50 protein-coding genes and 1 pseudogene are annotated in these 48,624 nt (G+C 64.7%); 14 read left to right on the forward strand and 37 right to left on the reverse strand.

Annotation, left to right across the window (positions count from 1 at the left end; genetic code table 11):
• On the reverse strand, window positions 1-222 hold a 222-nt coding region (locus ACTJJX_RS31740; protein WP_440782048.1), incomplete at its 3' end, for a hypothetical protein.
• On the opposite strand from ACTJJX_RS31740, the gene ACTJJX_RS31745 reads away from it, so the two are divergent.
• The 3 genes from ACTJJX_RS31745 to ACTJJX_RS31755 all read left to right on the forward strand — a co-directional run bounded on the left by ACTJJX_RS31745 (window position 211) and on the right by ACTJJX_RS31755 (window position 4,413).
• Window positions 211-771 (forward strand): recombinase family protein, encoded by a 561-nt coding sequence (locus tag ACTJJX_RS31745; RefSeq protein WP_023082279.1) that lies wholly within the window; start codon window positions 211-213, stop codon window positions 769-771. The two genes, ACTJJX_RS31740 and ACTJJX_RS31745, sit on opposite strands and share 12 nt — an antisense overlap.
• 3 nt (window positions 772-774) lie before the next feature.
• Window positions 775-3,741 (forward strand): Tn3-like element TnAs1 family transposase, encoded by a 2,967-nt coding sequence (locus ACTJJX_RS31750; protein WP_023082280.1) that lies wholly within the window; start codon window positions 775-777, stop codon window positions 3,739-3,741.
• A 414-nt stretch (window positions 3,742-4,155) separates the two neighbouring features.
• Window positions 4,156-4,413, forward strand: a complete 258-nt coding sequence (locus ACTJJX_RS31755; protein ID WP_023082281.1) for a heavy-metal-associated domain-containing protein — start codon at window positions 4,156-4,158, stop codon at window positions 4,411-4,413.
• Between the two features lie 96 nt (window positions 4,414-4,509).
• Here the strand turns inward: ACTJJX_RS31755 and mobH are convergent, their stop codons facing one another.
• Both mobH and ACTJJX_RS31765 read right to left on the reverse strand, forming a co-directional pair.
• Window positions 4,510-6,345, reverse strand: coding sequence for a MobH family relaxase (gene mobH / locus ACTJJX_RS31760; RefSeq protein ID WP_023082282.1), 1,836 nt, complete (start codon window positions 6,343-6,345; stop codon window positions 4,510-4,512).
• Between the two features lie 507 nt (window positions 6,346-6,852).
• Window positions 6,853-7,812: a hydrogen peroxide-inducible genes activator gene (locus ACTJJX_RS31765; RefSeq protein ID WP_206778127.1), complete on the reverse strand. Its 960-nt coding sequence runs from the start codon at window positions 7,810-7,812 to the stop codon at window positions 6,853-6,855.
• Between the two features lie 143 nt (window positions 7,813-7,955).
• Here ACTJJX_RS31765 and ACTJJX_RS31770 point away from each other — a divergent pair, with 143 nt between their 5' ends.
• The 8 genes from ACTJJX_RS31770 to ACTJJX_RS31805 all read left to right on the forward strand — a co-directional run bounded on the left by ACTJJX_RS31770 (window position 7,956) and on the right by ACTJJX_RS31805 (window position 13,603).
• Window positions 7,956-8,852, forward strand: coding sequence for an MBL fold metallo-hydrolase (locus ACTJJX_RS31770; protein ID WP_228381275.1), 897 nt, complete (start codon window positions 7,956-7,958; stop codon window positions 8,850-8,852).
• Window positions 8,853-8,908: 56 nt separating this feature from the next.
• The gene (locus ACTJJX_RS31775) at window positions 8,909-9,610 is read left to right on the forward strand and encodes a peroxiredoxin (protein WP_023082285.1); all 702 of its coding nucleotides are present in this window, start codon (window positions 8,909-8,911) and stop codon (window positions 9,608-9,610) included.
• A 71-nt stretch (window positions 9,611-9,681) separates the two neighbouring features.
• The gene (locus ACTJJX_RS31780; protein WP_031668814.1) at window positions 9,682-10,017 is read left to right on the forward strand and encodes a TIGR01244 family sulfur transferase; all 336 of its coding nucleotides are present in this window, start codon (window positions 9,682-9,684) and stop codon (window positions 10,015-10,017) included.
• A complete protein-coding gene (locus ACTJJX_RS31785) occupies window positions 10,017-10,802 on the forward strand; it encodes a sulfite exporter TauE/SafE family protein (RefSeq protein WP_031668815.1) in 786 nt (261 codons plus the stop codon). Before ACTJJX_RS31780 ends, ACTJJX_RS31785 begins: the two co-directional genes overlap by 1 nt.
• A 99-nt stretch (window positions 10,803-10,901) precedes the next feature.
• The gene (locus tag ACTJJX_RS31790; protein WP_023082287.1) at window positions 10,902-11,492 is read left to right on the forward strand and encodes an SAM-dependent methyltransferase; all 591 of its coding nucleotides are present in this window, start codon (window positions 10,902-10,904) and stop codon (window positions 11,490-11,492) included.
• 395 nt (window positions 11,493-11,887) lie between these two features.
• On the forward strand, window positions 11,888-12,514 hold the full coding sequence (locus ACTJJX_RS31795) for a hypothetical protein (RefSeq protein ID WP_023082288.1): 627 nt from the start codon (window positions 11,888-11,890) through the stop codon (window positions 12,512-12,514).
• Window positions 12,515-12,526: 12 nt separating this feature from the next.
• Complete coding sequence (locus ACTJJX_RS31800) at window positions 12,527-13,156, forward strand: RES family NAD+ phosphorylase (RefSeq protein WP_023082289.1); 630 nt, start codon at window positions 12,527-12,529, stop codon at window positions 13,154-13,156.
• 84 nt (window positions 13,157-13,240) lie between these two features.
• A complete protein-coding gene (locus ACTJJX_RS31805; protein WP_023082290.1) occupies window positions 13,241-13,603 on the forward strand; it encodes a DUF3742 family protein in 363 nt (120 codons plus the stop codon).
• 11 nt (window positions 13,604-13,614) lie between these two features.
• Here the strand turns inward: ACTJJX_RS31805 and ACTJJX_RS31810 are convergent, their stop codons facing one another.
• The 16 genes from ACTJJX_RS31810 to ACTJJX_RS31885 all read right to left on the reverse strand — a co-directional run bounded on the left by ACTJJX_RS31810 (window position 13,615) and on the right by ACTJJX_RS31885 (window position 27,687).
• The gene (locus ACTJJX_RS31810; RefSeq protein WP_023082291.1) at window positions 13,615-15,135 is read right to left on the reverse strand and encodes a conjugal transfer protein TraG N-terminal domain-containing protein; all 1,521 of its coding nucleotides are present in this window, start codon (window positions 15,133-15,135) and stop codon (window positions 13,615-13,617) included.
• 15 nt (window positions 15,136-15,150) lie between these two features.
• On the reverse strand, window positions 15,151-15,510 hold the full coding sequence (locus tag ACTJJX_RS31815; protein WP_023082292.1) for a hypothetical protein: 360 nt from the start codon (window positions 15,508-15,510) through the stop codon (window positions 15,151-15,153).
• Window positions 15,507-16,901, reverse strand: coding sequence for an integrating conjugative element protein (locus ACTJJX_RS31820; protein ID WP_023082293.1), 1,395 nt, complete (start codon window positions 16,899-16,901; stop codon window positions 15,507-15,509). The genes ACTJJX_RS31815 and ACTJJX_RS31820 overlap by 4 nt, the downstream gene beginning before the upstream one ends.
• A gap of 10 nt (window positions 16,902-16,911) precedes the next feature.
• Window positions 16,912-17,841 (reverse strand): TIGR03756 family integrating conjugative element protein, encoded by a 930-nt coding sequence (locus ACTJJX_RS31825; RefSeq protein WP_216664122.1) that lies wholly within the window; start codon window positions 17,839-17,841, stop codon window positions 16,912-16,914.
• A 14-nt stretch (window positions 17,842-17,855) separates the two neighbouring features.
• Entirely contained in the window at window positions 17,856-18,302 is a 447-nt protein-coding gene (locus ACTJJX_RS31830; protein ID WP_023082295.1) for a TIGR03757 family integrating conjugative element protein, read from the reverse strand.
• A 162-nt stretch (window positions 18,303-18,464) separates the two neighbouring features.
• Window positions 18,465-18,959, reverse strand: a complete 495-nt coding sequence (locus tag ACTJJX_RS31835) for a JAB domain-containing protein (protein WP_023082296.1) — start codon at window positions 18,957-18,959, stop codon at window positions 18,465-18,467.
• Window positions 18,960-19,140: 181 nt separating this feature from the next.
• The gene (locus ACTJJX_RS31840) at window positions 19,141-19,926 is read right to left on the reverse strand and encodes a DsbA family protein (protein ID WP_023082297.1); all 786 of its coding nucleotides are present in this window, start codon (window positions 19,924-19,926) and stop codon (window positions 19,141-19,143) included.
• 13 nt (window positions 19,927-19,939) lie between these two features.
• Window positions 19,940-22,843, reverse strand: a complete 2,904-nt coding sequence (locus ACTJJX_RS31845) for a conjugative transfer ATPase (protein ID WP_023082298.1) — start codon at window positions 22,841-22,843, stop codon at window positions 19,940-19,942.
• Window positions 22,843-23,283: a TIGR03751 family conjugal transfer lipoprotein gene (locus ACTJJX_RS31850; protein WP_023082299.1), complete on the reverse strand. Its 441-nt coding sequence runs from the start codon at window positions 23,281-23,283 to the stop codon at window positions 22,843-22,845. Before ACTJJX_RS31850 ends, ACTJJX_RS31845 begins: the two co-directional genes overlap by 1 nt.
• The gene (locus tag ACTJJX_RS31855) at window positions 23,264-24,694 is read right to left on the reverse strand and encodes a TIGR03752 family integrating conjugative element protein (protein WP_023082300.1); all 1,431 of its coding nucleotides are present in this window, start codon (window positions 24,692-24,694) and stop codon (window positions 23,264-23,266) included. Before ACTJJX_RS31855 ends, ACTJJX_RS31850 begins: the two co-directional genes overlap by 20 nt.
• Window positions 24,684-25,601 carry a TIGR03749 family integrating conjugative element protein gene (locus ACTJJX_RS31860; protein ID WP_023082301.1) on the reverse strand — a complete coding sequence of 306 codons (918 nt, stop codon included), beginning with the start codon at window positions 25,599-25,601 and terminating at the stop codon, window positions 24,684-24,686. Before ACTJJX_RS31860 ends, ACTJJX_RS31855 begins: the two co-directional genes overlap by 11 nt.
• Entirely contained in the window at window positions 25,598-26,290 is a 693-nt protein-coding gene (locus ACTJJX_RS31865) for a PFL_4703 family integrating conjugative element protein (RefSeq protein ID WP_023082302.1), read from the reverse strand. Before ACTJJX_RS31865 ends, ACTJJX_RS31860 begins: the two co-directional genes overlap by 4 nt.
• On the reverse strand, window positions 26,287-26,685 hold the full coding sequence (locus ACTJJX_RS31870) for a TIGR03750 family conjugal transfer protein (protein ID WP_023082303.1): 399 nt from the start codon (window positions 26,683-26,685) through the stop codon (window positions 26,287-26,289). Before ACTJJX_RS31870 ends, ACTJJX_RS31865 begins: the two co-directional genes overlap by 4 nt.
• 12 nt (window positions 26,686-26,697) lie before the next feature.
• The gene (locus ACTJJX_RS31875) at window positions 26,698-27,057 is read right to left on the reverse strand and encodes a TIGR03745 family integrating conjugative element membrane protein (RefSeq protein WP_023082304.1); all 360 of its coding nucleotides are present in this window, start codon (window positions 27,055-27,057) and stop codon (window positions 26,698-26,700) included.
• Window positions 27,058-27,073: 16 nt separating this feature from the next.
• Window positions 27,074-27,307: a TIGR03758 family integrating conjugative element protein gene (locus tag ACTJJX_RS31880; protein WP_003050225.1), complete on the reverse strand. Its 234-nt coding sequence runs from the start codon at window positions 27,305-27,307 to the stop codon at window positions 27,074-27,076.
• Window positions 27,304-27,687 (reverse strand): RAQPRD family integrative conjugative element protein, encoded by a 384-nt coding sequence (locus tag ACTJJX_RS31885; protein WP_023082305.1) that lies wholly within the window; start codon window positions 27,685-27,687, stop codon window positions 27,304-27,306. The genes ACTJJX_RS31880 and ACTJJX_RS31885 overlap by 4 nt, the downstream gene beginning before the upstream one ends.
• Before the next feature lie 233 nt (window positions 27,688-27,920).
• Between ACTJJX_RS31885 and ACTJJX_RS31890 the strand changes: the two genes are divergently transcribed.
• Complete coding sequence (locus tag ACTJJX_RS31890; RefSeq protein ID WP_023082306.1) at window positions 27,921-28,274, forward strand: hypothetical protein; 354 nt, start codon at window positions 27,921-27,923, stop codon at window positions 28,272-28,274.
• A gap of 29 nt (window positions 28,275-28,303) precedes the next feature.
• On the opposite strand, the gene ACTJJX_RS31895 is transcribed toward ACTJJX_RS31890, so the two are convergent.
• Genes ACTJJX_RS31895 through ACTJJX_RS31925 form a run of 7 tightly spaced genes read right to left on the reverse strand, consistent with a single transcriptional unit; the run spans window position 28,304 to window position 34,320 of the window.
• Window positions 28,304-29,053, reverse strand: coding sequence for a TIGR03747 family integrating conjugative element membrane protein (locus ACTJJX_RS31895; protein ID WP_023082307.1), 750 nt, complete (start codon window positions 29,051-29,053; stop codon window positions 28,304-28,306).
• Window positions 29,050-31,242, reverse strand: a complete 2,193-nt coding sequence (gene traD / locus ACTJJX_RS31900) for a type IV conjugative transfer system coupling protein TraD (RefSeq protein WP_023082308.1) — start codon at window positions 31,240-31,242, stop codon at window positions 29,050-29,052. Before traD ends, ACTJJX_RS31895 begins: the two co-directional genes overlap by 4 nt.
• 4 nt (window positions 31,243-31,246) lie before the next feature.
• Window positions 31,247-31,786, reverse strand: a complete 540-nt coding sequence (locus ACTJJX_RS31905) for an integrating conjugative element protein (protein ID WP_023082309.1) — start codon at window positions 31,784-31,786, stop codon at window positions 31,247-31,249.
• Complete coding sequence (locus ACTJJX_RS31910; protein ID WP_023082310.1) at window positions 31,783-32,373, reverse strand: transglycosylase SLT domain-containing protein; 591 nt, start codon at window positions 32,371-32,373, stop codon at window positions 31,783-31,785. Before ACTJJX_RS31910 ends, ACTJJX_RS31905 begins: the two co-directional genes overlap by 4 nt.
• Window positions 32,355-33,080: a TIGR03759 family integrating conjugative element protein gene (locus ACTJJX_RS31915; protein ID WP_023082311.1), complete on the reverse strand. Its 726-nt coding sequence runs from the start codon at window positions 33,078-33,080 to the stop codon at window positions 32,355-32,357. Before ACTJJX_RS31915 ends, ACTJJX_RS31910 begins: the two co-directional genes overlap by 19 nt.
• Before the next feature lie 14 nt (window positions 33,081-33,094).
• Window positions 33,095-33,736 (reverse strand): hypothetical protein, encoded by a 642-nt coding sequence (locus tag ACTJJX_RS31920; protein ID WP_023082312.1) that lies wholly within the window; start codon window positions 33,734-33,736, stop codon window positions 33,095-33,097.
• On the reverse strand, window positions 33,733-34,320 hold the full coding sequence (locus ACTJJX_RS31925) for a PilL N-terminal domain-containing protein (RefSeq protein ID WP_023082313.1): 588 nt from the start codon (window positions 34,318-34,320) through the stop codon (window positions 33,733-33,735). Before ACTJJX_RS31925 ends, ACTJJX_RS31920 begins: the two co-directional genes overlap by 4 nt.
• A 160-nt stretch (window positions 34,321-34,480) precedes the next feature.
• On the opposite strand from ACTJJX_RS31925, the gene ACTJJX_RS31930 reads away from it, so the two are divergent.
• Both ACTJJX_RS31930 and ACTJJX_RS31935 read left to right on the forward strand, forming a co-directional pair.
• Window positions 34,481-36,265 carry an ATP-dependent nuclease gene (locus ACTJJX_RS31930; protein ID WP_440782049.1) on the forward strand — a complete coding sequence of 595 codons (1,785 nt, stop codon included), beginning with the start codon at window positions 34,481-34,483 and terminating at the stop codon, window positions 36,263-36,265.
• Window positions 36,252-38,072 carry an ATP-dependent helicase gene (locus ACTJJX_RS31935; protein WP_023082315.1) on the forward strand — a complete coding sequence of 607 codons (1,821 nt, stop codon included), beginning with the start codon at window positions 36,252-36,254 and terminating at the stop codon, window positions 38,070-38,072. Before ACTJJX_RS31930 ends, ACTJJX_RS31935 begins: the two co-directional genes overlap by 14 nt.
• Window positions 38,073-38,158: 86 nt before the next feature.
• Here ACTJJX_RS31935 and ACTJJX_RS31940 read toward each other — a convergent pair whose 3' ends face one another.
• From ACTJJX_RS31940 to ACTJJX_RS31990, 11 genes and pseudogenes are all read right to left on the reverse strand, one after another.
• The gene (locus tag ACTJJX_RS31940; protein ID WP_023082316.1) at window positions 38,159-40,438 is read right to left on the reverse strand and encodes a DEAD/DEAH box helicase family protein; all 2,280 of its coding nucleotides are present in this window, start codon (window positions 40,436-40,438) and stop codon (window positions 38,159-38,161) included.
• Window positions 40,439-40,573: 135 nt separating this feature from the next.
• Window positions 40,574-40,879, reverse strand: coding sequence for a hypothetical protein (locus ACTJJX_RS31945; RefSeq protein WP_023082317.1), 306 nt, complete (start codon window positions 40,877-40,879; stop codon window positions 40,574-40,576).
• An 88-nt stretch (window positions 40,880-40,967) separates the two neighbouring features.
• Window positions 40,968-41,288 (reverse strand): hypothetical protein, encoded by a 321-nt coding sequence (locus tag ACTJJX_RS31950; protein WP_023082318.1) that lies wholly within the window; start codon window positions 41,286-41,288, stop codon window positions 40,968-40,970.
• 50 nt (window positions 41,289-41,338) lie between these two features.
• Window positions 41,339-42,448, reverse strand: a complete 1,110-nt coding sequence (locus ACTJJX_RS31955; RefSeq protein ID WP_023082319.1) for a DUF6094 domain-containing protein — start codon at window positions 42,446-42,448, stop codon at window positions 41,339-41,341.
• Window positions 42,449-42,512: 64 nt separating this feature from the next.
• Complete coding sequence (locus ACTJJX_RS31960) at window positions 42,513-43,163, reverse strand: hypothetical protein (protein ID WP_023082320.1); 651 nt, start codon at window positions 43,161-43,163, stop codon at window positions 42,513-42,515.
• A 76-nt stretch (window positions 43,164-43,239) separates the two neighbouring features.
• Complete coding sequence (locus ACTJJX_RS31965) at window positions 43,240-43,500, reverse strand: hypothetical protein (RefSeq protein ID WP_023082321.1); 261 nt, start codon at window positions 43,498-43,500, stop codon at window positions 43,240-43,242.
• Between the two features lie 16 nt (window positions 43,501-43,516).
• Entirely contained in the window at window positions 43,517-43,924 is a 408-nt protein-coding gene (locus tag ACTJJX_RS31970) for a hypothetical protein (protein ID WP_023082322.1), read from the reverse strand.
• 100 nt (window positions 43,925-44,024) lie between these two features.
• A complete protein-coding gene (locus ACTJJX_RS31975; protein ID WP_023082323.1) occupies window positions 44,025-44,348 on the reverse strand; it encodes a hypothetical protein in 324 nt (107 codons plus the stop codon).
• A 95-nt stretch (window positions 44,349-44,443) separates the two neighbouring features.
• Window positions 44,444-44,935, reverse strand: a pseudogene (locus tag ACTJJX_RS31980) (DUF3275 family protein); the annotation flags it as partial.
• Window positions 44,936-45,018: 83 nt separating this feature from the next.
• On the reverse strand, window positions 45,019-46,737 hold the full coding sequence (gene ltrA, locus ACTJJX_RS31985) for a group II intron reverse transcriptase/maturase (protein WP_023082325.1): 1,719 nt from the start codon (window positions 46,735-46,737) through the stop codon (window positions 45,019-45,021).
• A 492-nt stretch (window positions 46,738-47,229) separates the two neighbouring features.
• Complete coding sequence (locus ACTJJX_RS31990; RefSeq protein ID WP_004423958.1) at window positions 47,230-48,501, reverse strand: IS4-like element ISPa1635 family transposase; 1,272 nt, start codon at window positions 48,499-48,501, stop codon at window positions 47,230-47,232.
• Window positions 48,502-48,624: the final 123 nt, after the last annotated feature.

Genomic DNA, 48,624 nt, shown 5'->3' on the forward strand with positions numbered 1-48,624 from the left:
TCCGCTGCTATAGTGCAGTCGGCTTCTGACGTTCAGTGCAGCCGTCTTCTGAAAACGACAAAGGCCGCGCCGCTTCGTCAGAATAGAGTCATCTTTCGCATTGTTTGACACATGCCCGCGAAGGTTATAGATTTCAGCCTGACAGAAACGGGGTTTGAGGCGCAACGGAACAGAAAGTGCACATAAGCCGCCTTCAACCAAGGAGACATCGTGCAGGGGCACCGCATCGGCTACGTCCGGGTCAGCAGCTTCGACCAGAACCCGGAACGCCAACTGGAACAGACCCAGGTGAGCAAGGTGTTCACCGACAAGGCATCCGGCAAGGACACCCAGCGCCCCCAGCTCGAAGCGCTGCTGAGCTTCGTCCGCGAGGGCGACACGGTGGTGGTGCACAGCATGGATCGCCTGGCCCGCAACCTCGACGACCTGCGCCGCTTGGTGCAGAAGCTGACCCAGCGCGGCGTACGCATCGAGTTCTTGAAGGAGGGGCTGGTATTCACCGGCGAGGACTCGCCGATGGCCAACCTGATGCTGTCGGTAATGGGGGCCTTCGCTGAGTTCGAGCGCGCTCTGATCCGTGAGCGGCAGCGCGAGGGTATCGCCCTGGCCAAGCAGCGCGGCGCGTACCGGGGCCGCAAGAAGGCCCTGTCCGACGAGCAGACTGTTACCCTGCGGCAGCGGGCGGCGGCAGGTGAGTCCAAGGCGCAGCTCGCCCGCGAGTTCAACATCAGCCGCGAAACTCTCTACCAGTACCTCCGCACGGACGACTGACACATGCCGCGTCGCTTGATCCTCTCGGCCACGGAGCGGGACACCCTGCTCGCGCTGCCGGAAAGCCAGGATGACCTGATCCGCTACTACACCTTCAACGATTCCGACCTGTCACTGATCCGCCAGCGGCGCGGCGACGCCAACCGTCTGGGCTTTGCGGTGCAACTCTGCCTGCTGCGCTACCCCGGCTATGCGTTGGGCACTGACAGCGAGCTGCCCGAACCGGTCATCCTGTGGGTGGCCAAGCAAGTCCAGACCGATCCGGCGAGTTGGACGAAGTACGGCGAGCGCGATGTGACCCGTCGCGAGCACGCCCAGGAACTGCGCACCTACCTTCAACTGGCCCCGTTCGGCCTGTCCGACTTCCGCGCCCTGGTGCGCGAGCTGACCGAACTGGCCCAGCAGACCGACAAGGGCTTGCTGCTGGCCGGCCAGGCGCTGGAGAGCCTGCGGCAGAAGCGACGCATCCTGCCGGCGTTGAGCGTGATCGACCGGGCTTGCTCGGAGGCCATTGCACGGGCCAATCGGCGGGTCTACCGCGCCCTGGTCGAACCTCTCACCGACTCGCATCGGGCCAAGCTGGACAAGTTGCTTAAGCTCAAGGCCGGCAGCAGCATCACCTGGTTGACCTGGCTGCGGCAGGCACCGCTGAAACCCAACTCCCGCCACATGCTTGAGCACATCGAACGGCTGAAGACATTTCAGCTGGTGGACTTGCCCGAAGGCCTTGGCCGGCACATCCACCAGAACCGCCTGCTCAAGCTGGCCCGCGAGGGTGGGCAGATGACGCCCAAAGACCTTGGCAAGTTCGAGCCGCAGCGACGTTATGCGACCCTGGCCGCCGTGGTACTGGAGAGCACTGCAACCGTGATTGATGAGCTGGTGGATCTGCACGACCGCATCCTGGTCAAGCTGTTCAGCGGCGCGAAACACAAGCATCAGCAGCAGTTCCAGAAGCAGGGCAAGGCGATCAATGACAAAGTGCGCCTGTACTCCAAGATCGGCCAGGCGCTGCTGGAAGCAAAGGAAAGCGGCAGCGATCCCTACGCCGCCATCGAGGCGGTGATTCCCTGGGACGAGTTCACCGAGAGCGTCAGTGAGGCCGAGCTGCTGGCCCGGCCGGAGGGCTTCGACCACCTGCACCTGGTCGGCGAGAACTTCGCCACCCTGCGCCGCTACACGCCGGCCCTGCTGGAGGTACTGGAGCTGCGCGCCGCCCCGGCCGCGCAAGGCGTGCTGGCAGCCGTGCAGACCCTGCGCGAGATGAACGCCGACAACCTGCGCAAGGTGCCGGCCGATGCCCCCACTGCCTTCATCAAGCCGCGCTGGAAGCCGCTGGTGATCACCCCGGAAGGCCTCGACCGGCGCTTCTACGAAATCTGCGCGCTGTCCGAGCTGAAGAACGCCCTGCGCTCCGGCGACATCTGGGTCAAGGGCTCGCGGCAGTTCCGCGACTTCGACGACTACCTGTTGCCGGCCGAGAAGTTCGCCGCGCTCAAGCGGGAACAGGCCCTGCCGAAGGCGATCAACCCGAACAGCGACCAGTACCTGGAAGAGCGCTTGCAGCTGCTGGACGAGCAGTTGGCCACTGTCGCCCGCCTGGCCAAGGACAACGAGCTGCCCGATGCCATCCTCACCGAGTCCGGCCTGAAAATCACCCCGCTAGATGCGGCGGTGCCGGATCGGGCGCAGGCGCTGATCGACCAGACCAGTCAGTTACTGCCGCGCATCAAGATCACCGAACTGCTGATGGACGTGGACGATTGGACGGGCTTCAGCCGCCACTTCACCCACTTGAAGGACGGGGCCGAGGCCAAAGACCGGACGTTGCTGCTGTCCGCGATCCTCGGTGATGCAATCAACCTCGGACTGACCAAGATGGCCGAGTCGAGCCCCGGCCTGACCTACGCCAAGCTGTCCTGGCTACAAGCCTGGCATATCCGCGATGAAACCTATTCGGCGGCCTTGGCCGAGCTGGTCAATCACCAGTACCGCCATGCCTTCGCTGCCCATTGGGGCGACGGCACCACCTCATCCTCCGATGGCCAGCGCTTCCGCGCTGGCGGCCGGGGTGAGAGCACCGGGCACGTCAACCCGAAGTACGGCAGCGAGCCAGGACGGCTGTTCTACACCCACATCTCCGACCAATACGCGCCGTTCAGCACACGCGTGGTGAATGTCGGCGTCCGAGATTCCACCTATGTGCTCGACGGCCTGCTGTATCACGAGTCCGACCTGCGGATCGAGGAGCACTACACCGACACGGCCGGTTTCACCGATCACGTCTTCGCCCTGATGCACCTGCTGGGCTTCCGCTTCGCGCCACGCATCCGCGACCTCGGCGAAACCAAACTGTACGTGCCGCAGGGCGTGCAGGCCTACCCGACGCTGCGCCCGCTGATCGGTGGCACCCTGAACATCAAGCACGTGCGCGCTCATTGGGACGACATCCTGCGCCTGGCCAGCTCGATCAAGCAGGGCACCGTTACCGCCTCGCTGATGCTGCGCAAGCTCGGCAGCTATCCGCGTCAGAACGGCCTGGCTGTCGCCCTGCGCGAACTGGGCCGGATCGAACGCACGCTGTTCATCCTGGACTGGCTGCAAAGTGTTGAACTGCGCCGCCGCGTGCATGCCGGCCTGAACAAAGGTGAGGCGCGCAACTCGCTGGCCAGGGCGGTGTTCTTCAACCGCCTTGGGGAAATCAGGGATCGGAGCTTCGAGCAGCAGCGCTACCGGGCCAGCGGCCTCAACCTGGTGACGGCGGCTATCGTGCTGTGGAACACGGTGTACCTGGAGCGCGCCATCCAGGGGTTGGTCGAGGCCGGCAAGCCGGTGGACGGCGAGCTGCTGCAATTCCTGTCGCCGCTGGGCTGGGAGCACATCAACCTAACCGGCGATTACGTCTGGCGGCAGAGCCGCAGACTGGAAGACGGGAAGTTTCGGCCCCTACGGATGCCCGGAAAACCTTAGCGTACGATTTTTTCCGAATTCTGCGGGCTCCCCTTACAGCCGTCCCCGAAACAACCGCAAAGCGCGCCTAACCCAAGACTCTAATATCCTGACATGCGCTGAGGTGGGTACCCAGGCGCGCCGGCATTACCGGGTCGACCAACCTCCGGCCAAGACAGCACCTTTGTCTCTCTTCCCGCGGGGGTTGGCAGCGCAGTTCGTTTGATGCGTCAACAGCTTTGCCTGCATTCCGTGACCCAATCATCCATCTCGCAGGTCGCGGAGATGCTGCCGGTCGGCCCACGGCACAGTGTCCGCCGAACTATAGCGAGGGAGCGAATGTGCTCCTGAATTTTTGCATGCACCTATTGACATTCCCACGATGGGAAGCTCGATAGTTTCGACATTCCATCCTCAACCCCAAGGAGAAATCCCATGACCACCTTTGAAGTCAAAGACATGACCTGCGGCCACTGTGTCAGCACCATCACCAAGGCGCTGAAGTCGGTCGACGAACAGGCCCAGTTCACCATCGACCAGGCCAGCCAGCGGGTCACGATCGAGTCGAGTACGGCCGACCCGCAGACGCTTCGCGATGCCATCGCCGAGGCTGGCTACACGCCCGTTTCGGTCGAGGCAGGCGCACCCAAGTCGGACGATCAGGCGAAGACCTGCTGCGGCCGCGGCCAGTGATCCCAGCCGTCGCGCCACGTGGCAAATGCCGCCACGTGGCGAGGCATGACGGCCTTGAGGTATTCACCGCACCGGGTCAGCTTCGCCGGAACCGATTCAATCGGTTTGCCGCGTCCTTGCAGTGCCTTGCGGTTGCAGGCACAGGTAAGGATTATTCGGCGGACTTTCTTCAAACAGGCAGGTAGGGTCTTGCAGTAGGTAACCATGCAGCCGCCGGGACTTGCGTGGCCCCGTCACCTCGCAGGTCCAGATGTTCAGGCCGCTGGGCTGCTTACGGTGCAACTGCAGCTTCTCGAACCGTTTCTGGACCCATTGCCAGTCGGTCACATCGTCCTGCTTAGCGAGCATTGCGACCTGCAGGAACTCCTGGGCGTAGCGCTGGAACAGGCCAGGGCTGACCAAGTAGGCGGTGCCATCGACTGTGTGCACCAACGCCTTGGCATCGTTGATGATGAGCCGGCGGGCGTTGACGCCAGCCCGCAGCCACGCCATGAAGTGCTCCCCAGAAGGCGTGGTCTCGGGCGGCGTGGCCAGCTGCGGTTCGATGGCGGTCTCCGGTGTCGCCGTGGGTTGCAGGACGGGTGCTTCAGAGACCGGTGGCTCGCCGGCGGGCGTTTCGTCGACGCCGAACATCGACAGCACATCAGCAAGCGGGTCGGCCTGCGCCGGGGGCCGTGATGCAGTGGTCGGCGGAGCCGAAGCGATCGCGGGGGCATGAGCGGGCGCAGTCGCAGTCGCGGCCTCGGGTCCAGCGGCAGGAACATCGTCCCCAGACGACACACTCTCCTCTACGACCACGTTGCCGACGAAGGGCTCGGGGCGCTCGGCCGCTTCCCAGATCAGCGCGGGCGACAGGCGCAGGAAGGTAAAGCTGTGGCTCCAACCCGCGCCGCTGGTGACGGTGGCCTTCCAGATAGCCTTGCCGTCCGGGGTCGGCTGCGCGATGCCGTGGTCTTGCAGCACGGTAAAAACCGCGGTGTTGTTCGATGGAATTCCGTCGATGCCCTGCGACAGCAGGTAGGCACGCAGCTTGTCGGAAACCGTCTTGCTGACGAGCCACAAGCTGTCCTGTGTCAGCCATCCATCCGAGGCCTGGGGCTGGTTGAGCTTCAGCTCCTGGCGCAGCAGATGGCGCAGGCCATCGAGCAGCTTGCGCTGCAAGGCATGCCGGGGCGCTGTCATCGCCTTGGCTGGGTCGCCGCCCAGTGCCTGAGCGACCGATGCCTGGTCGGCCTGAACCACCAGTTCTCCCAGGAGGCCGGCATGTTCGTACTGCCCGGCCATCACGTACAGCAGCGCAGACCAGAGATCGGGGTAGTCGCTGAGCCAATCCAGGATGTCACTGTCGAGTATGCGCGTGTAGAGCAGTCCGGTGGCCGCGCCGTGCAGGCGGTATTCGCGGTCCTTGCGGTAGCGGAAGCGATACGGCTTTCGCAGCGGCCCGTGCCAGGGATGCCAGATGTTGCCGTCGGCATACTCGACGTGCAGATCCACCGCGACCTTGCCAATATCGTGGAGCAGCGCGGCGTAGGCAGTGCCGGCGGTCCAAGCCTCGGCCTGCGCAGCCTGAGCTTCGGGCGTGATGCCGACCGGCATCAGGTGCGACTGCCGCAGCTTGAGTGCGAATGCCATGATTTCCAGCCCGTGATCCAGCATGCCGCCAGGCCAGGCATGGTGGTGCGCTTCCGAGGCTGGGAACTGCTGGACCAGTTCGGCATACCGTTCCAGCGGTGCCAGGTAGAGCGCGGAGAACTGCCGACGCGACAGCGATGTGCGCTGCCAGATGTGTTCCAGCAGACGTCGCCGGCGCGGGGTCGCCAACAGCGACGCGGCCGGCTCCGGCCGCGTCAGCCCTTTCGGCAGCTCGGCGAGGGGCGTGGATGGCGAGCCGGTGGTCGGCGACGTCCGTTTACGCTGGAACAGCGAAAGCATGCGAACTCCTGGTGATGCGCTGGCGGGTGTGCCTTTTGGCCTTTTCGGATAGGGCCATTCCCCTTGCTCCCATTCCCTTGTCCCTTCACAGCCCTTTGACCTTTGTGGGAGCCTTTGTGTATAGAACCGAGGCTCCGCGGATGCCACGATGAATGTGACATCGGGCAAACCGTGTTTCCATGCCGCTGCTGCTATTCGGGGGTTACGCCTGCGGGCTGATCAACGAGGTTGGGCCTGGTTCTGACTCAGCTACATCTTCGCGCGCGCACCAGCAATGTCGGCCGCTATGAGCACTACGATGCGCAAGGAGCGGTGGCCCCATCGGCTGCGTCGGATGAAGACGGTGCATGCCGCAGCTACCTGCATGGGGATCAGCTCGCGGTCGGTTGGCTCATGCAGCGTGGAGTGCTTCGACACGTGGTCAAGGTGCTGCCTCGGGTCTTCACGAGCGACAACGCATCGGGAACCCGCGCACCCGGTTTCATGCGCTAGCTACGCCGGCCTGCATCAGGTGATGCGCTTTCGCGGTACGTTGTCGCGTTCCACTGGCACCCACGGGCGGATGTGTTGTACGGCCCATTCGCGCATGAATTGCCCCAGGCTCTGGAACATCTCGGTGCGGGGCGAGCCCTTGCGCCAGCACAGGCCGATGGTGCGCGCATTCGCATCCTGACGCAGGGGGCGCACGAGAACGTCGGCGCTTTGCAGGATGCCGCCGTTGATCGCCAGGTCCGGCAGCAAGGTGGCACCCATGCCCTCGGACACCATCGCCACGAGGGTATGAAGGCTGGTCGAGGCGAAGCAGGCGTGATCGCTTTCCGCCGCGCGTTGCAGGATCGGGAGCGCATGGCGGTGCAGGCAATGGTCGGGTTCCAGCAGCAGCATATCCTGGGACTGGATATCGCGGTCGGGAATCGGTGCGGCACAGATACCCGGCTGCGGTGCAAGGGACGAAGCGCACACGTAGCGATAGGCATCCTCGAACAACGGATAGGTGTCGAGATTGCCGGTCTCGTAGGGGAACGCCATCAGCACCAGATCCAGACGGCCTTCAGTCAGCCGGTCGAGCAAGTCGCGGGTCTTGTCCTCGCGCAGCCGTAGCCGAAGGTGAGGAAATCGCTGGCGGATATCCCGGATCAGGCGTGGCAGCAGGAAGGGCCCGATCGTCGGCAACACGCCGAGTTCGATCGTGCCCGACATCGGTTTGCCTTCCTCCAGCGCCATGGCCATCAGCGACTCGGCGTCCTGCAGCAGCAGGCGTGCGCGTCCCACCAAGCTGCGTCCAGCGGGCGTGATCACCACCGAATGCCGACTGCGTTCGGCCACAGCGATGCCGAGCGCGTTTTCCAGCTCGCGGATACCCGCGCTCAGGGTTGACTGGGTGACGAAACACGCTTCAGCAGCGCGGCTGAAGCTCAGTTGGTCGTGCAGGGCCACCAGGTAGCGCAGGTGACGCAGGTTGGGCAATGGCTTCATGGGATCGAGGAGCGACGATGGATGAATCTAGTATCGCAAAACTCGATCACGGAGTCAGTTTTTATTCGTTTCCATTGATTATGAATCGCGCCTATCGTGTCCCCATGCCAAACGCATCCGAATGGAGAAAAAGCATGGCAAGCATGATTCCACATCCAGTCGACCTGGGCATCAGCCCGGAGGTCACCGCCTTCTTCGACGAGGCGACCAACACCATCAGCTATGTCGTCAAGGACCCGGCCAGTTCGGCTTGCGCGATCGTCGATTCCGTCATGGACATCGACTACGCCGCCGGCAGGATCTCGTTCGAGCACGCGGATCGGATCGCCGAGCATGTGCGCGCCCAGGGCCTCCAGGTCGAATGGCTGATCGAAACCCATGTCCATGCCGACCACCTCTCGGCAGCGCCGTATTTGCAGGAGCAACTGGGCGGGAAAATCGGCATCGGCGAGCGCATCGTTCAGGTGCAGGAGACCTTCGGCAAGGTCTTCAACGAAGGCACCGAGTTCGCACGCGACGGAAGCCAGTTCGACCGCCTGTTCGTCGACGGCGATAGCTACCGGATCGGCTCGATGACGGCTTTCGCCATGCACACGCCGGGCCACACCCCGGCCTGTATGACCCACGTGATTGGTGACTCGGCTTTCGTCGGCGATACCCTGTTCATGCCCGATGGCGGGACGGCGCGCGCCGATTTCCCGGGAGGCGACGCCCGCACGCTGTACCGGTCCACCCGCAGGATTCTGGCGCTGCCGGACGCAACGCGGTTGTTCATGTGCCACGACTACGGCCCCGGCGGGCGTGATATCCGCTGGGAAACCACGGTTGGGGAGCAGCGGGTTCGCAACATCCATGTCCAGGATGGCGTGGACGAAGACGACTTCGTGCGCATGCGCACGGAACGCGATGCCACGCTGGCGATGCCCCGCCTGATCCTGCCGTCGCTGCAGATCAACATGCGTGCCGGCAGGCTGCCGCCCCGGGACCGGGATGGCCGTCTGTTTCTGAAAGTCCCCCTCGACGCCCTCTGATTCCGCCCGCAGGGCGAATCGTCGGCGTGTTTTTTTCCATCAGCAAGGAGCCTTCGATGAGTAGTTGTGCCGATTCCTCCCCCAAACCTGTCGCGCCCGCACCCAGCGCCGGCACCGATAGCGCCGTGACGGCCATGCCGCGCATCAACGAGCCGGCCCCGGACTTCACGGCGCAGACCACGCACGGTTCGCGCTCGCTCGCCGACTACAAGGGGAAGTGGCTGGTGCTGTTCTCGCACCCGGCCGATTTCACCCCGGTCTGCACGACCGAATTCATCGCCTTCGCGCAGGCCGCCGATCAGTTCCGCGCCCTCGACACCGAATTGCTGGGGCTGTCGATCGACTCGATCTACTCGCACCTGGCCTGGGTCCAGAACATCGAGGAAAAGTTCGGCGTCGAGATCAGCTTCCCCATCATCGAGGACCTGGCGATGAATGTGGCCCGCGCCTACGGGATGATCCACCCCGGTGCGTCGGACACGTCCGCCGTGCGCGCCACGTTCGTGATCGACGACCAGGGCCTGCTGCGCGCAATGGTCTACTACCCCATGACCAATGGCCGCTCGGTCGCCGAAATCCTGCGGCTGGTGAAAAGCCTGCGGCACAGCCTCGCCAATGGCGTGGCGACGCCGGAAGGATGGCAGCCCGGTGAGCAGGTTCTGGTCGGTGCGCCGAAGACCGTCGAGGAACTGAAGAAGCGCCTCGGCGAGGGCCTGGAGACCACCGACTGGTATTTCTCGAAGAAGCCGCTGGCCTGATCGCTCCGCCTGTGCCGGCGGCGGTGGGCATGGCCTTCTCCGCCGGCTTCCATCCCTCGTGGAATCCTCCAATGCTTGATATCAACCAGCTGTCCGAGCACTACCATGTCTGCGGGCAGGTTCAGCCGTCCGATGTCGTGGGCATCGCCGGTGCCGGCTACACCACACTGGTTTGCATGCGGCCCGATGACGAGGTGCCGGGGCAACCTCGCTGGGCCGAGATCCAGGCTGAGGCGAAGATGCATGGTCTCGGGTGTCACTTCATTCCTGCCCGCTCTGGTGCCGTGACCCCGGAGCAGGCGATGGAATTGCGGGAGGTTCTCGCGCGATCCGCTGGTCCTGTCCTGGCCTACTGCGCTTCAGGGAATCGTTGCACGCTGGCGTGGCGCATGGCGCCGGCGTCCTGATGGACGCATTGCTTCAGACAATCGCCTCGATCGGGTCCGGTGCGCTGGTGGGCTTCGTCCTCGGGCTGATCGGCGGCGGCGGTTCGATCCTTGCCACGCCCCTGTTGCTGTACGTCGTCGGCGTCGCACAGCCGCACATCGCGATCGGCACCGGAGCCTTGGCGGTTTCGGCCAATGCCTATGCCAACTTCATTGCGCATGCGCGCAAGCGCAACGTGTGCTGGCGCTGTGCGATCGTCTTTGCGCTCGTCGGTACGGTCGGCGCGCTGGCTGGCTCCACCCTGGGCAAGACACTGGATGGGCAGAAGCTGCTGTTCCTCTTCGGTCTGGTGATGATCGCCGTTGGCCTGTCGATGCTGCGGCCGCGGCGCGACCACGATGCGGCGCGGGAAGTCACCACCCTACGGAATTGCCTGCGGACCGCTGCGGCTGCCCTCGTCGCTGGAGCGGCATCAGGCTTCTTCGGCATCGGCGGTGGTTTCCTGATCGTGCCGGCGCTGATGCTCGCCTCCGGCATGTCGATGAGCAATGCCGTCGGTTCCTCGCTGCTGGCGGTGGGGACATTCGGCCTGGCCACGGCCCTGAACTACGCGGCCTCCGGCCTGGTGGACTGGAAGATCGCGGGGCTCTTCATCCTGGGCGGCATTGGTGGCGGCGTGATGGGTACACGCCTGTCTCTGCGATTGGGGGGGCACCGCAATGCGCTTGGCAGGATCTTCGCAGGCATCGTTTTCGCGGTTGCCCTGTACATCCTCTACCGTAGTGCGTCGGCCCTGTTCGGGTGACCGGGGGCAGGACTCGGCACCCGGCTTACACGATCGGCTACGATGAAATCACATGCATCGGCTGTCTTGCCATGCTGGTGATTCAGGAGGATGGAAACGATGTGGGATGAACGGTACTCCGACGAAAATTATGTCTACGGCACCGCGCCGAACACCTTCCTGGCAGAGCATGTGCAGATGTTGCAGGGCCCGGTACTCAGCCTGGCCGAGGGAGAGGGCCGCAATGCCGTCTTCATGGCTTCCCATGGTCTGGACGTGCTTGGTGTCGATGGCTCGGCGGTCGGGCTGGCCAAGGCTCGCCAACTCGCTCAGCGCCACGGCGTGACGATTCGGGTGGAACAGGCGGATCTGGCATCCTACGTGCCACCGGAAGCAACGTTCGGCGCGGTGGTCTCGATCTTCGGACATCTGCCCGGCCAGGCGCGAAAACGGCTGCATGCGCTGGTGGAGCGGTCGCTCAGGCCCGGAGGCATTTTCCTGCTGGAGAGCTACAGCAAGGCGCAGATTGATCGCGATACCGGCGGCCCGAAGAATCTCGACATGCTGGTGCGGCGCGAAGACATCGAACGGGAGTTCCAGGCTTGCGAAATACTCCTGTCGCAAGAGATCGAGCGCGAAGTGATCGAAGGGCAATTCCATACGGGGCTGGCCAGCGTGGTCCAGTTCATCGCCCGCAAGAAAGCGCCGTAAAGGTTGCCGTCGAACCAGGATTCCAGCGCCAATCCCTTGCGCGCCGTAAGCAGACCCGTCGCGGATAGCAAGGCGTCGCCTTCGATCCTCCCATGCAGCAGCATGGATCGGTCGCTGCGACGATGCTGCAGCCGCACGCCGGCGGTGGCTCCCAGGCGGCCATGCACGCCCTCGTCGGCCTGAGCCCCGCACGGTCGCTTGCGGCTCCTGGGTTGCGGCGCCAGCGTCAATGTGGAACCCGCACGAATGGTTTGGACAGGGACCTGGTGCTGACCTCGGCCTATGCTGCGGGGGCGCTACCTCCGCCAGGTAGGCTCCCCCTTGGGCGACTAAGTTGACAAACGCGACAAAGGCGACTAAGGTGAGCTTGTCTCAAACCTACCTGGGAGATGACCATGCCCAACGCCATTGAATTCATTGCCGACCGTCTGCCGCGCGTCACGGTAGAGGACGTGCGCCGCTTCGCGGATACCGTCGAAATCCGGGATGCCCCGGCGTTTGCGGCCGAGTTGCAGGCGTTCATCCACGAGCGCGTGGAGGCGGTGAAACTGCCCGCCAACCTCGAAGGCGAGACAGTGGCGCAGGCCTTGAAGCGCAAGGCGGCCGCGCTGCGCGCCGAGACGCGCTGGGCACCGACTGAAACCGACGTCCAGCGAGGTCGCGCCGTGCTGCTGGAAACCTTCAACCAGCCGCACAATCTGCCGCCCGCGGAGTTCGCCAAGCTGGCGGACAAGTCGCGCCAGCAGATCTACAAGGACATCCTCGCCCGTCGGCTGCTGGCACTGAACGTGGGGCCGCGTGGCCAGAAGCTGCCCGACTGGCAGCTCGACCCGGTGAAGCAGCAGTTGACCCAAACAGTGCTTCAGGAAGTCGAGGGCATCGACCATTGGACAATCTACCGCGCGCTGTCCGAGCCGCTCGAAGGCCTGGGCGGGCGTTCGCCGGTGGATGCGGTGACGCACGGCACGATCGACGACGTGGCCGAGGCCGTGTTCAACGTGCTGGGCGTGCAGGTGCATTGAAGCGAGCCCGCCATGAGCCACGAGCTGCCTTCGTTCCTGATCGATGCCGGTGAACTGCTCCAGCATGTGAGCCGCGTCGTTTATCGGGGTAGCCCGCTGTACTTTGGCCGCAGCAGCAATCGTTACGATGACCCGGCACGGGCCTACGGCGTGCTCTATCTCGGGCGCGACTTGCCGACGGCACTGATGGAGTCGGTGTTTCACAAGCACCAGTGGCTTGCGGACACGAAGCGCTCCATTGCGCTGAACGAGGTCCAAAGCCGGATGGTGCGCGCCGTGGGGGTGATGGCCGACGTGCTCCTGGCCGACCTCACGGCACCGGGCGTCATGGCGGGCTACTTCGGTCTGAATCTGGAGCAGTTGGCCAGCCGCGACTACACGCACACGCAACAGGTGTCCGCCCAGGTGCATGCGATGCTCGGAGACGACGGCCAGGCGCTGTTCGACGGGGTACTCTATCCGTCGCGCAACAACTATCCCGCCAAGAGCATCGCGCTGTTCGAGCGCGCGGAAGCGAAGGTCAGCGTCATCGAGGACATCGACCTGGTTGACCATGTGGACTGGCCGCGTTTCGTTGCCACCTACCGCGTCGGCGTGGAGCCTGACCCTGGCCCGGTTGAGCCGGATAACGAAGCACCCTGAAGCAGCAAGAAAACACGTTGAAGCCCCGAACCGAATGAAGTGGAGCAAACTGGAATAGGCATTCCTCAGCAACAGGAGACGACCATGAACACCACGACCCGCATCAGTACCGCAGAACGCCTCGGCCGCGCCCTTGGCCGTGGATGGCGCTCCTATGCGCGTGGCGAACGGCGGGCGTCGAACTGGCTGGTATCCAAGGGCGTGCCGCGAGCTGGTGCTACTGCATTTGTGTGGGTCTTCAAGCTCGCTGTACTTGGCGTGCTGCTCTACGTTGCATTCTGGTTCGCTCTCGTGCTGCTGGGCGTGGCGGTAGCGGGATGGGCGGCGGCCAGTACCTCGGATGAAGACGACTGGCCTTTCACCGATCTCACCGAACTGCGCAAGACGCCGGGCTACGATCCCAATCTGTACAACGACACGTCGCACGAGTTGTACACCGACGACTGATCGGCCGCGCGCTATTTCAGCTTACCTCCCGTGAGTGCCCCGGCCCCCTTGCCGCCAGCTTGGCCGGCGCTCTTGCTGCCATCGGAAAGCCCCTGGATGGCGTGCCCGGCCCGAATCCCAACCCAGGTTAGGCTCGCCAGCCAGAATCCGGGCAGGACAAGGAACATCGTGCCCGTGACGAACATCAGAAGCATGTCGCCGAAGGCGTTGTTCAGCCCCACCAGCGGGTCGAAGTTGGTATGCGGCCGGTTCCACCCGAAGCCCCACCCATAAAGCGCGTCGAGAATGGTGCTGTCGATCCAGCGTGCGAGCTGGAACCAGAAGTCCGTGAAAAACAGTGCGAACTGCACGACGCTGACGGTGACGACCGTCTTCAGGTCGTAGGTGCCCACGACCAGCACGAGCGGGATGCAGATGACCAGTGCCATCTTGAGCAGCGCGAGTACCATGGGCAGCGCCTGCCGCACTACGTCCATCGCTGGAAACGCGGCAATCGCGCCGACTGCCATTCCGACGTCGCCCGTGGCCCGCGTCACGATGTTCGGCAGGGTCTTGTCGATCTGACCGCCGTAATCCGTATAGACGCTACCCTGGTTCAGCTTCTGCTGCCGCGGGGACGCGATTGCGCGGATCACCGAGTCGTCCACCTCGGCCCGGCTCAGGAAGCCGGCCCAGCCCGCCACGCGATTCAGCAGGCTCGGGTCGACCTGATCCAGTAGGCGTGCCCGCAGGCCATTGCTGCCATCGCTCCACCACTGCCTGCAGGTCGGATAGCCACCGCCGCTGGCCACCTGTGCCAGTCCCGCGTCGCGGGTGCTGTCGTAGGGCCAGTCGTCGCGAGCCGTGCTGGAACGGTACGTGTCGTAGTAGCCGCCCGTGTCCGCAAAAAACCTCGATCCGATCCAGGTCACGTCGTGCATCTGTTCTTCATTGAGATCCGGCCGCTGCATGAACAGCTTGGCGCGTGCCGGTCCATAGCAATCCCGCGAGAAATCCGCCACTTCCTGGGCCAGTACCGGATCGTCGATGCGCGTGGCATCGATCTCCATGCGCATTTGCCGAAGGTCCGTACCGCACGGGATCGCCGCCACCGAAGCGCTCGTGACGGCGCGCGAGAGTGCGTGCATGAACGCCCACCACACCGGCACCTTCGCCGACTGGTTGTTGATGGTGCTGAAGGACTGCGACCAGCCGGTATCGGTGGGCTGTGGCACGCTGACCTGGCACTGGGCCGAGCGCGAGCTGTCGTACTGGATGGTGTTGAGGTCCACGTCGATGAACGGGATACCGGCGAACATCACCACCACGATGGCGACGAAGACCCGGTTCTCGATGCGCGCAGCCGAGAGCACACCCTTGTTTCCCTCGTCGGCACCTTCTGCACGGGCCTTCAACCACTCCTGCACGATGATGGCGACGAAAGGCAGCGCGAATACACCGCTGGACACGAGCACAGCCCAGATGCCGTTGTTGACGATCCAGGACACGAGGGTCAGGTAGTACTCCAGGTAGTCGGTCGTAAAGAGCGTCATGGCACCAATCTCCCCTCAGCCTTGCATCAGCAGGCTGGCTTCCAGCGCCACGATGGCGATGACGCCGGCGATCTCGCTGCGCACCAGGCGGCGCCGTGCCTGGGTGTCGTCGGTATCGCGCGCCAGCACCCGGCGGCGCATCCACATCCATCCGTAGACCGTCGCGCCGTACAAGCACAGCCGCCACACCAGAAAGTAGCCCGAAGCGGCCGCCAGCCACCGTTCCCAGCCGGCCACGCTGCCGACGAGGGAGATGCCGACGATGTTGGCGCCCACGGCGGCGGCGGCGAGCACCACTGCCCACAGCAGCGCCTTCGCCGCGCGCCGGCCGAACAGCCAGCGCGGGCGCAGCCAGGTCGCGCGCGTCGGACTCATGGCCGACCTCCCGGATTGCCCTTCTGCAGCTGGTCGAGGCGGTCGGGCACCGGATCGCCTTCGTAAATGCCGCGCGAGCCGGCCGCCCGCGTGCCGTGGCGCTGGATGATGGCCATCGGCGAGTTGTTGGCCAGCTCGCGACGCAGCTCCAGTTCGGTCTTGAGGTTGCGGATCTCCTGGTCGAGGGTGTTGCTCTCGTGGTTCACAGCCTCGACTGCCAACTGGTTCGCCGCCACGTTGGGCTCCTTCTTCCCGGTCAACAGGGTCCGCTGGAGTAGCAATGCCTTCTCCAAGACGGACGACAGCGCGACCTCCGACGCCAGACGGCGTGCCAGCAGGTCCTGATCCGGCTCGTCGCGCAGCGCCTCGATGACGCCGCGCGTGATGGGCAGCGATGCGCTGCCGGCCGCGCGCAGGTTCTCGAACGTGGTGTTGCGCGTCGCCGAGATCAACTCCTGCAGGGCTTCCAGCTTCGTCTCGTATTCCTCCTGGATCAGCGGCGTCAGCCCGACGCCGGGGACCGTCTCGGTCTTGGTGCAGGAATCGCAGGTGCGCTGCTCCTGCTCGCCGAGTACCCGCGTCGCCCATTCGACCGCCTGCTGGGGCGAAGTCCAGGTCTGGCAGGACAGGCTTGCGCAACTGGCTGGCGCGATGGACGATGTGTCGGTCACGCCGCGGCCGTTCACGAGGTTGTAGCCCGCGCGGGTCACGTCGCCGACCACCCGGATGGCGGGCTGGCCCGCGCCGCCAGCATTGCTGCCGCCCACCCAGGGCACACCGTCGTTGCCGCGCCGCGTCTCGGCCTGCTCGATCGCCGACACGGCGTCGGTGCTCGATACCGCGTCGCGCAGCGCCATGCCTTCGGCCATCTGGCTCCAGCCCAACTGGCCGCCCGCCGTCTCTGCCATCTTCTCGGCCATGGCGCGGCATGTCAGCTTGGAGCGATCGAAGTCCAGCCGTGCCTGCAGCACGCCGTTCGTGAGCAGGTTGTAGAGGCCGGGGTCGGCCCGCTGGATGATCAACGCAGGCAGGGACGCCACGGCGCTCGTGGCGCTCTGGATCACGTTGCTCATGATCTGCTGAAAGCCGTTCGTGACGCCGTTGAGCTGGTTGCGCAGCGTGGTCTGAATGCTCATGTCGCCGCAGATCAGATTGCTGTTCCAGCCTACACCCACACCGATGGAGCGCATGCCAGCCGCACGGCCCATGGATACTGCGCTACCGCCGCCGATCGAATACATCACCTCGTCGCCGAGGACGGGACCGCTGGTCTGGAATCCGGTCTGCGCCCAAGCGAGGCCGCAGCCCAGGGCGAGCGCCCCGGCCAGCGCCGTCCGGCGCAGCAGGCGACGCGCCTGAGCGGAAAGGTTCATCAGTTCAGGACGCTTCATCGTCGTACCCTCAATAGAAATCCACGCTGCCGAGGAACACCTGGCCCCGGCGTTCGCAGCACGCATAGGGCCGCCAGAGCGCCCAGGCGTAGTCGCCTTGCTGGGCCTGGGTCAGAAAGCCGCTGCGCGGGAAGACCGTGCAGGACGAAGACAGGACGGGCGTGAGTTCCTGCCACTTGCCGGTCGAGGCATCGCCCTCCATCAGCGCACCGGCCGGCCAGTACCCGTCGCGGGAGTTGGCGAGCAGCGGCTGATAGACGTGGATCTGCCCGCGGCGCGTGACGACATCGCCGGCGCGCTGGGCGACCACGGCGCCGGCCTTGTGGTCGTCGGTCTGATGCAGGAAGCCGCCGCGGGGGTACACGTTGCCCCAGAGGTTCAAGGTGGTGCGCGCACCGACCTCGCGCATGCCCGGAATCAGCGCTTCCGGGTAGGCCATCTCGGGTACGTTGTAGCGCCATGCCAGCGTGTCCAAGGTGCTGACCAGATACGGCATGAACGCCGTGCCCGCGCCCTCGCAGAAGTAGCCCGAGGACGAGACGAACTGGTTGAACACCTCGACGCCGGGGTGACCGATGACGTCGGCGTTCTTGTATTTCGCCAAGTTGTTTTCGTGATCCTCGTTCGTCGTTCCGTCCCCGCCCGCCTGGGCGGACGGGTTGGGCGTGCTCATCGCCCGGACTTCGACCCAGGGGTTCTCGCCGGTGTTGCTGTAGCTGGAGACCACCGCATCGGGGATGTAGTGGCGTACCTTGATGGACGTGCGCACCGTGCAGCCCGTCCAGGTGCAGTAGAGCCAGTAGCAGATGCCGACGACCCGGTATTCGAGGCAGTCTGGTGATGCCACTGAGCCGACGATGGTCGCGGTGTTGAGGGCGTAGCTGCCCGTGGCGCTGAGCAGCAGCACAGAAGCCACGCCAGCGCGCAGGCGGCGCATCATGTCGAATGGTCGGGTCACGGTTGGGGCCTCCGGTGCTGCTCGATGCGTGCGATGGCGCGAGCCACGTCCGGCTCGCCATAGACCACGTAGCGCTGGTCCACCACGACGGCCGGGAGGCTGGTGATGCCCAGGCTCCATGCGTCCGTGACGCCCTGGTATGCGGAAGCGATGCGTCGCTGGAGATCGGCACCGCCGCTGGACAGCCGGCGCTTGACGATCGCCGTTGCCTGTTCGGGATCGGCGGACAGTTCCGCCGAAAGCTCCGCTTCAATCCGGTGGGCTTCGTCCAGCTCGATCAGCCGCTCGCCGCCCATGGTCTTGACCGGGTGGCGGCTGTCGGTGACGACCAGCACGTCGGCGGCGAAGGTGGACGGGCTGAAAACGGCCAGGGCTGCCGGCAGCGCGACGGCCAGGCCGAGGGTTCGCCAACCTGGCGCGAACCTGGAAAGAGATGCTGGCATGTCGCGTGCCTTTGAAGTTGATCAGAGCAGTAGTCAAACGCGAAGCAGATGCCGCCCCAACAAACAATGCGCATCGCGCACTGCCCGCATACCTGCTTGTCTCGCGCCCATGAAAAAGCGGAGGCCGAAGCCTCCGCGTGGATTAGCAAACCGATGCCGTCGCTACAGCAGGCCGGATTCCGCGAACGAGTAAGGCGTGCCTTGGCCGACGATGAGGTGATCCAGCACCCTCACGTCGATCAGCGACAACGTGGCCCTCAGTGTTTGGGTGATCGCGCGGTCCTCGCTTGACGGCTCCGTGCAGCCTGAAGGGTGTTGGTGCGAAAAAATGACAGCTGCGGCGTTCAGTTCCAGGGCACGCTGCATGATCGGGCGCGCATGTACCGTGGCCGAATGGACCGTGCCCTTGAACATCGGCTCGTAGGCGAGTACCTCGTGCTTGTTGTTGAGGAACACGACGGCGAAGATTTCGTTCGGCTCGGCGGCCAATTTCAGGCGCAGGTAATCCTTGACAGCGTTGGGCCCTTCCAAAAATGGCCCCTTCTTGAAGACCCGCTGCTCCAGCAGCGTGAGGGCTTGCCGGATGATCCGGTCATCAGATTGGGACGCTGAGGAAAAACGTGGCTCCACGCAGGAGCCATTGGCGATGAGAGACATGGCGAACCTCCAGAATGTGGACGGAGGGCGCCACCCTGGGAGGGCAAGCCCTCCTGGGGATGGAAACATCGGAGCAAGTTGCATCCACCACCGCGCAGCGGTGATTGTTCGCAGCCAGGATGCGGAGCGAACGGGTAGCGGTCAGCGCGGCAAGCCGCGCCGTAGCCTCCAAGACCGAGGGCTACCTGGGCATGTCGCCGACAACGTCGGCAGGCATTTCGGATGTGGGGGCGGCGGGCGAGGCCGCCGCGTCGCCAGCCGGGTCCTCGGCCGCCAGCATGTCCATGGCCGAGAGCAAGGCATCGCCCTCGATCGGCCCCTGCAGCAGGATGGCCTGGCCCGTCTGGCGGTCAAGCAGCCGCAGCGACGGTGTGGCGGTCACGCCGCTCTTGGTGGCTTCCGTGGCCTGGGCGCGGACGAGCGCTTCGACCCGCTCGCTTGCCATGCACTGCTCGAGGGCTGGTGTCGATTCGGGGTAGCGCAAGCCATCGGGCAAGCCCTGGCCGTCGCTGCGCGTGTGGGCATAGACCCACTCGATGGCTTGCCAGAACGCGGTATGCCCACCAGCTTCGGCGGCGCACTCGGCCAGGCGCGCCTCGTTTGATGCGGCGGGCTCGTGCGCGGCCAGCGGCTGGTGGTGCCATTGCAGCGCCACATCGGTGTTGTTGCCGACCCAGCGCTTGAGCTGCGGGAAGTACTCCCGGCAGAACGGGCATTCTAGGTCGGCATAGAGCGTCAGCGTGAAGCGGCCCCCAGGGTTGCCCATCTGCCAGGGCGGCCCGGAGGGCTGCGTCATGCTGACCGGCGCGGGCGACTGCGGCGGGGATTTGCCGGGCGACCGAGACACGAGCCAGATCAGCAGCAGCGCGACCAAAGCTGCAGCCAATACCCAGGGCCAGCGGAGCCGCCGATTGCAGCGGCGGAACGCCTGGACCTGCATCGGGATGGAAGGACGTTTCGGTTCCATGGCGTTCTCCGGCTTAAGACAGGTCCAGGGCCGGCGACTCGATGCCGCGCGCTTGGTCGATCTTCTCGGCGACCCGGAAGGCGGCTTCGAGTTCGGTGCAGCCGTATTGCTGCATGAGCTGGTAGCGCTCGGCCTTCTCCTCGGGTTCCGTCTGCGCGAGGGCGAGGTACAGGCTCGGCGGCACAGCGCGGAAAAGCACTTCCATAGACTTCGACAAGATGACGCCCTCGGTGAATTTCCCCGCTTCTTTGCGCGCCGACAGCATCAGCGCCTTCTGTGCGGGCGAGAGTTCGCGGAACCGCGCGATCTTCTCCACTTCATCGGGTGGCATTGACAGGCACACCCACCATTCAATCATGGACAGCATGGGCTCCGCGGCGCGCGGCAGATCGTCGATATTTTGCGTAGCCAGCCAGTACCAGGCCCCTAGCTTGCGCCACATTTTTGTGATCTTGACCACGTACGGTGCAAGCAATGGATTTTTGGTGATGATGTGTCCTTCGTCTGTGACGTTGACGATGGGACGACCCAGATACTGGTCGCGCTCCGCGATGTTGTTCACCGTGCTGATCAGGCTGATGTAGGCAATGGAGAGCTGCGCGTTGTAGCCCTCCCGGGCGTAGGTTGCCAGATCGACCAGGGTGATGTCGGCCTCGGGCCACGGCGTGCCGTCGCGGTCGAACATCTCGCCGTCCGTACCCTGGCAGAACATGTCCATCGCATCCGCCATCTCCAGCAGCCGCACGCGGCGCATCTCGGGCAGCGTCGGGTCCTGGCCCCGGGTGCGCAGCGCGTTGCGTACGTCGCGCGTGAGCACCGTGCGCTTGTCGCTACCACCTCCACCGTGGCAGTGCTCGGCGGCGTCGAGGATGCACTGGCGGATCAGCGAGCGGTCGGCGCGCGTCATCCGGGCTTCTTCCTTGTCTTCGCCGCCCGTGATCATCAGCCGGGCCGTGATTTCCAATTCGCCCAGCACATCGCGCTGCTCGTCCGCTTCCAAGGGCGGGGCATCCGCCGGCTGGTCTTCATCCAGCGCGTCGGCATCAAGCGTCTGCACGTCGCTGGGTGTTTCGATCAGCCGGCGCGCATCGGCGAATGGCGCGAGGCTGATGCCGGAGCCGGGGGCCAGCTTGACGCGGTTCACAGTCAGCCCCAGGCGCCGGGCGAAGTCTGCGAAAAGGCCGAAGGAATTCCCGGCTTCCACGATGAACAGCCGCGGCCGATAGATGGCTGTGACCTGGTTCAAGAGGTTATTGAGCGTAGCGCTCTTGCCGGAGCCGGTGGGGCCGAACAGAAACAGGTGGGCATTCATCTGCCGATCCAACCTGTTCAAGGGGTCAAACGTAATCGGGCCGCCACCACGATTGAACATCGTGATGCCGGGGTGGCCCGTACCCTGGGCGCGGCCCCACACCGGCGACAGGTTCGCCGCGTGCTGGGCGAACATCAATTGGGTGTACCACTTGCGCCGGTCCTGGCCGGGGTTGTAGCAGCACGGGAGCCAGCGCAGGTAGCTGTTGAGCGGCGCCACCTCGTCGTCCTCGCGCACCGGCTGCAAGCCGGCGTTGAGCATGACGTTCGCCAGGTCCAGGCCGCGCCGGTCCAGTTCCGCCTCGTCGCGCCCGCGCAGGTAGAACGCCAGCGTTCCCCGGTAGAGCTTGTGTGCGCTGCCGATGAGGGAGCGGGCTTCCTGCACGTCCTTGAGCGTCTGTTCGGACGCCAGCGTCTCGCCCACGGCCTTCTTCGCCAGGTGGTTGAGATCCGCTTCCAGCACATCCTGCGGCGTGGCGACCATCGTGAGACAAAGCAAGGTGTCTTCCGGCATCTGGTCGAACAGCGTGTTGATGGCGTCCCCTTTGCGGGTCTCGCCGGTCAGGTGTCCGGTGCCGGGCGGCATGCGCAGCCTGTCGGTAATCAGCACACGGTGCGGCATGCCGTCGAAGTACCAGATGCCATGCGCCACGTCGGAGCGTGGCTGGCCGAAGAACAGCCGCTGGCTGAAATCCCTCCCGCTCGCCAGCTCGATCTCGCCGGCCTCGCTTTCCTCGGTGCTGTCGGGGTAGCGCGCCAGTGCATAGAAGCGCTCGCGATCCTCGGCATCAGGCCCGAGCATCGCGGGGCGCGGATTGAACCACCGCAGCAGCCAGTCGTGGATGTCGGCTGCGACCATGCGCCGTGCCTGGATACCGGCATTCGCCAGCCCACCGCACAGGCGATCGCAGACGATGTTCAGCATCTGCTCGGGCGTCTGGCCGCGGCGGCTTGCCTGCCCGGTGGCACGCCGATAGACGACCATGCGCACGCGCCGCGTCTGTCCGCGCCAGCGCAGCCGCGTGACCACCGTGTCCTCGAACAGGCCACCCGGCTTGGCGACCGCGCGCAGGTGATGGCCGAAGAAGCGAAGGTAGAACTCGGTGAACGCGGTATCGCGGGCGCGCGGCTGCACGTAGTCGCGCAGGGTCTGCATGTACTGGTCGAAGCTGGGCTCGTCCTGTGCATAGAGCTGGAGCACCCAGGGGTTCTCATCCAGTTCATCGAAGCTGTCTTGCAGGGCGTTTTCCAAGGCATCGCGGGCATGCGCGAGCCAGCCGGGCTCCCGGCCCTCGGTGCCCAGCGGCACCAGCTCGTAGAAGGCCGCGACCGATTGCCCGTCCTCCAGCAGCATCGACTTCGACTGCGGCAGGAACTCCACCCACGGCAGCAGTTCCGCGAACGACGGCGCGACATCGTAGAGCGCCTGCTCGTCGGCCACGGTCGCCGGCCTGCGATCCTGGACCGCCGCGCCGGGTTCGGGGATGCCGGCCTGGCGCAAGGCCTCGACGTGGCGCTGCCAGTCGTCCGGCTGCTCGTCACCGCCAGCGCCGGGTGCGGCCAACTTCGGTGCGGCCGGCCTGGGCCAAGGGAGCTTCCAGCGCATCAGTAGTCCTCCACGCGCTCGCCTGGCATGGCGTACTGCACGCGCTGGTACAGCGGGAAAACCGTCGTGTAGCCCGGCACGGGAACGGGGTCCGTGCCCGCCAGGTGCGGGTACACGTACATGGCGAGATCGGGATTGGGCAGGCGCTGGAACTGGCGATAGACCTCGTTGCGCGCCGTGCGCGTGTAGCTCACCTGCTCGGCGGGCGCGGTCTGCACGTCGGCCTCGGTCAGCGGCCGGCGCAGGCTCTGGCGCGCGTCGAGCAGCTGCTGGCGCGCGACCTGGCCGGAGCCACCGCCGCCCTCACCGGCGTTCTGCTGCCAGATGTCCATCATCGTGCTGTCGCCGTGGGGCAGTAGCTTTTCCTTGCTGGTGGCGCAGCCGCCGAGCACCGCGACGGCGAGGGCCAGCGCCAGGCCCTTAATCGAGTTCGAGCGCATGGCTTTCTCCTGCACGGTGATCGACGCGCCGGCCTTCGGGGTCGTGATCGATGGCGAGCGGCTTTTCGAGGTGGACGGCGACCTTGGCGCCGGGCTGTACATAGACGGCGGCGAATGCCTGGCCGTAGAGCTGGTTGACCCAGTTGGACATGTCCCGGACGCCGCCCGCGAGGATCTGGCCGACTGCTTCCTGGCCGCTGATGCCCACGGTGCCGATGGCGCCGTCCGAGCCGACGTAGGACATGCGGCCGCTGTCGCTTTCGATGAGCGAGGCCACGCCGGCACCAGCCGCAGTGATCAGGGCTTGCGATCCGAGGTACTGCTGAGCGTTGCTGCGCCGCTCGCCGCTGACGCAGGGGATGCCGTGCGGATCGCTGATCCACCCCAGACCCCCGGTTTGAGAGTTCTGCTGCTGGTTGTTCTGCTGGTTGCCTTCGCGGTCTTCGGGAATCGTGCGGATCGTCCCGTCGTTGAACACGAACGTGATGCTGCGCACCTGGCCGCGCACGCACGAGAGGGTCCAGTCGCCCGAGGCGAAGCCGGAGAACACCGCGCCGGCTACGTCGGGAATGTCGATGCCGTTGGCCGTGAGGTTGTCCGGCCCGACCAGTACTTTGAACGGGTATGGGTCGTTCACTGTCCCGTCGATCGGGACGCGGCCGATCAGCGCCGTCATCGCCACGGAACCCATCAGCGTCGAGTTGGTCGGCACCGTATACACCGGCTTGGCGCTCTTGACGCCTGCCGCACGTGCGCCAGCGTTCGCCACGGTTTCCCCGGTGGTTTCCAGCGTGCTTTGCGCGGGGCCGAAGCTCGTCGGGAAGCTCATGCCGCTGCCCGTGCCACGACTGCCGTTGCGGCCCTCGGCCTTCTTCGCGTCGTCCGGTTCGACCCATCGCATGCCGCCTTCCATGCCGACCTCGTCGCCATCACGCAGCCCCAGGCCCACCGGCAGATCAGCATGGCCGCCGCCGCGCCCGCCGATGCTGTCCAGGCGCCGCTGCAGGTCGGCGAGCAGCCCCTCGGTCTGCTGACGCTCGCTGGCCGCCTGCTGCTGGTCGCGGCGCAGATTGGAGCGTTCGGATTCGAGGGCCGAATTGATGCGCTGATCGATGGAGTTCTCGCGCTGGCGCAGCCGCTGGTTTTCCTCGCGCTGCGACTTGTTGTCGGTCAGCGCGGTCTGAAGCTCGGTGCGCAACTGCTTCACCTGGGCGACGAGCGTTGCCACGGTATCGCGGGGGGTATCGCCTTCGATGCCCAACGCCTTCATTTCCTCGGGCGTGAGCTTGGAGCCGGCATCTGCCGCGGGCGGTGCCGACGTGCTTCCACCGGAGAACAGCCGGATGGCAACGAACAACACCAGCAAGGCGACCGGGATCATCAGCCACTTGAGCAAGCCGTTACTGCGCATGGCGGGCCTCCTTGCCATCGTCGGCTTCAGCTTCCGGCTGCGGCAGATGCACGGCCGGGTCGAAGCGGTGGATCGCCGGCAGCAGCGACTGCACGAGGCCGCGCCCGCGCGTCACCAGGTACAGGACGGTCGTGTCCTCGGGCGTCCCGTGGGGGCCGAGCGCTTCGTGCTGGAAGGTGGCGGTGAGGAAATCGCCTTGCAGCACGCGCGGGTCGAGCGTGACCCAGCCGCCGCTGCTGTTGGTCAGACGCACGGCGGTGACCCACTGGTCTTCCAGACGCCACGACGCGAGCGCGACCGCGCGCACCGGCAGCGTCGGCATCAGCGTGCCGAGGTCGAGGCCGCGGCGCAGGTTCACCCGCATGACGCCGGGCAGCGGCTCCACGGTGCGCAGCGGCGCGTAGAGGTTCTGCGCGGCGAAGCGCGTCAGGACGACCGGCACCGGGGTTTCGCGCCGCGCTGCCCGCGTACCTGCCTGATCCTGGGCGCGTGCCGGGGCCTCATCGGCACCGCCTGGCTGATCGCCATAGCGCGCCGGGGTGCTGCTGCCCTCGACGATGCGCACCGGCTCCAGCTCGGCTTCGCCGTCCTTGGGCGGCTCGGCCGCGATGTCGAGCAGGATCAGCGCGCCCGTGTCGGCGTCCTGCAATTGCAGCCGCGTGGGCTCGATCGGCTCGCTGGCACGCAGGTACACCGCGCCACCCGCGCTCTGCACGCGCAGGCGTTCGCCGACGCCTGCGGGCACGCCCACGCGGACGTTCCGGTCGATGAACACGATGCGCTCCTGGCCGACCTTCAGCGGCACCGCCAGCGGCATGCGTTCCCAGCGCAGAATCTCCACGGCATGGGAGACGGGTGCCGCGGCCGCGGCCAGCAGCCCCAGCAGCATGAGTACAAGATGCTTCATGGGGTGTTTCCTCCTTGGGGCGCTTGCGGAGACAGGCCGCCAGGCGCCGGGCGCGTCGGCTCCGGGGCGCTAATGCGCTGGGGCGCACCGTCGTAGCAGTCCAGCGCCAGGCCGAACGGGTTGCGGGCGGGATCGACGTCCACCCGCGTGACTTTCACCGGGTAGCGCACGAGCGCGCGCTTGACCTGCTCGGCGCCGTAGTACTCGTCGGCGGTGATGTCGAGCGTCACCACCCAGTCGCGGTCGGAGACCACGCGCACGCGCGCCGTGGGGTCGTCGCCGTACCCGCGGCCGGGGATTTCGTAGATGCCGCGCACGCGCTGGCGCAGTTCGCCCGTACTGCGGCGGTAGTCATAGTCCGCGCGCAGGAAGGCCTGGCAGGACGGGGTAAGGTACGGCGAAAGCGTGTGGAGGTTGCGCGCGTAGTCCTCTTCGCCATTCGTCGGCCAGCGGTTGAGGGTCTGGAACAAGTAGAACGTGAACGCATAGACCGATTCGGGCGGTACTTCCCACCACTTTCGGGTACTGCCGGAGCGCAGGTCGGGCGGGACGTGGATGGTCAGGTCGCGCGGCGCGCTCCACCAGCCGCCGCCCATGACCAGGGCGACGATGACCAGCGCGCCAGCCCCCAGGCGAAGCGTCTTGATGTGCGCCTGCAGGTGGGTGATCTCGTTCTTGAAGCGGCTCATCGTGCACTCCTTCGGGTGGACCAGAAGCCGGAGCGCGAGATCAGCACGTGGCCGCCTACCCATCCCGCCATCAGCGGATGGCGCGTGGCGATGCGCCATTGCAGTTGCCGGTACAGCCAGGTATCGGGACGCCCGCGCTTGAGACGGCGCAGGATGCCGCCCCCGATGAAGACGCCGAGGGCCACGCCCAGGACGACGAACGTCGGCGCGATGGCGATCGTGCGGAACACCCAGGACAGCGGCGCGCCGACCAGCAGGCCGGCAGCGCCCGACAGGCCGCAGCAGATCCACAGCTCGTCGGCGGTGAGGCCGCGCACGACAACGGGGTGGCGGTTGAGCCGGTGCGGAAGGAACGTGACCGTCCCGTCCGCACGGACGTGCTGCTGCTCGGACATACCGACCTCGCCTTAGAGGATGCCGGTGGCTTCGGTGAGCAGCCAGATGCCGATCACCAGCAGCACGGCACCGATGGCGACCGTGAGGCCGAACTGGCCCCAGGTCTTGCGGCCGGTGTGGATTTCCGCGTAAGTCCCGTAGGCGTGATAGCAGACGCCGATAAACATCGACGCCACGACCAGGAGGGCCACGAGCATGATGATGTCGTAGCCATAGTTCCTGATGGTTTCCATGATGCCGTTGCCGGTGCCGCGGGTCGGGTTCTCCAACTGCGGCAAGCCTTGCGCGAACGACAGCGCGGGCAGCGCGGCGGCGCCCAGTGCCACAGCGGCGCGCTGGGCAAGATGGGAATGGGGGATGCGGTTTTGCATGGTCGTGCCTTTCAGGTCAGGAGAGAAGGAAGAAGCTCAGGACGAGGTACATCGCGACGAAGCGGATGCAGACGCCGAGGAACTGGCGCTGGTTGAGGCGGCTCTCGGACCACCCCACGTAGGCCGTTCGGATGGCCCAGACGCCCCACACGAGGAGCACCGCGAACACGACGCCGACCAGGACGGTCGCCATCGCCGAAGGCGCGATGCCGCTGTTGGCTTGAAATGCCGAGACCTGGGCGCCGTTCATGGCGTGTCTTCCGAAGTCGTCGTCGGCGATGGCGAAGCGGACCGCTCGGTGCGGTAGTCGCCGGCCAGTTCGGAGAGGTCGCGCGGCTGGGCACGCGACGGTGTGAGATGGGCCTGGATGCCGGCGCGCACGCGCGCCAGGTCAGCCAGCAACCGCGGGTAATCGAAGTGGTAGCGCTCGCCCGGCTGGATGGGGGCACGCGCGGCGCTGTCGGCGACGGTGCGCTCCAGCGCGTCGAGTTGGCGCAGCGCGGCGACCAGTTCCTGGCGCTGTGCCGGGGACTCGGCCAACACCATCGGGGACTGACCCAGCAGCAGGGCCGTCACGAGAAAAATGGGCACGCCGCGATACGCGGCGCGCTGCCAGATCGGAGCCAACATCGCGCCATTCCTGTGTGATCAGCAATGGCTTGATCGTGGGCAGCGAGGTACTTTTAGGCCGCAAACAATAGGAACCCGCGCATGCCCGGATTCATGGGCTTGCGCGCGGTTTCAGGGTCTGGAGAGTGGGAACTAGCGCCGCGTCAGCGTGGCGAGAAACTGGCGTCGGCTTTGGGAGCGCGAGCGCCTTCGGGTACTCTTTCGGTATGCCGCTTCCCCAATTCCCTCGCCACATGCACTACAAGCTCGACGGTCGTCGTGCCGTACCGTGCGAGAGCATTGCCGAGTGGGGCGCCTGGTTTTCAGTAGCTGATCGGCGGGTGGTGGAAACCTGGGTCGATGACGTCCGTATCTCCACGGTCTTTCTTGGGCTGGACCACAACCACGGACTTAGTGGAGATCCACTCCTGTTCGAGACGATGGTCTTTGTGGATGGTGTGACGCACCAGATGCGCCGGTACTTCATCTGGGAGGAAGCGGAAGCCGGCCACGCCGAGATGACTGAGTTGATCCGAGCCGAAATGCAGGAAGCGCAGGTGCGCGCTGCGCAGGCCTGGGAACAGGTGCGTGCGCGGATGAAGGCCTGAGCATCAGCGCTGCGCGGCGTGCTCAACCTTCAAAGGTACTTCTTGAAGCTCCCCGCAGTCAGGGATACCGCCAGCCCCAGCAAGGCGGCGCTCGGCAACAGGATCAGCAGTGGATGCACCGAGATCGGCAAGGCCAGATAGGTGACCCAGGGCAGCACGGCCAGCGGCATCAGGCTCGCCTTTGCGCGGTGGTAGATGAAGCCGGATTCCCGGCCCGCGCCGAACCGGCGCACGTCGCGCCGCACCAGGCCGTCGATCAGGCCGACAAACGCCGCAGTGAAGATCAGCGGCAGCGTGAGCACCAGGACCAGCAAGCGAACCAGGAACGTGAGCGTCGTGAAGGCCGCAGCGATCAGGTAGCTCTCGGTCCAGACATAAACCTGGCTGATGTAGCAGCGGAAGTTGCGCCCTCCGGCCTGGCTGGGCGCGCGGGCCCGCTCGGCGGTCTGGCTCATGCGCTCCAGCAGCCCGGAACGCACGAACACCCATTCGTAGCCGGTGTCCACCAGCTCGTGCGCCGTGCGCCCAGGCTCCTGCACGACCACGCTGCGCGTGAAGTGGCTGGATAGGTGCCCCAGCTCGTACTGCAGCATCTGCTGGGAGTGGCGCCAGCCCTGGTCCTTCCAGAACAGGTGCATACCGACGCACTCGACCACGATCGAGAACAGCAGCGAGCCGATCAGCACTGCGAGCAACCGGAACGGGAACGTAATGGTGCCGACGATCAGTCCCTGCCGGCGGCTCTGTTCCCGCTGTGTGGTAGCAGCGGCGTCGTTCACGGTGAGGCCCCGATGTCGGCGTCGTCGTCGGTGGCGGAGGTCACCGCGGCAGGCTCGGGCGGAGCGACATCGTCCAGCAGGTCGTCGGGTAAAGCCGCGTCCTGCAAGGCCGGGGAACTGGTGAACTCCCACCACTGCGTGGCCTCGCTGTAGCTCTGGCGCATGTACCCGGCCAGTTGCTGCAGATCTGCCGGCATCACTTCATCGGAGTCGGGGGCCGGAAGCGGCATGCGGACCTTCCAAAGCTGGCCGCCCTGCAGCAGCGCGAAGCACTGGCCTTTGGGCAGGCCGACGACGTGCGACGGCTCGATCATCGGGACGCTGGACATGCTGATGCGATCCTGGGTGTTCGACGTGAAGTCCGTCGTCCCACGAATGTCCGAGCTATCGGTCGCGCCGCTCACGATGGTGGTCGTATAGACCTCGACCTTCGGCAATTGCCTGGTCAGCAGTTCGGCGGTCGCGGTCTCGCGCACGCGCAGCATGAAGAGGTTGTTGAAATTCCCGATGACTTGACCGGCTTTGGCGCGGTTGCCAATGCGGGCCTCGATGTCGGAGAGCGTCTGCGTGTAGGCGCTGACTTGCAGCCCGGCACCGCCGCCCTTGTTGATCAACGGTATGAATTCGTCACCCATGAGTTCATTGAATTCATCCGCGTGGACGTTGATCGGCACGCGCGTGCCGGCCGATGCGCCCGGCAGGCCGTCGTCGATACCGTGCTTGTAGATGTGCCCTGCGACCGAAACCAGATCGGAGAACATGGAATTGCCGACCGCTGCGGCAACCTCGGCGTCGGACAGTGCATCGAGGCCGACATACACGACGGCACGCTTGCGGATGACCTGCATCCAGTCGAAGATCGGGCGCGGGTCGGCCAGATCGGAATAGTTCGGGGCCAGGAGCTGGGCGATCTTGCCGCTTGTCAGTTTCTCCAACAGCGGCAGCAAGCTGGCGACGATCTTGTCAAAATACGTCTTGTCGTAGCGGACGGCAGAGCGCAGGCCGTCCAACACCGGGTCGTAGTTGCGGGCTTGGGAGAGATACTGCTCCAGCGCCACGACGCGCTTTTCCCGCCCAATCATGTTGCGCGGGATGTTCTTGTCGTTCAGCTTCGCTTCGAGCTGGACGATGATTTCCCAGGCCTTGGGCTCCGTCTTGGCGAAGTAGTGCTGCGCGTACTCGATGAACAGCGCGTCGATGTTGATGACGTGCTGCTGGATCAGCATGTAGTCGGGCCGCTGTCCCAGCTCCACCAGGGCGCGGGCGATGATGTTGACGAATCGCCACGCAAACTCTCGGAAGGCGGCTGAGTTGCCTTCGCCGGAAAGCTGCCCCGCGACGCGGGTGGCCACCTCGCTGATGCGGCCGAAGCGGCCCACGGCGTTGTAGCGTGCGGAGATGTCCGGCCAACCCAGGTGGAACACATAGAACTCGCCTTCGCGGCCGGCACCCAGGGCTTCGACGTACATCCGCTTCAGGAGATCCGCATCGCCCTTGGGGTCAATGACGATCACGACCTCGTGCTCGCCCGCGGCGTTCTTGCGCCGGATGTCCTGGGTCACGAACAACTCGGCCAGTCGCGTCTTGCCTACGCGCGTAGTGCCCAGCACCAGCGAGTGCCCGACGCGCTCACCCAGCGGCAGGCCGACGTCCACCTCCTCCGGTTCGATGCCGTGCAGGCGCGGCAGGCCGCCCACAGGCGGCAATGGGCGTACAGGATTGAATGGCACGTCCCAACCCGTGAGTGTCGACAGCCGGGAGAGCGGGAACGGCGCAAATTCCAGCCGCTCTTCCAAGCGCCGCGCCAGCCGGTAGGCCGGCGTCGGCTCGACGTAGCGGCGGAACTCCGGCCGGTACGTCTGCATGAGCCTATGGGTGTGCTTCTGCTCCCACAGGAACCCGCGTCCCACGAACAGGCGTTGCTGGCTGACCGGCACGTCCTTGCTGGTCATCACGTAGCGCGGCAGGCGGCGGATGTTGCGCCGGTAGCGCAGGATGATGCGGGCATCGCGGTAGCGGATGGCGCCATAGGCCGCGAACGCCAGCGCACTGCCGACGCCCATGGCGGGGCTCAGCGCGAGCGACCACGGGGCCACCACGCACAAAAACGCGGCGCCAGCACACGCTGCGACGGTGTATAGCTCCACCGCTGGCCGCAACAGTACTTCGACTGGTTGCTTCCCAGACATGGTTTCATTGCTCGATGCCGGTGGCCGTGATCAGCGCCGGGTAGTGCCGCAGGCCCAGGCGCTCCGCCAGGTCGTCGCCGCCCACGGGAGCGAGCGGTACGCCGGGCACCAGGGCGCGCAGCCGTGCAAGGGCCTGCACCGTCTCGACGTTGACGACCAGGCCGACCGTACCGCGCTCGCGCAGCGAGGTCGCACGACGCCGCAGCCAGGCATGGGAGGTCTCGTCGTCGCCGATGAGCACGAACGGCCGCAGGCCCGGTGCCTCGATCACCCGCCGCGAGACGGTGCCGGGGGTGAGCTTGGCGCTGCGCACCGGCAGCATCGCGGCCTCGTCCGCCGGTGTGACGGGAACCTGTGGCGTCGGGATGGGCGGCCGGGCCGGGGCATTTGCGCGCGGCTGGAGGTTGAGGGCTTCGTAGTACGGCAGCGCCGACGTGCCGCCGCGGTCCTCGACCACAATCAGCGGCTCGCCGGCATACAGGGCCAACGGCAGGCCCGCCAGCGACACGAGCAGGCTCCACAGGGTCAAATGGGGTTTCGTCATGGTGAGGTCTCCTGGCGCGCGGCGAGTGCTGCGGCGGTTGGGCGCGTGCCCTGCACGCGGGCGAGGTGGCGCGACACGCTGCGCCGATAGCGGGCGGCAGGCTCGCCACCCGCGGGGCGGTGGTAGCGACCGATCGCCAGAAGCCAGTCCTCCCCCGGCGCGTGCTGCTCCTTCAGGATCTCGGCGGCGATGGCGAGGTTGCGGTACGGATCGAGCAAGTCGCACGCGCTGGCGTAGCGCTGCCGGTGATAGCCGAGGTTGATCTGGCCCAGGCCCGCGTCGATGCGCGTGTGCGGCGTGGAGCGCATCGCCTGTTGCAAGCCAGCGCAGGCGTCGGCGCGGGTGGCGTAGCGGCGCGACTGGCCGGCGACGTTGAGCGACCAGGGCCATGGGACCATACGCCCATTGCGGCGGATGCCGCTCTCTTGCAAGGCGACGGCATAGAGCACCGTCGAGGGGATGCCCGCACGCTGCGCGGCGAGCTGGTAGGCCGGTGGCGGAACCTCCTGGGCCTGGGCGACGCAGGCATACAGGCCAGCGGCGAGCACCAGTGCGCGCAGGGGTGCGGCTACGGCTGGCGCTGCCATTGACCGTTCACCTCGCGCACGACCGCCGGCAGATCGCCGGGCACCCCCAAGGTTAGCCAGCGGCCGCCGTCGTGGTTGAGCGTGATGCTGCCGCTGCGCACGCGCGCCGGATCGACGTTCGCGCGCTTGGCCCAGTCGCGGATGCGCGCGTCGTCCTGGCGGCTGCCGACCATGTACAGGTCGAATTCGGCGCCCGCGGATTGCAGGCGCTGCACGAGCTGGCCGCAGGCCACGCAGCCGTCCTTGACGAATACTGCCGTGCGGCCGGAGCCGCGCGTGGCGCCGGCGACCGGCTTGTCGTCCGGCAGGTTCACCCGCTGCATGCCGGGGTTCAGCCGCTGCCAGGCTTCGTCGTAGGCGCGCTGGTAGGCGAGCAGCTTCTCGACGCGGCGCGCTTCGGCTTGCACCTGCAGTTCTGCGTAGCGCCGCCGTTCTTCGTCGGTGCGTGCCTCGATGCCCAGGGCCGATAGCGGGTCCAGGTTGGGCGAGTAGATGCCCAGCGGTCCGTCCATCAGTTCGCGATAGCGCGTCCATTCCTGCGGTTGCAGGCCCCAGTCGCTTGCCACCCGGTCTTCCGGGATGCGGGCGGCCAGCGGACGTTCCTGGCTCTGCGCATTGCGCGTGGGCGCCGTGGTCGGCTGCTGCGCCCAGGCGGGCCAGTGGGCGGACGCCAGCACAAGCGCAGAAAGGATGATCGACGGCTTCATGTGGTGTGCTCCGGTCAGGGAATCGCCATGCGACGGGTCTGGTCGCCGGCCTGGAACACCGCGGTGCTGCCTTCGACGGCCAGCAAGCGCCACAGGCCGATCGCATCGCCGGGCAGCAGCACCTGAAGCTGGTCAGGCGTGAAGTCCCCATTGCTCGGCGCGACGGACACGCTGCGCTGGCCGGCGCGCAGTTCGGCGCCGACGATGCGGAACGGGAGCGGCGGTGGCTCGGGCCTGGCAGCAGCCTTGCTCGGTGCGCGCGACTGGGCCGGTGCCGCGGCGCGTGCTGCGGTCTGGCGCGTCTTGAGCTGCTCGACCTCGGCGCGCAGCGACTGAAGGTCGTCGGCAGCGGCATAGCCGCTCAGCGCTTTCTCGACCTGGGCCGCGCGTGCTTCAAGGATTTGGCGGGTGTCTTTGAGGTCTACCGCCGTTGCGACGGCCGGACGCTGTTGGATGGTCTCGATGGTCTCGGCCAGGCCTGTTGCCTGCGCTTCGAGGCGTTGCAGGCGGGAATCCAGCCTCTCCTGGTCGGCCTGGTCGTGCATGGCCTGGTAGCCGAGGGCTACGAAGACGCTGAGGCCGAACAGCCAAAGCCAGAGCAGGCTCTGCACCACCACGGCGGCGGTTGAACGCTGGGCGGATTGCGGAGCGTTCATGGCTGGCCTCCCGAAACCACGGGCATGGGTGCCAGCGGGAACGTCTGCGCCGCCTCGGTGACGGGCGGCGCGGATGCGTTGTCTGCGGACATACTGTCGCCAGGCCGCTCGAAGCAGATTTGCCGTGCCCGATCGTCCGCGTGCAGTTCCCAAGCGGGGCCGGCAAGCGTGAGCAGCGCATCGCGCAAGGTCATGGGGCCGAGGTGCAGGTGCGCCGCCGGCAGCGGCAGTGCGTACAGCTCAATTACCGCGTGCGCGGTCTCGCAGAGCTGATAGCCGCTGCGCTTGAGCACATGCCGCAGCCCATCGCCCACCGTTGCGCGGGCATCCTCCGGCATCGACACGTCGATGGTCTGCAACAGCAGGTCGCGCTGCGCGGCCGTCGGTGCCAGTTCGACCAGCGTGTAACGACCGTAGCGCACGACCGGCACGAGTTCCGGCGCGGCCGGCTCGGGTATCGAGATCGCCTGCTCGATGGGCGGTGGCACGACCGGTGCGGCGGTCGTCGCGCAGCCGGTGGTCAGGACGGTAGCTGCCAGCAGGCTGGCACCGGCCAGACGCCGGATCGGACAAATGGCTTGCATGGCTCGGCTCTCTGTTGCAATAAGCCGATACCTTCTTCGGATGCGTCCAGCCAATCAGCAAAGAATGCGAACTGGAGGTGGTCCGGTTTGTTCAGTAGCTGAATGGGGCAGTTCGCCACTGACTGCTACTATCAAATGCCAAAAGGAAGGGGGATTTGAAATGCGGATTTCACGTGTCAGGCTAGTCAATTTCGCCAATTTCTCGGACGTGGATGTCGAGACCGGCGACAGCATCGTCATCGTGGGGGAGAACAAGGTCGGCAAGAGCAACTTCATTCGTGCCCTGCAACTGATCCTCGATCCAGCATTGTCCGAGCGTGACCGGCAATTGGGGCTTGAGCACTTTTGGGACGGCCTCGGCGCAGACAAGCTCGGCGAAGCCATCGAGGTGTCGGTCGACCTTACCGATTTCACGGACGATCCGCGACTGATGGCCCACCTCAACGACTGCGTGATCGAGGCTGGGCCACCCATGGTGGCGCGCTTGACCTATCGCTTTCAGCCGAAGGCCGGACTGGCCGAGGAGCCCGATTCGCTGAGGGACTACGAGTACGTGATCTTCGGCGGCAACGACCCCGAGATGCGTATCGGCGGCGCGCTCCGTCGCATGTTGCCGTTGGACGTTCAGGTTGCTTTGCGTGATGCGGAGAAGGATCTTGCGAGCTGGCGTCACTCACCGTTGCGGCCGCTCATCGAAGACCTTGCAGCGTCGCTCGATGAAGACGCCCGAGAGGAGATTCAGCAGCAGGTCGACGAAGCCCAACAGGAACTTGCCGGTCACAACGAGGTAATAGAGGCTGCGGAACGGATCAGCGAAAGGCTGGTCGCCCTCGCGGGAGCGCAGCATGCCGTCCCGCTAGGCCTCGGGCTGGCGCCGACGCGCGTCGATGCCCTGTTGCGCAGCTTGCGGCTGCTGATCGACAACGGAGCTCGCGGCATCGGCGACGCAAGTCTCGGGACGGCGAACCTGATCTTCCTGGCGCTCAAGAGTCTCGAACTAGACCGGCTGGTGTCGGACGGCGAGCGTGACCACACCTTCTTCGTAGTGGAAGAGCCCGAGGCGCACCTGCATCCCCACGTCCAGCGGCTGGTGTATCGCTACTTCCTGGGCACCGGTGCACAGGGCGAAGAGGACGTGCCTCCGCTCACGACGATTCTGACCACGCACTCGCCGCATATCGCCAGTGTTGCGCCGATACGGTCGATCGTCCTGCTTCGTCACGATGCGTCAGAGGGGAAGACCGTGGCGGTCTCTACGGCGAACGCTCCTTTCACTCAACGCGACGAGGAAGACCTGCAGCGCTACATTGATGTGACGCGCGGCGAAATCTTCTTTTCACGGGGCGTCATTCTGGTCGAGGGCGATGCGGAGCGCTTCCTCATCCCAGCATTCGCGGAAGCGCTGGGTATCCCGCTCGACATGCTGGGAATCACGGTGTGTTCGGTGGGCGGCACCAACTTCACTCCTTACGTGAAACTCTTGGGGCCTCATGGCCTAAACATCCCGCATGTGATCTTGACCGACCGTGACCCGGTCGACGGAAAGCCGCCGCGCGTACGTCGGCGCCTCGCCAATGTCCTCGATGTGGTCGAGCCGGGCGACGATCACGGCGAGTGGGACGTGGACGATGTCCTGGAGCGCGCCGTGGAACTCGGATACTTCGTCAACGAGAACACGCTGGAGCCTGAACTATTCGCAGGTGGTTTGGCCGAGTCGATGCAACAGGTGATCGAACGAGAGTTGCCTTTGAAGCGGGCAAGCTTGGACGATCTGCAGTCTTGGGTGGACGATCCAGATGAGCTTGATGAAGACCGTTTGCTGGCGATGATTGAGCGCATTGGTAAGGGGCGGTTTGCACAGGCGCTTGCGGTGTCGGTATCGGATGACACGTGCCCGGACTACATTCGCTCTGCGCTTGAGTACATCCGTGATGCCATCGTCTAGTGTCAGCTCCGCCTACCTGGCGCAGGCCGCAGACCTAGCCGGCAATCCCGGCCAACAGGCGGCATACGACTCGCAAGGGCACTGCGTGGTGCTCGCCGGACCGGGGAGTGGCAAGACGAAGACCTTGGTGCTGAAGCTCGCACGCATCTTGGCCGAGGACGTCCGCGCCCCTCGTGGAGCCGCATGCATTACCTACAGCCAGGAATGCGCGCGCGAACTGACTCGCCGCCTCGAAGGCTTGGGATTGCGAGAGGCACCAAACCTGTTCATTGGCACGGTGCATGGCTTTTGCCTGCGCCATCTGCTGATGCCCTACGGGCGCTTGGCCAAACTGCCGATTCCGTTTCCATTGGCGGTGGCAACGCAGCGGGTGAGCGACCGTTTGCTGAGGCAGTCGGGGGACGCGCTCTTCGGGCCCAATCATCCGTACAAGGCCATCGATCTGGGGCGGCACCGACGCTCTGTTCTCGACCGAAACAGCGTCATGTGGCGCAGCGAGGAGGAGCTTGCCGCTTGGGCGATCGCCTACGAAGCGGCGTTGCGTAACGAGGGATTAATCGACTACGACGACATGGTCGTCTTCGGCCAGCGGCTGATTGTCGAGCACGACTGGGTGCTGCCATTGGTCCAGGCGAAGTTTCCGGTGCTCGCCGTCGACGAGTACCAGGACTTGGGCGTCGCGCTGCATCGGATCGTCAAGCGCCTGGCGTTCGATGGCGGTGTTCGCTTATTCGCGGTAGGCGATGCGGATCAGTCAATCTATGGTTTCACGGGGGCCGACGGCGGCTTGCTCACGGAACTGGCCGCACGCGACGATATTGAGCGGGTCCAGCTTCAGCTCAATTATCGATCAGGTACCAGAATCGTTAACGCCTCGGAGCTGGCGTTGGGCGAAGCCCGCGGTTATCGGGCGAACGACCCGACGCGTCAGGCGTCCATCGCGTTCGTGCTGCGTCCTGGGGGCTTAGCGGATCAGGCCGCGCATGCCATTGCGCAGATCATTCCGGCGGCTCTGGCGGCCAAGCCCGGTCGGACGCTTGGTGATATCGCAATCCTCTACAAGGACTACCGCGCAGGCGACGTCGTTGCCGAGGTGGCGACGGCCAGCGGACTCGACTACATCCGGGTCGACAATGCCGCGCCTTATCGCAAGGTGGGCCTGACGAGTTGGGTCGAGGACTGCGCAGCCTGGTGCGCAGGCGGCTGGCGCATCGGGCGGCCGCAGTTGCGTGGTTTGATCGAACGTTATCTGGCTTTCCGCCGTGCGCATCTGGACGAGAGCCAGGCCAAACGCGAGGGGCAAGTGCTGACCGCGCTTTTATGGTCCCTGCGCCAGGATGTTCAACCTGCGCGTGAGTTCGTTGCAGCGCTTCGGACCGGTATCCTCGATGACCTGCTGGACGCAGAGAGCGCGCTCGCCGACCAGAAGGAGCAGTTGGACCGTATGACGGCGGCACTCGCGGAAGGTGGCGCATTGGCCTCCCTGGATATCGTGAGCCTCGGGGGGCGAGATGGGTCGCCAGCGCACCTCAATCTATTGACCTTACATTCGGCCAAGGGCTGCGAGTACGACGTGGTCATCATGGTCGGTCTCGATCTTGGGAACCTGCCGTGGCGCAATGAGAGTCCCGAGAAATTGCGCGAAAGTCGTCGCCTCTTCTACGTGGGCCTGACCCGCGCCCGTGACGAGGTCCACATGCTCTATTCGGGCTTTGTCGATGGTCGATTCGGCCCGATGCGGCTTGGACGCTCCCCGTTCTTGGACGAGTTGGAGAATCGGATGCGGACCGCCGGCTTGCAGCAGTAGCCTAGGCAACGCAAGCTCCGCGCCTTACTGAGGGGCGGCAAAAAAAAACCGGCATCCCAATGGGGATGCCGGCGTTGTCGCAGAATTTACGCTGCAACGAGTTGCCGGGCCAGCGCCACTTCGACGGAATCACCGTCCTGGTTAAGTACATCCAGGCCCGATTCGGGCACGTCGCCCGAGGTGGACTGCGAGACCATGATCTTCTTGGCCATCAGCTCCAGGCAGGTCATCTGAGAGGAGCCGGCATAGCCGAGATAGATCACGCGCACGGACTGCTTCTGTCCGATGCGCCAGGAGCGACGCGCCGCCTGCTGGAGCGAGTACACGTTGTAGCCCGACTGCATGAACACGATCGTCGGGAAGTCCAACAGGTCCAATCCCGTCTTGACAAGCTCAGGGTTGGTAATGAGCACATCGATGCCACGGTCCAGTTGCTCGGCGATCCAGTCCTCGCGGCGGCTGGCATCCACGCTCGCGCGCAGCACTGCCACCCGAAAACCTTCCTGCTCCAGCAGCACCTTCAGGCGCGACGTGGTGTCGCGCGTGCCGGTATAGACCGTGTAGGCCAGAACCTTGCGGCCCTGCGCCTTCTCTTCCTTGCAGATGTCGATCAGCTCGCGCTCTTTCGGCGTCACCTCGAACTCGTTGAACTGAGCCGGGACGAACGCCAAGGTGTTGCGCGTGCGCGGATGCACCACGGTTTCCGACCGGAAGCAGCAGTCCGGCCAAGCCAGCAGCACATTGAGCACCACGCCCAGCAGCGTCGTATCGCGTCGCGCCAGAGCCTGTTTCAGCTCCGCGGTCAGCCGACCCGCCAGGTCGCGGTAGGCCGCGGCTTGCGCCACGTCCATTGCGACTTCACGGAACTCCTCGTCATACGGCGGCAGGACGTTGCCGCCGATGTCCTTGAGCTTGAGGAAGATCGTGAACGGCAGGATGCACCGCAAGACCCCCTTCGGCCCGAAGCCGGGAGCCTTGACCGTGCGCACCGATACCTTGGTGCCCCTGGCCGTCTTGTGCGCCGTGCCGGTGCTTTCGGAGTAGATGTCCTTGAGGACCCCGTGGTCCCTCATGAACGCCATGGCGGCCGAGGTCATGCTGCCGCTCGTGGTCGGGCGGTAGCCGTCTTCGATCATCCGCCCAGGCAGGGCTCGGAACAGCAGGTAGAACAGGTCGTCCCCGTAGCCGCCCATCAACGTGCCTGTCAGCAGCAAGGTCTTGCGAGCCTTCGCCGCCAGCACGCCCATGGCCTGGCCTTGGGCACTGCCACCGTTCTTGTACTCGTGGGCCTCGTCCGCGATGCACAAGTCGAACGTGCCTTGCGGCAGATAGCGCTTGATGAACTCGGACGGCTGGTAGCCGCCTTCGCCAAAGCCGAACTCCATGTTCGCCATCGCTCTTTCCATGCGATGCGCCTGGCGGTCAGAGAAGACCAGTTCGCCGTTGCCATCCATCAAGTTGATGAACTCATGGATGTTGTCGCCCAGCATCGACGCCAGGAACCCGTCGCCGAACTTCTGCATCAGCTTCTGCGCGGTGACTTCCCCGATCGTCGGGATGCGCTTGAGGGCTTTCAGCACGGCCGAGGACTGGTCGCTGCCGGACAGGCTGCGCGGGCGGATCAGTGTCCACAGGGGCGCGGCGCAGTGGCTGCACTTCCTGCGGTGTTCCTCGGCTTGGAGGGCGACCGGGTTGACCGGCTCGCCGTCGAGGTCGGTGATGACCCTGCCGCAGTCCGGGCAGGCCGCCACGTCGCCGTGGCGGGTGCGCCGCTGGGTGAAGACGGACTTCCAGTGGAAGCCCATCCGCATCCTGACCCGGCCCAGGACAAAGAACTCCTGGCCCGTGGGCTGGACATTCAACTGCTCGCGCAGCTTGATTAGCTTGACGAGCGTATCCGGCCCGTTGAGCACCCAGACCTTGGCACCTGCTACCGTTTCCTGGATCTCGCGCCGCCACTTGTAAACAAGGTGCGGTGGCGAAAGAACCAGGGTGCGGCGGTAGCCTTCGGCGTTGAGCGCGGCGGCCGTGGCGATGCCGACGGTCGTTTTGCCGCAACCCATTTCGCCATTGACGATCGCGGCGCGTTCTCCCCGATCGACTAGCAGCTCGGCGGCGGCGTGGACGACTTCGGCCTGGGCCGGGAACAGCTTGCGCTTGAGGCTGGCGACGACGAGTTGCCGGTGCGCCCGCGGCTGGCCGTTATAGACCGGCGGGTTCGCGCTATTGAGGGCGTCGAGCAGTTCGTCGCCGAACTCGCCGACAAAATCCTGAAGGCTCAGGGTCAGAGGGGAAGATTCCGCATCGAGCAGTTCGCCCTGTACGGGCGCGGCTTCAGCGGCAGTGGTTTCGAGATCGAGGGACATGGTGATGCTCCAATGAAAAATGGGGCATGCACTACCCCCAGCGGGCCAATGGCATGCCCCGCAGTGGGAAGGAAATCGGCGCTTGGCCGAGGTGGTCGAAGTTGCCGGCCGTGGCGGCCTGCTGGTGAATCGTGCTCAGTCTTCGGACGGCAGCACGATGACGGTGGCGCTGCGCTCCGCATCGGTGACGATGCGGATGGCCAGCCCCGGATGGATCACGTAGCGGGATTCCAGCGATGCACCGGATTGCAGTGCAGTGCTGTTGGCCTGCCATTGCTGGATGTTGACGTCGCCCCAGTCGCCACGGGTGTGGCGCCTGAAGTACGGGATCGGGTCGAGCCGACCCGTGCGGACCAGGCGATCGATGCCCCTGCTGAAGATGAGCGCACCGATTGGAAACGCCAGCCCGTGGCAGTAGGTTTCAATGTGATGTGATGCCATGGGCTCCTCCTTGATGAGTCATTGAGCCACGACACCCCTGGCGGAGTGAAGTGGCTCCGTCAGGTGGATGAAGACGACGATGGTGCTGTCAGATCATGTCCCGTTCTTCGGGAAGCTGGATCACCGTGGTCTGGTGGTCCTCGCTGGTCTTGACGATCAACACCAGTTCGGGCGTGATCCTGAAGTGGGAGATCATCGGATCGTCCCCACGGATTGCGACATCGTTGGCTTGACGGGTGGCCTCATCGGTCTCGCCCCAGTCACCGCGCACATGGCGCTGGACAAGAGCCAAGGGGTCGATCAGGCCTTTGCGGGCCAGCCAATGCACCTTCTCGCTCAACTGCAACGTACCTGGTGCGAACAACGGTTGCTTCTGCGGCGCGGGCCGCTTGAACAGATTGGGGAACATGGTGTTTCTCCTTCGATGTGGTACAGCAGGACGACAGCGCGTCCGATGGATTAACGGATGGTCAGGACCTCGCCCCGTGTAGCGGAGCCGGGCGTCATGTCCCACGCGCGGATGACAGGCACGAACTTGTCGGTGAGGATGCGGGTCTCGGCGATGGAGCCGTCTTCGCGTTCGGTGAATTCCCGCTGGAGCGTCTTGTCCTTGTGGGTGTCACCTTTGACGACGAGCACGCGCCCGGTCTTGGAGCGCACAACCCCCGAGATCGCGCCCGCGGCCAGGGCCAGGGCGAGATGCCAGTGGGACAAGGCACGCGCCGGTGGACGCAGCGACTGCTGCGCTGCCCCCAGGTGCGTGTCCTGCGACGGCCAGAGGCCTTGCAGCCGGCCGACTTCATCGGCGAATTGCTCCGGCTCCATCGTCACGCGGAAGAAATGCTCCGGCTCGGCCGGACTGGCGGGAACGATGTACGGCAGGAACGGCCATTCGCTCGGCAGCTCCTCGGCTTCGACTTCACCAAGCCCGACCTGCAGCAGCAGATTGCGCACGGCCTTGAGACCATCGGGTGCCAGCTCGCGCTGACGCACCCTGCGACCGAAGATCACCACTTGCTTGAACTGCGTCTCCACCGCTCGGTAGATCCGCAGGTCCGTGTAGTGGCGCGTCAGCCAGCCGACCAGCTCGGCGTCGAGCACGTAGCCGGGGACGATGAAGACCAGCACACCGCCGTACTGCAACAGCGACAGGCTGCGCTGGTAGAACAGTTTCTCGAAGCGGGGACGGCCCTGACCTTGATAGCCGATGTTGCCGTTGACGTCCTTGGACAGGTCGCCATACGGCGGGTTGAGCCAGAGCAGCCCGAATGACTGCTTGGAGATCATCGTGTCCATCAGGTCCGCGTGCAGGCAGTGATCGACAAGGCCGCGGGCATGGCGTGCCCGTTCCGCGTCGAACTCGACGGCGAACGCCTTGGCCTGCTCGCGCCCGAGGGCATGAGCGGCTTCGGCGATCGCCACGCCTTCGCCGGCGCAGGGATCGAGGATGCACATCGGACCATCGCTGGGCATCAGTGCGTTGAGAGCTCTTTCGAGCGTGGGTTCGTCGGTCGGGTAATACCCGTTCTTGGCGAAATTGCGGGCGAGCCGCGGGAACATGAGGGCCATGGAAGTCTCCTGGTTGGCGGGGATGAAGTGCGAACGCACGCTTTGGCGTGCCCTCGCGGGTGGGTCAAGCCGCTACCGCTTCCGGCGTCCAAATCTTGGCCGGATAGGGATAGGCGGTGAGCACGTCACTGCGGATCAGAGAGCCCAGCGCCAGGGTCAGCGCCGGCACGTCGATGGCGAGCCGATGGCCTTCCAGCGGCCCGAGGGCGAACGGAAGACGGGCCAGCATCTCGCGGGTCTGTAGCAGTTCCAGCACGGGTTCGCGCCAGTGGTCGAGCAGCGGCAGTGGGCAGGTGTCCCTTAGCAGCATCCACAGGCGGTCAAGCCGGTGGGCGCTGCCCTTGGGCAGCAATGCCAGTGCGCTGGCGTTGGCCTTGTCGGGCTTGACGCAGCGGCGGTCGAACAGCCACACGTTGGACAGCGAACCGAACAGCGTTCGCCGGTAGGCGCGGGTCATGCGCTTTTCCAGACGATCGACGTTGCCGATGAACACCGGGACGCTGCCGCCCTGGTCGGTGATGACGTGGAACTGGTCCAGGCCCTGTTTGTCGCGCCCGAGGGTCAGACGAGCGAGGAACTGCTGGACGGCGGTGTCCCGCGCCCAGATCGACAGGAAGATCAGGTTGCCCTGGTCGTCGCCGACGCAAGCGTCGGCCATCACGTCGGAGCATTCGTCGATGCGATACAGCGTGGTAGAAGAAGTGTGTGCGGGCATGGTGGTGTCCTCGGATAAACGGGAACAGCACCGCCCGCTGGGGCAAGCACTGTCCCAGGGGGTGGAAGAAATTCGCTCAGTCCGGCTCGAACTGCCGGGTGTGCGGGTTGAAGTGGAGTGCGTCGTCCACCGCGGTGATCGGCGTGAAGCCGTCCAGGTAGATGTTGTTGAGGTACTGGTCGCGGTAGGTCAGCGCCTGCCGTGCCTGTTCCTCGGTGAGGCCATTGCTGATGAGGTACTCCAGCATTTCCTCGTCGGAAGAAACTTCGTCGTTGGACAAACTCCCTTCAACGAGCTTCAGCAGCGAGGGCGGGAGCGCAGCCAGGATCGGGTCCATGTCGGTTCCTCCTGGCTCAGGCCATCAGCGCTGCGGTGGATGCCGCAGGTGCCGTGGGTGTGCGCCGCCGCGCGTGGTAGGCGCGAACGCCTGCACGCCAGTCGGCGGACTGCTCCGGTGCGAGGTCCAGATAGGACAGCGGGCACGAGTAGTAGTACGGGTGCATGGACTCGTCCAGCGGCTTGTAGCCCCACTGGCCGCCGCTGCGTTCGAGCAGATCGCAGCGGATGTAGCGCAGGGATTGGCCCGGCGCCAGATGACGATGCACACCTTCGACCTTGGCCGTCACTTCCGCGACGGACCAGAGGACGTTGCCGCGCAGCGCGTGGGCGATGACCTTGACGCTGGCGCGCTCGGTCTCTTGCGGTGCGATCAGTTCCGCGATCAGTTCAGACCGCGATTGGGGGGAGAAATACCAGCCCATGAGAGGCCTCCTGAAGAATGGAGCCGGAGGCCTCTCCTTGGGGGAGAACCCCCAGCGGGTGATGGAATGCCGCGTGTGCGGCGATGGAGTCCGGTGCGGACTAGGAACCGCAACCGGCTGGGCAGTAGCCCAGTTCGATGCCATGGGAGCAGTAGCCGTTTGCAGCGTTCCAGTCCCGGGTTTCCTGCCGTTGGGCAGGCGTTGCGTAGTCCCATTCCTGGGTCGCGATTTCCAGGGCCTGAGCCCGTTGGTTTTCCGGCAATCGACTGGCTTGCGCGTCGATCTCCGAACTGAAGAGAGTGACCCAGTGATCCCAGGACAGGCCGCAACCACGCTGGGCATGCTCGGCGGCCGTCTTGCAGACAGCGCGCCACGCGGGTTCGTCCAGCGCGGTATGAGGTGTATCGCAAGCGATGGTGGACATGGTGGAGACCTCCAGAAGAAAGCCGGAGCCTCCCCCCGCATGGGGAAGGAACCCCGGCGGGTGGATGAAGAACACCGCGGATGCGGCGTCTGCGATCACGCAGGTTGCAGTTCGGCCTGGCGGCTCCACTCCTGCGTCTTAAAGTCCAGCGCGTAGCCCAGTTCACCCAGGCGGGCGATCTGCGCACGCAACGCGCGGCGGTCGATGGTCGAATCCAGTTTCACGGATTCGCCCAGCGGCCACAGGCTGCCGAACAGCGCGGCATCGCCATCCTCGGCACTGCCGGTGGCAGCAACCGCGGCGGGCGTCGGCGCATCCACCCCGAAAGGCGTGGTATCGACCAGCGGGTCCGCCGACGCCTGCACGGGTGCGGGCTTGGCGGGTTTGGATGCTTTGACGGGCTTGGCCGGCGTTGCCGCTGGCTGTGCCTCTTGCTCTTCATCAAGCGGATCGACTTCCTGGGTGGCGAAGCTGCGGGCCTCGTCACGGCTTAGTTTGTCGATGCCATTGAGCGTCATGCCGTCGAGGTTGGCGCGGACTTCAAAGCGCGCGCCGCCCGCGACCGGATAGGACTTCGCGAAGATGTAGTCGGGTAGGGACAGGCCATTACTGGCCCATCCCCCCCCTAAGAACCGTACGTGAGAGTTTCCCCTCATACGGCTCAAGCCTTTCAAAGCTCGCTTTCGCGAACCGGCTTCACCACCTTGAGACCATTGACGTGGATCTGGTTATGACAGTTCGGATGCACCATCACGAGGTTGGTACTCCCGTCCTTTCCGCCATCGACCCGCCGGATGATGTGGTGGACATGCCACCCCGATTCCTGCGTGATCAATTGCTGGCAGATTGGACAACGGCGATCCTGATCCAACCAGAGGTTGATGAGCTTCTTCCTGCCCCTCAGTGAGTTCTGCATCTTGAGGCTCATACGCTCCTCAAAGTACGTTTCCCACAGCGGGTCGAGTGGAGTAGCCTCCAACTTGATTAGCCGGTGTCGCCGGATGGGCGTATCCGTTGCCTTCCGCAGTACCGCCAGGATCGAATTCCCATCGGGGAACTTTTCACCTGTCGCCGCCGCAAACACCCAGTTACGGGAGCCTACGGAATGGAAGTAGCGCTGCTTGATCCAGACACTACCCTTATGCGGATGCCGACGGGCGGCCCACTGCCACAACACATGCCAAATCTGATGATCGACACTCGCGAACGTCGCTTTTGAGACGACGTGCTGGTGATAATTTGCCCAGCCTTGGATCATCGGGTTAAGTAGCTTGATCAGATGTATCTGATTTAGCGCCTTGTTTCCTTTGACCACGGAGCGCACTTTTTCCAGAAAGGTTGTCACGTTCGTTTTCGACGGCTTAATCAACAGCTTGCCGCTGTACTTGCGCACGTTTTGACCTAGAAAATCAAAGCCCTCGTCTATGTGCGTAATCTTGGTCTTCTCCGGTGAGAGCGTGAGCCCCCGTTCCCGCATGAATTCCTTGACTATCGGCATGACCTCTTGTTCCAGTAGCTCTTTCGAGCGTCCTGTCACGATGAAGTCGTCCGCATACCGCACGTAGTTGACTTTCATGGTGATCTGCTTGCCATTTATAAAACGTTCTTTGCCGAACGTCTGAAACAGCTTCGCTTCAAGACCATCTAAGACGAGATTCGCCAGGGTTGGCGAGATAATGCCCCCTTGCGGGGTACCGGCTTCGGTTGGAAAAAGTTGCCGATCTTCCATGTATCCGGCCTTGAGCCACTTCCTCAGAATCTCGCGATCTGTCGGTACATGACCCATGAGCCAGTCATGGCTGATGTTGTCGAAGCAGCCTTTGATGTCGCCTTCCAGAACCCATTGCGGAGACGCCTTCATGGACAGTGATTTGAAGCACTGTTCGATAGCATCCGCCGTGGACCTTTCTGGTCGGAACCCAAATGAGCGCCTATCCGCAGTGGTCTCGGCCACGGGTTCAAGAGCAAGCAGGTATAGCGCCTGCATCGCTCTGTCCTTCATGGTCGGGATACCCAGCGGCCGCATCTTCCCATTGGCTTTGGGAATATAGACACGCTTCAGCGGTTGGGGACGATACCCGCACCGCTTGAGTGACAACATGGCTTCAGACTTGGCTTCCGGGGTGGACCATGTGATGCCATCCACACCCGGCGTCTTCTTGCCTTGGTTCTCGGTGACTCGTCTGACGGCCAATGCTTTGCCGCTGAACGAGTGGGTCAGAATCCATTGCAGGGCTTTCAGCTTGCCATGTTTTCCTTCCCGTGTCGCCTTTACGATACGCGCTTGGAGCCTTCGCACTTCACGGTGACACGCAGCCCAGTCGATGCTGTGCCATGTGACCGATTCGCGTGAGGGCGCACCCGCGCAAGCAATTTCTTGCGTAGTCATCTGCAATTCCCTCTTTAAGAAGGTTGGACAAGTTCTCTCGTAGAGAAAGACCAAGTGGAAGTCTGCCCGCTTTCGCGTGGAGTGATGTCGCCTTGCGGCTCAACCCCTATCCGCCCCATTACAGGACAGCATTCGCTTTTTCCACATTCCTATACCCGCACCGCCAACAGCATTCCTTACGGTCTGCCTGCCCCAATGGGCAGCGATACGGGCTTACCGTGTTTCGCTTGAGTAACGAGATGGGTTAGACCCAATGTCATCAACCTAAGCTGCAGCCCTGCCCAAGGCAAGCCCCCCGAAGCAGCCAGCCGCCATGGCCGTCGGGCGATGACCAGGCCTCTGCCGCTCAATCAGGCGGTCTAGCTGGGCTGGCGGTGATGTGATCATCGTCTGTTCCGGCTGTCTAGGCGAGATTTCTCGTCCTCCGGACGAGCCTATGCCGACCGCTTGTGGCCAGCTTTTTTTGCACGGAGGTTGGGCGGTGGTGTTTCTTCAGCGCGTCGGTTTGTAGCCCTCACAACCTCGGCTGGCTGCGCGTTTGCGTTGGCGCGCAAAGCTACGGCCTGAGCGTACGGCACTGAGGCTTTTAGCCATCAAGGCCAGCACATTGCTCAGCCCCTGAGCACAGTGCCGCACCAGCAGCTCGACCAGGGTATTTTTGAGCCGTGACACGCCTTGGGTGAAGTTGACTTTCCATCGCAGCTTGCGACCTTTGTGGCGCTGTTCGATGACCGGCTGTAGCAGGTGCTGCATCAACAGCGCCAGGTTCTTCAACAGTTGAGCGGCATGAAAGTCCTGCTTTACAGCGGTCACGCTGCGGCCGCTGAAGTTGTCCAGCGTCAGGGTTTGTTTGAGGCGACGGAAGTCGGTTTCGATGCCCCAGCGGCGGTGGTAAAGCTCGGCAAACACCTCAGCGGGAAAGGCTTCTCGATCCAGCAGCGAGGTCAGCAATACTTCGCTTTCGCCGTTGGCCAACTCGACCCGGATCAGTCTCAGCTCGATCTGGCTGGCAGGATCAACGCCAGCCTCGGAGCAGAACAGACGTGCTTCAGGATGGTTGGCCACGAAAAGCTGTGTGTCTTCAACTTGGCCAGAGTGTAGAAACGCTTTGACCTGGGCGTTATAGCCACAGGGCAGGCGCATCAGAAAGTGCCGCTGTTGCTGCGCGAACAGCGCGAATAACCAGTGCCCAGGGTAACCACGGTCAAACAGCGTCAGGCTGTCAGCCGGCAGGTGCTCAAGGTGCAGATGGGCACAGTCGCGCTCACCGACTGTCAGGGGCACGATCAGGCTATGCAAGGTTTGACCGTCAGCGACTTCGTAGAGTGTGGACAAGCGAGCCATGGGAAAGCCAGAGTGACTGCCAAAGAAGGTCGCCATGGTCGACTCCAGGGGTAAATGCACGGTCGAGCCATCCACCGCGAGCACCCTCAGCCCACGCCACTTCTGACGCAGCCCGAAGCAGTCAATTTGTTGCTGCAGGAGGCGATTGAGACTTTCAAATACCTCGGGGTTGAGCTTTTTGCGCGCTTTGCAGAAGGCCTGCGCAGTGACCATTTGCGTCTCAGTCGACGCCTGATTGAGTACGCGATAGAACTGATCGAGTTCGGTTTGCAGGGCCGTGCGCGGCTGATTGAGCAGGAACAGGACGAGGTTCTTGAAGGTGAGCTGGCGTCGGCGGGTAAAGTCTTGAGGATTCTGGCGGTGGGCGGCGATGAAGGCGGGACAATCGAGCGGGCTGGTTATTTTTTGTACAATTTTCAAGCCAGGGTTTGGCTGGCGGTGTCAAGCGATGCGGTATAGGTAGTCAAAAGGGCTTCTCCCATGCACTGATTTGAGCGCTAATTATATGATATTTATGGATAATTTCCAAAGTTGATGACATTG

The sequence above is a fragment of the Pseudomonas sp. 22490 genome, from assembly GCF_052044465.1.
Taxonomy (GTDB): domain Bacteria; phylum Pseudomonadota; class Gammaproteobacteria; order Pseudomonadales; family Pseudomonadaceae; genus Pseudomonas; species Pseudomonas aeruginosa.

Coding starts and splice junctions, on each gene's coding strand:
- ACTJJX_RS31950 (WP_023082318.1), bottom strand. CDS start 41,288: ATGTTCCCCAATCTGTTCAAGCGGCCCGCGCCGCAGAAGCAACCGTTG.
- ACTJJX_RS31840 (WP_023082297.1), bottom strand. CDS start 19,926: ATGGAACCGAAACGTCCTTCCATCCCGATGCAGGTCCAGGCGTTCCGC.
- ACTJJX_RS31915 (WP_023082311.1), bottom strand. CDS start 33,080: ATGAAGCCGTCGATCATCCTTTCTGCGCTTGTGCTGGCGTCCGCCCAC.
- ACTJJX_RS31810 (WP_023082291.1), bottom strand. CDS start 15,135: ATGACGCTCTTTACGACCGACTACCTGGAGTACTACCTGACCCTCGTG.
- ACTJJX_RS31815 (WP_023082292.1), bottom strand. CDS start 15,510: ATGAGTCCGACGCGCGCGACCTGGCTGCGCCCGCGCTGGCTGTTCGGC.
- ACTJJX_RS31775 (WP_023082285.1), top strand. CDS start 8,909: ATGAGTAGTTGTGCCGATTCCTCCCCCAAACCTGTCGCGCCCGCACCC.
- traD (WP_023082308.1), bottom strand. CDS start 31,242: ATGTCTGGGAAGCAACCAGTCGAAGTACTGTTGCGGCCAGCGGTGGAG.
- ACTJJX_RS31820 (WP_023082293.1), bottom strand. CDS start 16,901: ATGAAGCGTCCTGAACTGATGAACCTTTCCGCTCAGGCGCGTCGCCTG.
- ACTJJX_RS31770 (WP_228381275.1), top strand. CDS start 7,956: ATGGCAAGCATGATTCCACATCCAGTCGACCTGGGCATCAGCCCGGAG.
- ACTJJX_RS31960 (WP_023082320.1), bottom strand. CDS start 43,163: ATGCCCGCACACACTTCTTCTACCACGCTGTATCGCATCGACGAATGC.
- ACTJJX_RS31785 (WP_031668815.1), top strand. CDS start 10,017: ATGGACGCATTGCTTCAGACAATCGCCTCGATCGGGTCCGGTGCGCTG.
- ACTJJX_RS31865 (WP_023082302.1), bottom strand. CDS start 26,290: ATGAGCCGCTTCAAGAACGAGATCACCCACCTGCAGGCGCACATCAAG.
- ACTJJX_RS31805 (WP_023082290.1), top strand. CDS start 13,241: ATGAACACCACGACCCGCATCAGTACCGCAGAACGCCTCGGCCGCGCC.
- ACTJJX_RS31910 (WP_023082310.1), bottom strand. CDS start 32,373: ATGGCAGCGCCAGCCGTAGCCGCACCCCTGCGCGCACTGGTGCTCGCC.
- ACTJJX_RS31835 (WP_023082296.1), bottom strand. CDS start 18,959: ATGTCTCTCATCGCCAATGGCTCCTGCGTGGAGCCACGTTTTTCCTCA.
- ACTJJX_RS31860 (WP_023082301.1), bottom strand. CDS start 25,601: ATGAAGCATCTTGTACTCATGCTGCTGGGGCTGCTGGCCGCGGCCGCG.
- ACTJJX_RS31800 (WP_023082289.1), top strand. CDS start 12,527: ATGAGCCACGAGCTGCCTTCGTTCCTGATCGATGCCGGTGAACTGCTC.
- ACTJJX_RS31920 (WP_023082312.1), bottom strand. CDS start 33,736: ATGAACGCTCCGCAATCCGCCCAGCGTTCAACCGCCGCCGTGGTGGTG.
- ACTJJX_RS31850 (WP_023082299.1), bottom strand. CDS start 23,283: ATGCGCTCGAACTCGATTAAGGGCCTGGCGCTGGCCCTCGCCGTCGCG.
- ACTJJX_RS31795 (WP_023082288.1), top strand. CDS start 11,888: ATGCCCAACGCCATTGAATTCATTGCCGACCGTCTGCCGCGCGTCACG.
- ACTJJX_RS31975 (WP_023082323.1), bottom strand. CDS start 44,348: ATGTCCACCATCGCTTGCGATACACCTCATACCGCGCTGGACGAACCC.
- ACTJJX_RS31755 (WP_023082281.1), top strand. CDS start 4,156: ATGACCACCTTTGAAGTCAAAGACATGACCTGCGGCCACTGTGTCAGC.
- ACTJJX_RS31875 (WP_023082304.1), bottom strand. CDS start 27,057: ATGCAAAACCGCATCCCCCATTCCCATCTTGCCCAGCGCGCCGCTGTG.
- ACTJJX_RS31870 (WP_023082303.1), bottom strand. CDS start 26,685: ATGTCCGAGCAGCAGCACGTCCGTGCGGACGGGACGGTCACGTTCCTT.
- ACTJJX_RS31925 (WP_023082313.1), bottom strand. CDS start 34,320: ATGCAAGCCATTTGTCCGATCCGGCGTCTGGCCGGTGCCAGCCTGCTG.
- ACTJJX_RS31945 (WP_023082317.1), bottom strand. CDS start 40,879: ATGGCATCACATCACATTGAAACCTACTGCCACGGGCTGGCGTTTCCA.
- ACTJJX_RS31940 (WP_023082316.1), bottom strand. CDS start 40,438: ATGTCCCTCGATCTCGAAACCACTGCCGCTGAAGCCGCGCCCGTACAG.
- ACTJJX_RS31830 (WP_023082295.1), bottom strand. CDS start 18,302: ATGCCAGCATCTCTTTCCAGGTTCGCGCCAGGTTGGCGAACCCTCGGC.
- ACTJJX_RS31855 (WP_023082300.1), bottom strand. CDS start 24,694: ATGCGCAGTAACGGCTTGCTCAAGTGGCTGATGATCCCGGTCGCCTTG.
- ACTJJX_RS31780 (WP_031668814.1), top strand. CDS start 9,682: ATGCTTGATATCAACCAGCTGTCCGAGCACTACCATGTCTGCGGGCAG.
- ACTJJX_RS31965 (WP_023082321.1), bottom strand. CDS start 43,500: ATGGACCCGATCCTGGCTGCGCTCCCGCCCTCGCTGCTGAAGCTCGTT.
- ACTJJX_RS31825 (WP_216664122.1), bottom strand. CDS start 17,841: ATGATGCGCCGCCTGCGCGCTGGCGTGGCTTCTGTGCTGCTGCTCAGC.
- ltrA (WP_023082325.1), bottom strand. CDS start 46,737: ATGACTACGCAAGAAATTGCTTGCGCGGGTGCGCCCTCACGCGAATCG.
- ACTJJX_RS31955 (WP_023082319.1), bottom strand. CDS start 42,448: ATGGCCCTCATGTTCCCGCGGCTCGCCCGCAATTTCGCCAAGAACGGG.
- ACTJJX_RS31970 (WP_023082322.1), bottom strand. CDS start 43,924: ATGGGCTGGTATTTCTCCCCCCAATCGCGGTCTGAACTGATCGCGGAA.
- ACTJJX_RS31890 (WP_023082306.1), top strand. CDS start 27,921: ATGCACTACAAGCTCGACGGTCGTCGTGCCGTACCGTGCGAGAGCATT.
- ACTJJX_RS31750 (WP_023082280.1), top strand. CDS start 775: ATGCCGCGTCGCTTGATCCTCTCGGCCACGGAGCGGGACACCCTGCTC.
- ACTJJX_RS31930 (WP_440782049.1), top strand. CDS start 34,481: ATGCGGATTTCACGTGTCAGGCTAGTCAATTTCGCCAATTTCTCGGAC.
- ACTJJX_RS31790 (WP_023082287.1), top strand. CDS start 10,902: ATGTGGGATGAACGGTACTCCGACGAAAATTATGTCTACGGCACCGCG.
- ACTJJX_RS31885 (WP_023082305.1), bottom strand. CDS start 27,687: ATGTTGGCTCCGATCTGGCAGCGCGCCGCGTATCGCGGCGTGCCCATT.
- ACTJJX_RS31905 (WP_023082309.1), bottom strand. CDS start 31,786: ATGACGAAACCCCATTTGACCCTGTGGAGCCTGCTCGTGTCGCTGGCG.
- mobH (WP_023082282.1), bottom strand. CDS start 6,345: ATGCTTTCGCTGTTCCAGCGTAAACGGACGTCGCCGACCACCGGCTCG.
- ACTJJX_RS31845 (WP_023082298.1), bottom strand. CDS start 22,843: ATGCGCTGGAAGCTCCCTTGGCCCAGGCCGGCCGCACCGAAGTTGGCC.
- ACTJJX_RS31935 (WP_023082315.1), top strand. CDS start 36,252: ATGCCATCGTCTAGTGTCAGCTCCGCCTACCTGGCGCAGGCCGCAGAC.
- ACTJJX_RS31880 (WP_003050225.1), bottom strand. CDS start 27,307: ATGAACGGCGCCCAGGTCTCGGCATTTCAAGCCAACAGCGGCATCGCG.